The sequence below is a fragment of the Streptomyces sp. NPDC094032 genome (assembly GCF_040303965.1).
GTDB lineage: Bacteria > Actinomycetota > Actinomycetes > Streptomycetales > Streptomycetaceae > Streptomyces.
In genome coordinates, this window is record NZ_JBEOUE010000002.1 from 551,792 (window position 1) to 608,762 (window position 56,971).

General features: G+C 72.5%; 50 protein-coding genes and 1 pseudogene (1 of these 51 only partly in view). 31 read left to right on the forward strand and 20 right to left on the reverse strand.

Annotated features, from left to right (window positions below; translation table 11 throughout):
* The 4 genes from ABTZ54_RS05700 to ABTZ54_RS05715 form a co-directional block, all read left to right on the forward strand.
* On the forward strand, positions 1–105 hold the final stretch of the coding sequence (locus ABTZ54_RS05700; RefSeq protein WP_351657541.1) for a polysaccharide deacetylase family protein. It extends 765 nt beyond the left edge of the window; 105 of the gene's 870 nt are visible here — the last part of the coding sequence; the start codon falls outside the window, past its left edge; its stop codon occupies positions 103–105.
* Positions 106–214: 109 nt separating this feature from the next.
* Positions 215–577, forward strand: coding sequence for a YciI family protein (locus ABTZ54_RS05705; protein WP_351657543.1), 363 nt, complete (start codon positions 215–217; stop codon positions 575–577).
* An 85-nt stretch (positions 578–662) separates the two neighbouring features.
* On the forward strand, positions 663–1,859 hold the full coding sequence (locus ABTZ54_RS05710; protein WP_502997190.1) for an RNA polymerase sigma factor: 1,197 nt from the start codon (positions 663–665) through the stop codon (positions 1,857–1,859).
* Positions 1,860–1,869: 10 nt separating this feature from the next.
* On the forward strand, positions 1,870–2,544 hold the full coding sequence (locus ABTZ54_RS05715) for a hypothetical protein (protein ID WP_351657547.1): 675 nt from the start codon (positions 1,870–1,872) through the stop codon (positions 2,542–2,544).
* Here ABTZ54_RS05715 and ABTZ54_RS05720 read toward each other — a convergent pair.
* Positions 2,489–3,673: a THUMP-like domain-containing protein gene (locus tag ABTZ54_RS05720; protein ID WP_351657548.1), complete on the reverse strand. Its 1,185-nt coding sequence runs from the start codon at positions 3,671–3,673 to the stop codon at positions 2,489–2,491. The two genes, ABTZ54_RS05715 and ABTZ54_RS05720, sit on opposite strands and share 56 nt — an antisense overlap.
* Before the next feature lie 101 nt (positions 3,674–3,774).
* On the opposite strand from ABTZ54_RS05720, the gene ABTZ54_RS05725 reads away from it, so the two are divergent.
* The 4 genes from ABTZ54_RS05725 (at position 3,775) to groL (ending at position 7,182) form a co-directional block, all read left to right on the forward strand.
* A complete protein-coding gene (locus tag ABTZ54_RS05725; RefSeq protein ID WP_351657550.1) occupies positions 3,775–4,725 on the forward strand; it encodes a polysaccharide deacetylase family protein in 951 nt (316 codons plus the stop codon).
* Positions 4,722–4,979, forward strand: coding sequence for a hypothetical protein (locus tag ABTZ54_RS05730; protein WP_351657552.1), 258 nt, complete (start codon positions 4,722–4,724; stop codon positions 4,977–4,979). The genes ABTZ54_RS05725 and ABTZ54_RS05730 overlap by 4 nt, the downstream gene beginning before the upstream one ends.
* Positions 4,980–5,125: 146 nt before the next feature.
* A complete protein-coding gene (gene groES / locus ABTZ54_RS05735; protein WP_351657554.1) occupies positions 5,126–5,434 on the forward strand; it encodes a co-chaperone GroES in 309 nt (102 codons plus the stop codon).
* Between the two features lie 116 nt (positions 5,435–5,550).
* A complete protein-coding gene (gene groL / locus ABTZ54_RS05740) occupies positions 5,551–7,182 on the forward strand; it encodes a chaperonin GroEL (protein ID WP_351657556.1) in 1,632 nt (543 codons plus the stop codon).
* Positions 7,183–7,269: 87 nt separating this feature from the next.
* Here groL and ABTZ54_RS05745 read toward each other — a convergent pair whose 3' ends face one another.
* The 6 genes from ABTZ54_RS05745 to ABTZ54_RS05770 form a co-directional block, all read right to left on the reverse strand.
* On the reverse strand, positions 7,270–7,968 hold the full coding sequence (locus ABTZ54_RS05745) for an ester cyclase (protein WP_351657558.1): 699 nt from the start codon (positions 7,966–7,968) through the stop codon (positions 7,270–7,272).
* 84 nt (positions 7,969–8,052) lie between these two features.
* A complete protein-coding gene (locus ABTZ54_RS05750) occupies positions 8,053–9,072 on the reverse strand; it encodes a hydroxyacid dehydrogenase (protein ID WP_351657559.1) in 1,020 nt (339 codons plus the stop codon).
* A 17-nt stretch (positions 9,073–9,089) separates the two neighbouring features.
* A complete protein-coding gene (locus ABTZ54_RS05755; RefSeq protein WP_351657561.1) occupies positions 9,090–9,974 on the reverse strand; it encodes a carbohydrate ABC transporter permease in 885 nt (294 codons plus the stop codon).
* Positions 9,971–10,861 (reverse strand): carbohydrate ABC transporter permease, encoded by an 891-nt coding sequence (locus tag ABTZ54_RS05760; RefSeq protein WP_351657563.1) that lies wholly within the window; start codon positions 10,859–10,861, stop codon positions 9,971–9,973. The genes ABTZ54_RS05755 and ABTZ54_RS05760 overlap by 4 nt, the downstream gene beginning before the upstream one ends.
* 4 nt (positions 10,862–10,865) lie before the next feature.
* A complete protein-coding gene (locus tag ABTZ54_RS05765; protein WP_351657565.1) occupies positions 10,866–12,194 on the reverse strand; it encodes an ABC transporter substrate-binding protein in 1,329 nt (442 codons plus the stop codon).
* Between the two features lie 103 nt (positions 12,195–12,297).
* On the reverse strand, positions 12,298–13,419 hold the full coding sequence (locus tag ABTZ54_RS05770; protein ID WP_351657567.1) for a substrate-binding domain-containing protein: 1,122 nt from the start codon (positions 13,417–13,419) through the stop codon (positions 12,298–12,300).
* A 226-nt stretch (positions 13,420–13,645) separates the two neighbouring features.
* Between ABTZ54_RS05770 and ABTZ54_RS05775 the strand changes: the two genes are divergently transcribed.
* The gene (locus tag ABTZ54_RS05775) at positions 13,646–15,493 is read left to right on the forward strand and encodes a DUF2264 domain-containing protein (RefSeq protein WP_351657569.1); all 1,848 of its coding nucleotides are present in this window, start codon (positions 13,646–13,648) and stop codon (positions 15,491–15,493) included.
* The gene (locus ABTZ54_RS05780) at positions 15,490–15,870 is read left to right on the forward strand and encodes a hypothetical protein (RefSeq protein ID WP_351657571.1); all 381 of its coding nucleotides are present in this window, start codon (positions 15,490–15,492) and stop codon (positions 15,868–15,870) included. The genes ABTZ54_RS05775 and ABTZ54_RS05780 overlap by 4 nt, the downstream gene beginning before the upstream one ends.
* Positions 15,871–15,964: 94 nt before the next feature.
* Here ABTZ54_RS05780 and ABTZ54_RS35685 read toward each other — a convergent pair.
* Positions 15,965–16,036: pseudogene (locus ABTZ54_RS35685) on the reverse strand (IS200/IS605 family transposase); the annotation flags it as partial.
* Positions 16,037–16,098: 62 nt separating this feature from the next.
* Between ABTZ54_RS35685 and ABTZ54_RS05785 the strand changes: the two are divergent.
* On the forward strand, positions 16,099–17,379 hold the full coding sequence (locus ABTZ54_RS05785) for an RNA-guided endonuclease InsQ/TnpB family protein (RefSeq protein WP_351657573.1): 1,281 nt from the start codon (positions 16,099–16,101) through the stop codon (positions 17,377–17,379).
* 173 nt (positions 17,380–17,552) lie between these two features.
* Positions 17,553–17,747, forward strand: coding sequence for a hypothetical protein (locus ABTZ54_RS05790; RefSeq protein WP_351657575.1), 195 nt, complete (start codon positions 17,553–17,555; stop codon positions 17,745–17,747).
* Between the two features lie 17 nt (positions 17,748–17,764).
* Here the strand turns inward: ABTZ54_RS05790 and ABTZ54_RS05795 are convergent, their stop codons facing one another.
* Together ABTZ54_RS05795 and ABTZ54_RS05800 are read right to left on the reverse strand one after the other, a co-directional pair.
* Entirely contained in the window at positions 17,765–18,538 is a 774-nt protein-coding gene (locus tag ABTZ54_RS05795; RefSeq protein ID WP_351657577.1) for an SDR family NAD(P)-dependent oxidoreductase, read from the reverse strand.
* A 90-nt stretch (positions 18,539–18,628) separates the two neighbouring features.
* Positions 18,629–19,306 carry an MOSC domain-containing protein gene (locus tag ABTZ54_RS05800; RefSeq protein WP_351657579.1) on the reverse strand — a complete coding sequence of 226 codons (678 nt, stop codon included), beginning with the start codon at positions 19,304–19,306 and terminating at the stop codon, positions 18,629–18,631.
* An 80-nt stretch (positions 19,307–19,386) separates the two neighbouring features.
* On the opposite strand from ABTZ54_RS05800, the gene ABTZ54_RS05805 reads away from it, so the two are divergent.
* Entirely contained in the window at positions 19,387–20,307 is a 921-nt protein-coding gene (locus ABTZ54_RS05805) for a LysR family transcriptional regulator (protein WP_351657580.1), read from the forward strand.
* Positions 20,308–20,741: 434 nt separating this feature from the next.
* On the opposite strand, the gene ABTZ54_RS05810 is transcribed toward ABTZ54_RS05805, so the two are convergent.
* Positions 20,742–21,089 carry a WhiB family transcriptional regulator gene (locus ABTZ54_RS05810; RefSeq protein ID WP_351657582.1) on the reverse strand — a complete coding sequence of 116 codons (348 nt, stop codon included), beginning with the start codon at positions 21,087–21,089 and terminating at the stop codon, positions 20,742–20,744.
* A gap of 475 nt (positions 21,090–21,564) precedes the next feature.
* On the opposite strand from ABTZ54_RS05810, the gene ABTZ54_RS05815 reads away from it, so the two are divergent.
* The 4 genes from ABTZ54_RS05815 to ABTZ54_RS05830 all read left to right on the forward strand — a co-directional run bounded on the left by ABTZ54_RS05815 (position 21,565) and on the right by ABTZ54_RS05830 (position 25,906).
* Positions 21,565–22,176 carry a response regulator transcription factor gene (locus ABTZ54_RS05815; RefSeq protein WP_003948568.1) on the forward strand — a complete coding sequence of 204 codons (612 nt, stop codon included), beginning with the start codon at positions 21,565–21,567 and terminating at the stop codon, positions 22,174–22,176.
* Between the two features lie 246 nt (positions 22,177–22,422).
* Positions 22,423–23,025, forward strand: a complete 603-nt coding sequence (locus ABTZ54_RS05820) for a sigma-70 family RNA polymerase sigma factor (protein WP_046908296.1) — start codon at positions 22,423–22,425, stop codon at positions 23,023–23,025.
* A 139-nt stretch (positions 23,026–23,164) separates the two neighbouring features.
* On the forward strand, positions 23,165–24,664 hold the full coding sequence (guaB, locus tag ABTZ54_RS05825; protein WP_329423260.1) for an IMP dehydrogenase: 1,500 nt from the start codon (positions 23,165–23,167) through the stop codon (positions 24,662–24,664).
* Between the two features lie 117 nt (positions 24,665–24,781).
* Positions 24,782–25,906 (forward strand): GuaB3 family IMP dehydrogenase-related protein, encoded by a 1,125-nt coding sequence (locus ABTZ54_RS05830; RefSeq protein WP_351657585.1) that lies wholly within the window; start codon positions 24,782–24,784, stop codon positions 25,904–25,906.
* 68 nt (positions 25,907–25,974) lie between these two features.
* On the opposite strand, the gene ABTZ54_RS05835 is transcribed toward ABTZ54_RS05830, so the two are convergent.
* From ABTZ54_RS05835 to ABTZ54_RS05850, 4 genes are all read right to left on the reverse strand, one after another.
* Entirely contained in the window at positions 25,975–26,466 is a 492-nt protein-coding gene (locus ABTZ54_RS05835) for a hypothetical protein (protein ID WP_351657587.1), read from the reverse strand.
* A gap of 121 nt (positions 26,467–26,587) precedes the next feature.
* On the reverse strand, positions 26,588–26,905 hold the full coding sequence (locus ABTZ54_RS05840) for a type II toxin-antitoxin system PemK/MazF family toxin (RefSeq protein ID WP_351657589.1): 318 nt from the start codon (positions 26,903–26,905) through the stop codon (positions 26,588–26,590).
* A complete protein-coding gene (locus ABTZ54_RS05845; RefSeq protein WP_351657591.1) occupies positions 26,902–27,102 on the reverse strand; it encodes a hypothetical protein in 201 nt (66 codons plus the stop codon). The genes ABTZ54_RS05840 and ABTZ54_RS05845 overlap by 4 nt, the downstream gene beginning before the upstream one ends.
* A 66-nt stretch (positions 27,103–27,168) precedes the next feature.
* A complete protein-coding gene (locus ABTZ54_RS05850; RefSeq protein WP_351657593.1) occupies positions 27,169–28,410 on the reverse strand; it encodes a nucleotide sugar dehydrogenase in 1,242 nt (413 codons plus the stop codon).
* 266 nt (positions 28,411–28,676) lie between these two features.
* Here ABTZ54_RS05850 and ABTZ54_RS05855 point away from each other — a divergent pair, with 266 nt between their 5' ends.
* The 6 genes from ABTZ54_RS05855 to ABTZ54_RS05880 all read left to right on the forward strand — a co-directional run bounded on the left by ABTZ54_RS05855 (position 28,677) and on the right by ABTZ54_RS05880 (position 41,457).
* Positions 28,677–30,383: a glycerol-3-phosphate dehydrogenase/oxidase gene (locus ABTZ54_RS05855; protein WP_351657595.1), complete on the forward strand. Its 1,707-nt coding sequence runs from the start codon at positions 28,677–28,679 to the stop codon at positions 30,381–30,383.
* Positions 30,384–30,534: 151 nt separating this feature from the next.
* A complete protein-coding gene (locus ABTZ54_RS05860; RefSeq protein ID WP_351657597.1) occupies positions 30,535–32,793 on the forward strand; it encodes a serine/threonine-protein kinase in 2,259 nt (752 codons plus the stop codon).
* Positions 32,794–32,869: 76 nt separating this feature from the next.
* On the forward strand, positions 32,870–35,941 hold the full coding sequence (locus tag ABTZ54_RS05865; protein WP_351657599.1) for a serine/threonine kinase C-terminal domain-containing protein: 3,072 nt from the start codon (positions 32,870–32,872) through the stop codon (positions 35,939–35,941).
* Positions 35,942–36,107: 166 nt separating this feature from the next.
* The gene (locus ABTZ54_RS05870; protein WP_351657601.1) at positions 36,108–37,772 is read left to right on the forward strand and encodes a serine/threonine-protein kinase; all 1,665 of its coding nucleotides are present in this window, start codon (positions 36,108–36,110) and stop codon (positions 37,770–37,772) included.
* 104 nt (positions 37,773–37,876) lie between these two features.
* Positions 37,877–39,583, forward strand: a complete 1,707-nt coding sequence (locus ABTZ54_RS05875) for a succinic semialdehyde dehydrogenase (protein WP_351657603.1) — start codon at positions 37,877–37,879, stop codon at positions 39,581–39,583.
* Positions 39,584–39,624: 41 nt separating this feature from the next.
* On the forward strand, positions 39,625–41,457 hold the full coding sequence (locus ABTZ54_RS05880; RefSeq protein WP_351657604.1) for a GMC oxidoreductase: 1,833 nt from the start codon (positions 39,625–39,627) through the stop codon (positions 41,455–41,457).
* Positions 41,458–42,098: 641 nt separating this feature from the next.
* On the opposite strand, the gene ABTZ54_RS05885 is transcribed toward ABTZ54_RS05880, so the two are convergent.
* The gene (locus tag ABTZ54_RS05885) at positions 42,099–42,389 is read right to left on the reverse strand and encodes a chorismate mutase (RefSeq protein ID WP_351657606.1); all 291 of its coding nucleotides are present in this window, start codon (positions 42,387–42,389) and stop codon (positions 42,099–42,101) included.
* Positions 42,390–42,717: 328 nt separating this feature from the next.
* On the opposite strand from ABTZ54_RS05885, the gene guaA reads away from it, so the two are divergent.
* The 4 genes from guaA (at position 42,718) to ABTZ54_RS05905 (ending at position 47,279) form a co-directional block, all read left to right on the forward strand.
* The gene (gene guaA / locus ABTZ54_RS05890) at positions 42,718–44,310 is read left to right on the forward strand and encodes a glutamine-hydrolyzing GMP synthase (RefSeq protein WP_351657608.1); all 1,593 of its coding nucleotides are present in this window, start codon (positions 42,718–42,720) and stop codon (positions 44,308–44,310) included.
* Between the two features lie 147 nt (positions 44,311–44,457).
* Positions 44,458–45,246, forward strand: coding sequence for a class II aldolase/adducin family protein (locus ABTZ54_RS05895; protein WP_351657610.1), 789 nt, complete (start codon positions 44,458–44,460; stop codon positions 45,244–45,246).
* A 164-nt stretch (positions 45,247–45,410) separates the two neighbouring features.
* A complete protein-coding gene (locus tag ABTZ54_RS05900) occupies positions 45,411–46,649 on the forward strand; it encodes a hypothetical protein (protein WP_502997191.1) in 1,239 nt (412 codons plus the stop codon).
* 96 nt (positions 46,650–46,745) lie between these two features.
* Positions 46,746–47,279 carry a DoxX family protein gene (locus tag ABTZ54_RS05905; RefSeq protein WP_351657613.1) on the forward strand — a complete coding sequence of 178 codons (534 nt, stop codon included), beginning with the start codon at positions 46,746–46,748 and terminating at the stop codon, positions 47,277–47,279.
* On the opposite strand, the gene ABTZ54_RS05910 is transcribed toward ABTZ54_RS05905, so the two are convergent.
* Positions 47,189–47,449 carry a hypothetical protein gene (locus tag ABTZ54_RS05910; RefSeq protein WP_351657615.1) on the reverse strand — a complete coding sequence of 87 codons (261 nt, stop codon included), beginning with the start codon at positions 47,447–47,449 and terminating at the stop codon, positions 47,189–47,191. The two genes, ABTZ54_RS05905 and ABTZ54_RS05910, sit on opposite strands and share 91 nt — an antisense overlap.
* Positions 47,436–48,920 carry a PspC domain-containing protein gene (locus ABTZ54_RS05915; protein ID WP_351657617.1) on the reverse strand — a complete coding sequence of 495 codons (1,485 nt, stop codon included), beginning with the start codon at positions 48,918–48,920 and terminating at the stop codon, positions 47,436–47,438. Before ABTZ54_RS05915 ends, ABTZ54_RS05910 begins: the two co-directional genes overlap by 14 nt.
* 167 nt (positions 48,921–49,087) lie before the next feature.
* Here ABTZ54_RS05915 and ABTZ54_RS05920 point away from each other — a divergent pair, with 167 nt between their 5' ends.
* On the forward strand, positions 49,088–50,356 hold the full coding sequence (locus ABTZ54_RS05920) for a PspC domain-containing protein (RefSeq protein ID WP_351657619.1): 1,269 nt from the start codon (positions 49,088–49,090) through the stop codon (positions 50,354–50,356).
* Positions 50,353–51,063, forward strand: a complete 711-nt coding sequence (locus tag ABTZ54_RS05925; protein WP_351657621.1) for a LuxR C-terminal-related transcriptional regulator — start codon at positions 50,353–50,355, stop codon at positions 51,061–51,063. Before ABTZ54_RS05920 ends, ABTZ54_RS05925 begins: the two co-directional genes overlap by 4 nt.
* A 15-nt stretch (positions 51,064–51,078) precedes the next feature.
* On the opposite strand, the gene ABTZ54_RS05930 is transcribed toward ABTZ54_RS05925, so the two are convergent.
* Positions 51,079–52,164 (reverse strand): C40 family peptidase, encoded by a 1,086-nt coding sequence (locus tag ABTZ54_RS05930; RefSeq protein ID WP_351657623.1) that lies wholly within the window; start codon positions 52,162–52,164, stop codon positions 51,079–51,081.
* Positions 52,165–52,508: 344 nt separating this feature from the next.
* On the opposite strand from ABTZ54_RS05930, the gene ABTZ54_RS05935 reads away from it, so the two are divergent.
* On the forward strand, positions 52,509–52,862 hold the full coding sequence (locus ABTZ54_RS05935) for a hypothetical protein (protein ID WP_351657624.1): 354 nt from the start codon (positions 52,509–52,511) through the stop codon (positions 52,860–52,862).
* 71 nt (positions 52,863–52,933) lie between these two features.
* Positions 52,934–55,411: a DNA helicase PcrA gene (gene pcrA, locus ABTZ54_RS05940; protein ID WP_351657626.1), complete on the forward strand. Its 2,478-nt coding sequence runs from the start codon at positions 52,934–52,936 to the stop codon at positions 55,409–55,411.
* A gap of 70 nt (positions 55,412–55,481) precedes the next feature.
* Here pcrA and ABTZ54_RS05945 read toward each other — a convergent pair whose 3' ends face one another.
* The gene (locus ABTZ54_RS05945) at positions 55,482–56,915 is read right to left on the reverse strand and encodes a M23 family metallopeptidase (RefSeq protein ID WP_351657627.1); all 1,434 of its coding nucleotides are present in this window, start codon (positions 56,913–56,915) and stop codon (positions 55,482–55,484) included.
* Between the last annotated feature and the right edge of the window lie 56 nt (positions 56,916–56,971).

The window sequence follows — 56,971 nt, forward strand, 5'->3', positions numbered from 1 at the left end:
CCGTCCGAGCTCAAGGGCACGACGATGACCGAGATGACGGCCAATCTGCTGCGCCACATCCAGGAGCAGGGGTACACGGTGGCGCGCCTTGAGGACTATCTCTGAGCACGCCTCGGAAAAAACTTCCGCCGGGTTGTCGATGCGGGCGGCTCCCGTTCGACGTATGAGTGTGAAGGCGGGGAACGGCCCCGCCACCGCACCCCGAGGAGTCACCATGCCCCGCTACCTCTCCCTCGTCCGCATCGAGGAGAACAGCATCGACATGGCGTCCGCCGACCCCGGCTTCGAGGAGCGCATGGGCGCGCTGTTCGAGGAGATCACCAAGGCCGGCGTCATGCTGGACACGGCCGGCCTCAAGCCCACCAGCGGCAGCACCCGGATCTCCTGGCAGGACGGGAAGCTGTCGTACACCGACGGCCCCTTCACCGAGACCAAGGAGGTCGTCGGCGGCTACGCCATGATGCAGTGCAAGGACATGGCCGAGGCGATCGAGTGGGGGAAGCGCTTCCTGGAGGTGCACCCGGCGGAGTGGACCGTGGGCCTGGAGATCCGCGAGGTCGAGGAGATGGGCTCCTGATCCGAGGCGTCTGTCAGTGCCCTGTGCTGTCATGTGAGGCGTGACGGCACAGACGGTCGAGGAGACCCTGGACACGGTCTTCCGGATGGAATCCGCCCGGATCATCGCCACCGTGGCGCGGATCGTCCGGGACGTCGGGATCGCCGAGGAGATCGCCCAGGACGCGCTCGTCGCCGCCCTGGAGCAGTGGCCGCGGGCGGGCGTTCCGGACCGGCCGGGCGCCTGGCTGACGGCCACCGCCAAGCACCGCGCCGTCGACCTCGTACGGCGCCGCGAGACGTACGCCCGCAAGCTGGCGGAGGCCGGCCGGGAGCTGACCGAGTCGGCGTACGACCCGGAGCCCTCCGGCCCCGGGGACATCGACGACGACGTGCTGCGGCTGGTCTTCACCACCTGCCACCCGGTGCTCTCCGCCGAGGCCCGCACCGCGCTCACCCTCCGGCTGCTCGGCGGGCTGCGCACGGACGAGATCGCCCGCGCCTTCCTCGTACCGGAGCCGACGGTCGCCGCGCGGATCACCCGGGCCAAGCGGACCCTCGCGAAGTCGGGGGTGGAGTTCGAGGTCCCCTACGGGGAGGACCGGGCGGCGCGCCTCGGCTCGGTCCTCGAAGTCATCTACCTGATCTTCAACGAGGGGTACGCGGCGACCGCCGGCGACGACCTGCTGCGCCCGGCGCTGTGCGAGGACGCGCTGCGGCTCGCCCGGGTGCTGGCCGCGCTGATGCCCCGGGAGGGCGAGGTCCACGGGCTCGCCGCGCTCCTGGAGATCCAGGCCTCCCGGACGGCGGCCAGGACGGGACCGGACGGGCAGCCGGTGCTCCTCGCCGACCAGGACCGGCGGCGCTGGGACCGGCTGCTGATCCGGCGCGGCTACGCGGCCCTGGAGCGGGCCGTCGCGGCGGACGGCGCCACCGGCCCGTACGCCCTCCAGGCCGCCATCGCCGCCTGCCACGCGCGGGCCGCGCGGTACGAGGAGACGGACTGGGCGACGATCGCCGCGCTCTACCGGCGGCTCGCCGCCGTCGCGCCCTCCCCGGTCGTCGAGCTGAACCGGGCGGTCGCCGTGTCGATGGCCGAGGGCCCCGAGGCGGGCCTCGCGCTCGTCGACGCCCTCGCCGCCGAACCGGCCCTGGACCGCTACCACCTGCTGCCCAGCGTCCGGGGCGACCTGCTGGCCCGGCTCGGCCGGGAGGCGGAGGCGCGGGCCGAGTTCGCGCGGGCGGCGGAGCTCACCCGTAACGAGCGGGAGCGGGCGCTGCTGCTGCGCAGGGCCGCCGGATAGGCTCCCCGGCATGTCGCCCCGCACGCCGCTGCCGCCGCCCCCGCCGCCCGTCGAGGTCCAGGCCTGGCCCGACCGGCGGGCGCGCCTCGCCGACCGGGAGTTCGCGATGGACACCTTGGCGCGGTGGCTGCTCGGGCCCCGGCGGCTGACGCTGTTCCTGGCCTGCTGCGGGCTGCTCCAGCTCGGCTGGGCGCTGATCGGGGTGACGCTGGTGGGCGTCGCCGAGATCGCCATGACGGAACAGCCGGAATACCTGGGCCTGCTGGGCGCGGTCCTCGTCGGGATGCTGGGGATCGGCGTGTTCGTCCCCGCCGTCTGGCTGACCGTGCGCGGCCTGCGCCGCGACCGGGTGGTGCGCGAACGGCTGCTGGCCTGGGCCGCGCTCGACCGGGACGGGGCGTCCGACGCGCGGCTGCGGCTTCCGCTGCTGAGCGCGAGCTGGCTGCTGCTGTCCTTCGCGATGTGCGCCACAGGTCTCTGGACCTCCTTCGCCGTCCCGCTCACCACGGGCCCGGAGGACGGCGGTTACGGCGCCGTCGCGTACGGCATGGGCGCCGCCCTCATCCTGTGGGTGGCCGGTCTGACGGGCCTCGCGAAGGCCGCCGGGCACTACCGCATGGCGATCCGCCTCACCGGCCGGCCGGCCGCCCGATCAGCATCGTCGGAGCCCCCGCGACCCGAGTGAGCAGCACCGTCGCGGAGTTGGGGCCCTTGAGCTTCACCTTGCGGCGGATCTCCTCCGGTTCGACGGCCGAGCCGCGCTTCTTCACGGTCAGCACGCCGATCTCGCGCTCGCGCAGCAGGACCTTCAACTTCTTGAGGTTGAAGGGGAGTTCGTCGGTGATCTCGTAGGCGGTGGCGTACGGGGTGGGGACGAGCGCGTCGGCGGTGACGTACGCGATCGTCGGGTCGATCAGTCCGCCGTCCAGCTCCCGTGCCACCTCGGCGACCAGGTGCGCGCGGATGACGGCGCCGTCCGGCTCGTAGAGGTAGCGGCCGACGGGCCGCACCTCCGGGTCGGGCAGGGTGCCGCCGGTGAGGGTCGCGCCGCCGGGCAGCAGGGTGGCGCGCCGGGCGCCGGGCTCGGTGCCGAACCACAGCACGGCCTCCTTGACGTCCCCGCCGTCCGAGATCCACTCCGCCTCGGCCTCCTCGGGCACCGCCTCGTGCGGGATGCCCGGGGCGATCTTCAGGGCCGCGTGCGGGGCCTTGCGGGCCGCCTCGACCGCCCAGGACAGCGGCGGCGAGTACGCCTCGGGGTCGAAGATCCTGCCCCGGCCGCCGCGCCGGGCGGGGTCGACGAAGACGGCGTCGTACGGGGAGGTGTCGATCTCCGTCACGTCCGCGCAGCGCACCTCGATCAGGCCGTCGAGGCCGAGCGCCGCCGCGTTGGCGCGGGCCGCCTCGGCGGTCAGCGGGTCGCGGTCGACGGCCAGCACCGAGATCCCGGCGCGGGCCAGCGCGAGGGCGTCGCCGCCGATGCCGGAGCAGAGGTCCGCGACGCTGCGCACGCCGAGTTCCTTGAGGCGGGCCGCCCGGTAGGCGCCGACGGTGGCCCGGGTGGACTGCTCGACGCCGTTGGGCGTGAAGTACATGCGGTACGCGTCCTCGGCGCCGAACTTCGCCACCGCCCGCTGCCGCAGCCGGGCCTGGCCGAGCGCCGCCGAGACCAGCTCGGCGGGGTGCTCGCGGCGCAGCCGGGAGGCGACCGCCAGCTCCTGGGCGGGGTCGTAGTCGCGCAGGGCGGCGAGGAGGCTCTGCCCCTCGGGGGTGAGCAGGGAGGCGAAGGCGGCGAGGTCGGTCACCCGTCCCATTCTGAGGGGCGCGGGCGGTGTGGGCCGCCCGGGGGACCGTGCGGGCGGCGCCGGTGGTGTCGGGGCCCGGGAGGGGTCCGGCGCTGACAGGATGCGGCGCCATGCAGCTAGTACGACAAAAGGAACAGAAGCGGACGAATCGCTCCGTACGGGCGGTCGGCGCCGCCCTCCTCGTCGCCGCCCTCGGCTCCGCCTGCGCGGGACCCGGCGCCGACGGGGAGTCCGTACCGCCGAAGCCCGCGGCCGGCCAGCAGCACGCGCAGCATCCGCAGCACCCCCAGAACGCAGCCGGGGCGCTGAGCGCGTACGTCGACCGGGTCCGCGCGGCGCGCGCCGCGCGGGTGGCCGCCGCCAAGAAGTGGGGGCTCGCCCAGCCGCCGCTCGAAGCGCCCGCGCCGCCCGAGAAGAAGCCGGTGATCACCACCCGTAAGGGTTTCGAGACCGACGGGGAGGGGCTGCCGCCGGTCTTCACCACCGTGCCGACCAAGCAGAAGGTCGTCTTCCTGACGATCGACGACGGCGCGGAGAAGGACCCGGCGCTGCTGCGGATGATGAGCGAGCTGAAGCTCCCGTACAGCGCGTTCCTCAGCGACTACCTGGTCAAGGAGGACTACGGCTACTTCCGGAAGATGCAGAAGTCCCAGCCGGGCGGCATCTCCCTGCACAACCACACCCTCAACCACCGCTATCTGCCCGGGCTCGACTACGCGGACCAGAAGCGCGAGATCTGCGGGATGCAGGACGTCATCGAGAAGCAGTTCGGCAAGCGGCCCGTGCTCTTCCGGCCGCCGTACGGCAACTACAACGAGGACACCCTGCGCGCGGCGAAGAGCTGCGGGGTCAAGGCCGTCCCGCTGTGGGCCTCCGAGGCCTTCCCCGACCACATGGAGTGGCGCGAGTGGGACCGGGACCTGCACCCCGGCGACATCGTCCTCACGCACTTCCGCGGCAAGGAGGACTGGAAGGGCTCCATGCCGGACATGATCCGGCGGGTGATGAACACGATCACGGCGAAGGGGTACGCGGTGGCCAGGCTGGAGGACTACGTATGAGCCGGGCGCGTCGGCCGGCAGCCGCCCTGGTCCTGGCCGGCGCGCTGCTCACCCTGACCGCCTGCGCGTCCTCGCCCGATCCGATCGACCCGATCGAACGGCTGGGCCGCAAGGCGGCGGAGAAGGTCTCGCCCCATCCGCCCCGTACGGCACCCTCGTACGGAACCGCGGGCTCCGTCCGCGCGTTCTTCCAGGGGTGCCCCCGGCTCACGCCACGGGGTCGTGAATTGGCACTCCGCTTGACCGAGTGCTAATCGCGGTCATAGTCTCGGTTCTGGCACTCCCCACAGGAGAGTGCCAACACAGCGACAGGCAGGTCCGGCACCCGCGACGACGGATCCACCTGGTCGCCACACCAGACAGTTAACCCCGTGAGATCTCCGAAGGGGGAGGCCGGATCGTGACGACCGCCAGCTCCAAGGTTGCCATTCAGCCGCTCGAGGACCGCATTGTGGTCCAGCCGCTCGACGCCGAGCAGACCACGGCCTCCGGCCTGGTCATCCCGGACACCGCGAAGGAGAAGCCCCAGGAGGGCGCCGTCCTCGCCGTGGGCCCGGGCCGCTTCGAGAACGGCGAGCGTCTGCCGCTCGACGTCAAGGTCGGCGACGTCGTGCTCTACAGCAAGTACGGCGGCACCGAGGTCAAGTACAACGGTGACGAGTACCTCGTCCTCTCGGCTCGCGACGTGCTCGCGATCATCGAGAAGTAAGTCCACCGAAGCACCTGTCACCAGACGCTTCGAGCCGCGCCCCTGACCCCCTGGTTTCTCCGGGCGTTCAGGGGCGCGGTTTTTTCCACGATTTCCGAGAGGGCTGAACCGCTTCCATGGCGAAGATCCTGAAGTTCGACGAGGACGCCCGTCGCGCCCTTGAGCGCGGCGTCAACAAGCTGGCCGACACGGTGAAGGTGACGATCGGCCCCAAGGGCCGCAACGTCGTCATCGACAAGAAGTTCGGCGCCCCCACCATCACCAACGACGGTGTCACGATCGCCCGTGAGGTCGAGATCGAGGACCCGTACGAGAACCTGGGCGCCCAGCTCGTGAAGGAGGTGGCGACCAAGACCAACGACATCGCGGGTGACGGCACCACCACCGCCACCGTGCTCGCCCAGGCGCTGGTCCGCGAGGGCCTGCGCAACGTCGCCGCCGGCGCCTCCCCGGCCGCCCTGAAGAAGGGCATCGACGCCGCGGTCAAGGCCGTGTCCGAGGAGCTCCTCGCGACCGCCCGCCCGATCGACGACAAGTCCGACATCGCCGCCGTCGCCGCGCTCTCCGCGCAGGACCAGCAGGTCGGCGAGCTCATCGCCGAGGCGATGGACAAGGTCGGCAAGGACGGTGTCATCACCGTCGAGGAGTCCAACACCTTCGGCCTGGAGCTGGAGTTCACCGAGGGCATGGCCTTCGACAAGGGCTACCTCTCGCCGTACATGGTCTCCGACCAGGAGCGTATGGAGGCCGTCCTCGACGACCCGTACATCCTGATCAACCAGGGCAAGATCTCCTCCATCCAGGACCTCCTGCCGCTGCTTGAGAAGGTCATCCAGGCCGGTGGCTCCAAGCCGCTGCTGATCATCGCCGAGGACGTCGAGGGCGAGGCGCTCTCCACCCTCGTCGTCAACAAGATCCGTGGCACCTTCAACGCCGTCGCCGTCAAGGCGCCCGGCTTCGGTGACCGCCGCAAGGCGATGCTCCAGGACATGGCCACCCTCACCGGTGCCACCGTCATCTCCGAGGAGGTCGGCCTCAAGCTGGACCAGGCCGGTCTGGACGTGCTGGGCACCGCCCGCCGCGTGACCGTCTCCAAGGACGACACCACGATCGTGGACGGCGCCGGCTCCTCCGAGGACGTCCTCGGCCGCGTCAACCAGATCAAGGCCGAGATCGAGTCCACGGACTCCGACTGGGACCGCGAGAAGCTCCAGGAGCGCCTCGCGAAGCTGGCCGGCGGCGTGTGCGTGATCAAGGTCGGCGCCGCCACCGAGGTGGAGCTGAAGGAGAAGAAGCACCGTCTGGAGGACGCCATCTCCGCGACCCGCGCCGCGGTCGAGGAGGGCATCGTCTCCGGTGGTGGCTCCGCGCTCGTCCACGCCGTCAAGATCCTTGAGGGCAACCTCGACAAGACCGGCGACGAGGCCACCGGTGTCGCGGTCGTCCGCCGCGCCGCGGTCGAGCCGCTGCGCTGGATCGCCGAGAACGCGGGTCTTGAGGGCTACGTCATCACCTCGAAGGTGGCGGAGCTCGACAAGGGCCAGGGCTTCAACGCCGCGACCGGCGAGTACGGCGACCTGGTCAAGGCCGGCGTCATCGACCCGGTGAAGGTGACGCGCTCCGCCCTGGAGAACGCCGCCTCGATCGCCTCCCTGCTGCTCACGACCGAGACCCTGGTCGTCGAGAAGAAGGAAGAGGAGCCGGCGGACGCGGGCCACTCGCACGGCGGCCACGGCCACTCGCACTGACCCACTGAGGCGCTGAGGCGCTGACGTCACGAGGCCCGGTGCCCCCGTCGCGGGGGCACCGGGCCTCGGCGCGTCCTAGGGCACGCCCTACGCCTCGACCGCCCCGAGCTGCCCCATCAGCCCGAGCATGTCGTACTGCCACCACCCCGCGACGGCCTTGCCGTCCTCGCGGAACCGCTGGATCAGCGTGCCGGTCATCTCCACGGCGATCCCGCTGGGCTGGAGCCCCATGAAGTCACCCGTGTGCGTCGCGTTCCACGTCCACCGGGTGCACACCCGGTCACCCTCGGCGATCTGGTCCTCGACGGTGAACGCGAAGTCGAAGCCGCCCCGCCACATCTCCACCTCACGCCGCACCGCGTCCATCCCGATGGCGTCCGCCGGATTCGACGGATCATGATCGTGGTACCCCTCGGCGAGCACCCCGTCCAGCAGCGCCACGTCCTCCCCGCCGCCGAGCAGCGCGAGGAAGCGCCGCGAGTTCCCCTTGTACAGGGCCTCGTCGCGGACCACGTCCAGATCGGTGAAGGTCGGCATCTCGTCGCAGAGCGCGACCATCTCCCGGAAGATCCGGTCGGTCTCCGGCAGCTGCGAGTTGCGCATGGCCACGTCGTACGAGGGGAACTCGACGATCTCCACGACATGGGAGGCGTCGGACCGGTCCGTGCCGACGATGCTGTGGGTGGCGGTGCGCCTGCCCTTGGTCTGTTCGACCCACTCGTCCATGAGCCGGTTCAGGTCCTCGATCCGGCTGGTCCTACAGTCGATTATCTGTACGAAACTCATGACGCCTCCCGGGCCGGGACGGACCCTTCCAGTCTAGGTCCGCGGGGGCGGGGTGCCCTGGCAGCGTGGGGCCCCGGTGCCGCGCTAGGCCGACCGCCCCAGCTCCTCAGCCGTCACCTCCTCCGCGAACGGCTCCCCCCGTCCGTACCGCGCCACCTCCTCGATCGCCCCCTCCGCCATCCGGTGCAGCTCGTTGCCGAGGGAGCCGGCGACGTGGGGGGTGAGGAGGACGTTGGGGAGGGTCCACAGGGGGGAGTCGGGGGTGGGGAGTTCGGGGGCGGTGACGTCGAGGACGGCGTGGAGGCGGCCTGAGGTGAGGTGGGGGAGGAGGGCGGTCTCGTCGATCAGGGAGCCGCGGGCGGTGTTGATCAGGGTCGCGCCGTCGGGCATCGCGGCGAGCTGGGCGGGGCCGAGCATGTGGTGGGTGGCGGGGAGTTGGGGGGCGTGGACGGAGACGACAGTGGAGCGGGCGCAGAGGGTGTCGAGGTCCGCGAGCGCGACGCCGGGCGGCGGGGTCGTCACGTACGGGTCGTAGAGCAGGATCTCGAAGTCGAAGGGGCGCAGGAGCTCGATCACCCGGCGGCCGATGCGGGAGGCGCCGATGATGCCGACAGTGCGGCGGTAGTTGCCCCAGGCGGCGGACTCGTCGAGCCAGGGCTGGTCGGTGCGCAGCCGCGCGTACTGCTGGGCGGAGCGCAGGACGCGCTTCCCGGCGAAGAGGATCGCGGCGAGCGTGTACTCGGCGACGGGCAGGGCGTTGGCGGCGGCGGCCGAGGTGACCCGGATGCCACGGGTCCAGCAGGCGTCGGTGATGTGGTGCTTGACCGAACCGGCCGCGTGGACGACGGCCTTGAGGCGCGGGGCGCGGGCCAGGACGTCGGTGGTGAGCGGGGTGGTGCCCCAGCAGGTGAGGAGGAGTTCGGCCTCGGCGAGGGCGGCGGCGACCCTCTCGTCCGGCGCCGTCAGGTCGTGGGCGACGAGCCGCGGGTCGGTGCGGGTGAGCGCGGCGAGGCGGTCGCGGTGGGCGTCGGTGAGGAGGCGTTCGGCGATGCCGGGGCCCATCGCGAGGAGGAGGGCGGGGCGATTGTCAGTGGCGGGGTGCATCGTGGGATCTGTGCTCCTCACTTGACGCTGCCGGCGGTCAGGCCCGCTTTCCAGTGGCGCTGGAGGGAGACGAAGGCGACGACGAGGGGGACGACGGCGAGCAGGGATCCGGTGACGACGAGGGGGTAGAAGCCGGGCTCGGCGTGGGCGTTGCTGTTCCACGAGTAGAGGCCGAGGCTCAGCGGATAGAGCTTCTGGTCCGAGAGCATCACGAGGGGGAGGAAGAAGTTGTTCCAGATCGCGGTGAACTGGAAGAGGAAGACGGTCACGAAGCCCGGCATGACCATGCGCAGACCGATCGACCAGAAGGTGCGCAGCTCGCCCGCGCCGTCGATACGGGCGGCCTCCAGGGCCTCGTCGGGGATGTAGCCGGCGCTGAAGACCCGGGCGAGGTAGACGCCGAAGGGGTTGACGAGCACGGGCAGGATCACCGCCCAGTAGGTGTTGACGACGCCCACCTCGCTGGCGAGCAGGTACATGGGCAGCGCGAGCGCGGTGGTGGGGACGAGCACGCCGAGCAGGACGACGCCGAAGAGCTTCTCCTTGCCCGGGAAGTCGTACTTGTCGAAGGCGTAGCCCGCGGCGACGCTGACCAGCGAGCAGGCGAGCGCGCCGACGCCCGCGTACAGCAGGCTGTTCAGGTACCAGTGGAAGTAGATGCCGTCGTCGTAGGCGGCGAGGCGGGAGAGGTTGCCGCCGAGGTCGAAGCCCTCGAAGGAGAAGGCGTTCCCGGCGAGCAGCCCGCCGGCGTCCTTGGTGGCGGCGGTGAGCAGCCAGGCGAGGGGGAAGAGCATGTAGACGACGGCGAGGACGAGGGCGCCGTTGACGGCGGCCTTCGACAGCCAGACGGAGGGGGTACGGGGACGAGGACGGGCACGGGTACGGGTACGGGGCTCGCTCATGCGGTCTTCTCCTTCCGGCGGCCGGTCAGGCGGGTGACGGCGAAGGAGAGCAGGGCGGCCGTCAGGGCGAGCAGGACGGAGGCGGCCGCGGCGAGCCCGTAGTCGTTGCGGTCGAAGGCGGCGGTGTACGCGTACATGTTGGGCGTCCAGGTGGAGGTGACGGCGGATCCGGTGCCCTTGTTGAGGATCAGCGGTTCGGTGAAGAGCTGGAGCGAGCCGATCACGGTGAAGAGGGCGACCATCGCCAGGGAGGCCCTGATCAGCGGGAGTTTGATGGAGAAGGCGACCCGCCAGGAGCCCGCGCCGTCGACGGTGGCGGCCTCCAGGACGGAGCGGTCGATGGCCTGGAGGGCGGCGTAGAAGATCACCAGGTTGTAGCCGAGCCACTCCCACAGGGCGATGTTGACGACGGAGGGGAGGGCGCCTTCGGGGGAGAAGAAGTCGAAGCCGACGCCGCCGGCCTCCATGGCCTGGACGACCGGGCTGAGCTGGGGCGTGTAGAGGTAGACCCAGATCAGCGCGGCGATGATGCCGGGGACGGCGTGCGGCAGGAAGAGCGCGAGCTGGAAGAAGCGGCGGGCGCGGGCGAGTGCCGAGTCGAGCAGCAGGGCGAGGCCGAGGGCCCCGGCGAGCAGCAGCGGGATGTAGAGCAGGCAGTAGCCGAGCAGCACGCCGAAGCCTTCGAGGAAGGCCCGGTCACCCAGCGCCGCGGTGTAGTTGTCGAGTCCGCCGAAGACGGTCTCGGTGCCGCCGAAGCCGAGTCCCGACTGCTTCCTGGTGAAGAGGCTGAGCCAGACCGCGTAGCCGATCGGCACCACCATCACCACGGTGAACAGCAGGAAGAACGGGGTCAGCAGGGTCGCGGCGGCGCGGGTGCGGGCCTTCACCGGATCAGCCCTCGACCTTCAGGCCGCGCTTGGTGAGTTCGGCGACGGTGGCGTCGTGGCCGGCCTTGATCGCGTCGGTGATGCCGGGGCCGCCCGCGGTCATCGTGCCGAAGCGGTCCTTGATGGCGGTGTTGGTGGTGCCGGTGGTCGGCCCCCAGGCCCAGCCGGGGGCGATGGAGGCGCCGGATGCCTCGAAGAGGGCGTAGATGTCCTGGCCGCCGTAGTAGCTCGCGTCGAAGACCTGCTTGGCGACGGGGCGCAGCGCGGTGGCGGCGGGGAAGGCGCTGGAGGTGCCGGAGGCGATCCGGGCCTTCACCCCGGCCTCGGTGGTGGACATCCACTCGGCGAACTCGACGGCGGCGGCCTTCTTCGCGCTGCCCTTGGTGACGGCGAAGGAGGTGCCGCCGAGCATGCCGCTGGCGGGGGTGCCGTTCCAGTTCGGCATGGGGGCGACGGCCCACTTGCCGCTCTGCTCGGGCAGGGTGCCCTTGAGGACGCCCGCGCCCCAGGAGGCGCCGAGGTAGCCGATGGTGGTGCCGTTCTTCAGGGAGCCGGTCCACTCGGGGCTGAAGGAGGCGTTCTTGTGGACGAGGTCGGCGTCGAGCAGGCCCTGCCAGTAGGCGGCGACCTTGGTGGTGGCGGGGTCGGTGGTGTCGATCTTCCAGGTGTCGTTCTCGGCCTTGAACCACTGGGCGTCGGCCTGCCAGGCCATGGCCTCGAAGGTGGTCGGGTCGTCGGGGAAGAAGGTGGCGATCCGGGCCTTGGCGTCGGCCTTCTTCACCTTCTCGGCGGCGGACTTGAATTCGTCCCAGGTCGTGGGGACGGCGACCTGGTACTTGGTGAACAGGTCCTTGCGGTAGTAGAAGGCCTGCGGCGCGGCGTCGAAGGGCACCGCCCAGCTCTTGCCGCCGAGGGTGGTGAGCTGCACGGCCTGCGGAAGCAGTTTGGCGCGGTCCTGTTCGGTGAACTCGCCGCCGATGTCCTGGAGGGCTCCGGAGGAGACGAACTCGGGGAGCGAGGAGTACTCGATGGAGACCAGGTCGGGCGCGTTGCCCGCCTTCACGGCGTTGGAGATCTTGGCGTAGCCGCCCGCGGTGCCGGAGGGGATCTCCTCGAACTTCACCTGGATGTTCTTGTGGGAGGCGTTGAACGCCTCGACCACGTCCTTGGAGCCCTTGGCCCAGCCCCAGAAGGTGATCGTCACGGGACCGGAGGGCTTGCCCGCCGAGTCGCCACCGCCACCGCCACCGCCGCCGCCGCAGGCCGTGAGGACGGACAGGGCGGTGGCGGTGACGGCTATGGCGCGGGTGGTTCTGCTCCAACTGAGGCTCACGGCGCGGCTCCTGATGCGAAGCGGGAGGGATTGGCCGTGATCCTGTGACCGTTCCTGACCGAAGTCAAGAGCGAAAGATTGAATGATCGAAAAAAGATCAGAATCAGGAGGGGATGGGAGCCCGGGTCCCGGAGGGGCCGGACGCCCCGCAGGAGGAGCGCACCCGCAGGCTCGGCAGCAGGCTCAGATGCCGCCGCGCCGCCTCCTCCGCCCCGGGCCCGCCGGCCTGGCCGACCCGCTCCACCAGCAGCTCCGTGGCGTGCCGGCCCACCTGGCGCTTGGGCGGGGCGACCGCCGTCAGCGGGGTGTCGGCGAGCGCGGCGACCTCGTCGTCGTACGCGATCAGGGCCAGGTCCTCCGGCACCCGTACGCCCAGCTCGGCCAGGCGCTGCACGATCTGGATCGCGTCCACGTCGTTGTGCACCAGGGCCGCGCTCGCCCGCCCCGACTCCACCGCCTCGCGCAGCGCCCGCACCGCCCGCTCGAAGCCCTCGGGATCCCGCTCGGCCGGTACGGAGTCGATGACGGCCCGCGGCGCCTCCAGGCCCAGCGTGCGCAGCGCCTCGGCGTACCCGGCGCGCACCGCGAGCGCCGTCGGGCTGTCCCCGCGCGCCACCAGCAGCGGCGTCGCGTGACCGAGCCCGAGCAGGTGGCGCAGGGCCAGCAGCACCCCGTGGGCGTGGTCCGACGACACCCGGTCCAGGCCGTCGAGCGGGGTGCCCGGATCGGCCCGGCGCTCCAGGAGCACGGCGGGCACCGGCAGTTCGGCCAGCCAGTCGCCGTACGCGAGCCGGTCCTCGGGACCCCGCCAGCCCGGCGCGACCAGCACGCCCTCGGCGCCCGCCGCGAGCAGGCCCTCGGTGCGCGCCCGGTCCTCCTCCGGCCGGTAGTCCGAGATCCGCAGGATGAGCCGGGCGCCGGCGCGCGCCGCCGCCTCGTGCGCGCCCCGGATGACCTCGGCGAAGTAGTACGTGGCGGAGGGCGCGAGCAGCCCGAGCACCAGGCCCCCGGCGCCCTGCGGGCCCGCCGGGCCCTGGCCGCGGGGCCAGGAGACCTGGCCGTGCACCCGGTCCAGCAGGCCCCGGGCGGCCAGCGCCTCGACGTCCCGGCGGGCGGTGACGGGGGAGACCCCGAGCAGTCCGGCCAGGTCGGAGACGCGGGCCGTGCCGCGCTCGCGCACCAGGGCCAGCAGTCGGTCGTGTCGTTCGGCAGCACTCTCGCGCACGGTGCGGTTCCCCTCGGTTCCCCTGGTGGTGGTGGTCGGCGGCGGTGGTGTCCGGCGGTGGCCGGCGTGGTCGTTCCCCGACCTTAGAGCAGCACGGCCCCGAATGATCGAACGGAAGGAGTTTCGATCATTCGCTCCGTATCCCCTTGACGTTCGATCGAAGCCTCTTCAGGATTCCGGGCGACGCCGCCGTCACCCTCCGCAGCACGGAATCCCAGGGAGCATCATGCCCACGCCGCCCGAGAACCGTGAGCTCAGCCCGTACACCGGCTGGACCCGTGACCACTGGGAGACCACGGCCGACCGCCTGCTGCTCGCCGTGCGCCCCCACGCCTCGCCCGGCGGCGGTCTCGTCGACCTGCCGGGCCCCCGGCCCAGCCGGTCGGGACCCCGCTCCGACGGCCTGGAGGGCTACGCCCGCACCTTCCTCCTCGCCGCCCTGCGCACCGCCCTCGGGGACGACCCCTACGGGCACCGCGACCGCTATGCCGAAGGCCTCGCCGCCGGCACGGCACACCCCGGCACCGAGGGACCCGACTCCTGGCCCCTCATGGCCGACACCCCGCAGGCCGTCGTCGAATCCGCCTCCGTCGCCCTCGCCCTGCGCCTGACCCGCCACCGGCTCTGGGACCACCTCGACGACCGGGTCCGCCAACGGGCCGTCGACTGGCTGCTCCCCGCCCTCGGCCCCTCGCCCGTCGACAACAACTGGTGGCTCTTCGGGCTCACCGTCGCGGGCTTCCTCCAGGACGCGGGCATCGAGACCGACCGGGCCGCCGCCACCGTCGACCGGGCCCTGGAGCGGATCGAGGACTGGTACCTCGGCGACGGCTGGTACAGCGACGGCGACAACCGCGCCTTCGACCACTACAACGCCTGGGCCCTGCACCTCTACCCCGTCCTGCACGCCCACCTCTCCGGCGACCGCGCCCTGCTCGACCGCTACGGCCCCCGGCTGCGCGCCCAGCTCGACGCCCACGTCCACCTCTTCGACACGAACGGCGCCCCCCTCCCGTACGGGAGGTCCCTGACCTATCGCTTCGCCGCGGCCGCCGCCCCCTGGCTGGGCGCCCTCACCGGCCACACCCCGCTCACCCCCGGCGCCACCCGCCGCCTCGCCTCCGGCAGCCTGCGCTACTTCCTCGACCGGGGCGCCACCGACGCCCGAGGACGGCTCACCCTCGGCTGGCACGGCCCCTACGAGCCCGTCCTCCAGAGCTACTCGGGCCCCGGCTCCCCCTACTGGGCCGCCAAGGGCTTCCTCGGCCTGCTGCTCCCTGCCGACCACCCCGCCTGGACCGACCCCGAGGAACCCCTGCCCGCCGAACGCGCCGACACCGTACGGGCCTTCGGGCCGACCGGACTGCTCGTCCAGACCACCGCCGCCGACGGACTCGTCCGCCTCCACAACCACGGCAGCAACCACGTCGGAGACCCCGCCGCCGACGACCCCGGCTACAGCCGCCACGCCTACTCCACCCGGACCGGCCCCACGACCGCCCCCGACCCCGCCGACAACCACTTCGCCCTGCTGGCACCGGACGGCACGGCGACCGCGCGCGGACCGGTGACCCCCCTCGGCACCGGCCCCGACCGGGCGGTCTCCCGCCACACCCCGCTCCCCGGCGTCCACGTCATCTCCGCCGTCCTCGTCCACGGCCGCGCCGAGGTCCGCGCCCACCTCGTCCTGGGCGCCCCGGAAGGGACCCCCGTACGGCAGACGGGCTGGACGGCCCACCCCGAAGGCCCCGTCTCCCAGCTCCACCCCGTCCACGGTTACGCCCCCGAGCTCGCCGAACTCCCCACCGGAGCCACCCTCCAGGGCCCGGGCCCCACCTGTACCCCCGCCCTGCACGGCACCACCACCGGCCCCGCCGCCCTCTTCGTGGCCCTCGCCTCCCTCACCGCGGAACCCGCCCCCGGAGACGGCCCAGGCACCGCCCCCGCCCCCGTCTCCGACCTCGCGAACGTCCAGGTCAGCGGCGCCCGCACGGTGCAGGTGACCTGGCAGAACGGCACCACCTCCCGCATCACACTCGCCGCCCCCGACGCTTCCGACCCGGAGGACCAGTGACCCAGCGCCGTACGTACGCGGCCCTCACCGCCGCCGCCCTGGCACTACCGCTCCTGACCACCGCCCCCGCCGACGCCGCCCCCCGCACCGGCGACCGCCACTACGTCGACTGCTCGGCCACCGCCCCCGGCGACGGCAGCGTCCAGCGCCCCTGGACCACCCTGACCGAGGCCAACGCCCACCCCTACGGGCCCGGCGACAGCCTCCTGTTCAAGCGCGGCACCACCTGCACCGGCACCCTCGCTCCCCAGGGCGCGGGCGCCCCCGGCACCGAACGCAACGGCGTCCGGCTGCGCCTGGCGGACTACGGCGCCGCGCGGGACATCACCCTCGACCACCTCGCCATCCACGACGCCGTTGAGGGCGTCTACCTCTGATCTTGGCCAGTGTTCCGCCCTTCAGGGCGGGGGTGAAGCCATCCTTGGCCCGAGGCGCGGAGCGCCGGAGCGCTCTGCGTCTCCGGGGTGACGGTCAGACCGGACGCTGCTGGTTCTCGATGTACTGCTTGACGACGGTCAGGGGGGGGGCGCCGCCGCATGAGCCGGTTCTGACATCGGGATGAGGGTTCCAGCGTGGTGAAATAAACCAATGCTAGGTTCTCGATTGTGAGTCAAGACCTCCTGGTCAAGCGGCAGTTCGGGCATCGTGCTCGTCTTTCGCTATCGCGCGCCGAGGTGTTGAAGACTGATGGTCAGGCGCACGCGGCCCGCACCATGTGGAACCTGCTGCACGCCTGGTGGCGGATGATGCCGAAGGAAGAACGAACTCCTGCGAACGCGGATGCCGCCATACGCCAGGCCCGGAAGGACATCGACTTTCTTTCCGTTCTTCCCGCGCAGGCTGCGCAAGCGGTGTTGAAGGCGTACTTCCAGGCGTGGAAGAACTGCTGGGACGGCCGCGCCGACGCTCCGAACTTCAAGGGCCGCCTGCGCACCGGGATGTCCGTGGACATCCCGCAGGGCCGCGACCTGAACATCCTCCGCGTGCACCGCCGCTGGGGCATGGCCAGTATTCCCAAGGTGGGCCGGGTCCGGTTCCGGTGGACCAAGGACCTGCCGGTGGGCAAGCATGCCGACTCGGAGAACCGGATCACCGGGGCGCGACTGATCAAGGACGCGCTCGGCTGGCACATCGCCTTCCGCGTTCAGGCCCTGGAGGTCAAGCCCGACCCGCACCAAGGGCCGGAGGTCGGCATCGACGTGGGCGTCACCGTACCCCTCGCTCTCTCGGACGGTGAGAGGTGCGAGCACGGCGAATGGCTGACCGTCAAAGAGAAGGCCAAGCTCCTGCACCTGGAGCAGCGCGCCGCGCAGCGCAAGCGGCACCGCAAGCCCGGCGAGCACACCAGCCGTCGACTGCGCCGCACCTACGACCAGATCGCAGGACTCCGCGCGAAAGCCAAGCGCAGGGCCCTGGACTGGCAGCACCAGACGACCACCGCCATCGCCCGCACCTACGGCACAGTCGTGGTCGAAGCACTCACCATCACGAACATGGTCAAGTCCGCCAGGGGAACCATCGAGGAGCCGGGGAAGAACGTCGCCCAGAAGTCCGGGCTGAACCGCTCCATCAGCGGGGAGGCGTGGGGCCGGACGGTCACCATGCTGACGTACAAGACTTCCCGGCTCGGTGGCACTCTGCACAAGGTCCCGGCCCCCAATACTTCCCGGAGATGCTCCGCGTGCGGCTTCATCACGCCCGGGAGCCGGGAGTCCCAGGCCGTGTTCGTGTGCAAGAACCCGGCCTGCGGCTGGTCAGGCAACGCCGACTGGAACGCAGCCCGGAACGTCTTGCATCTGTACCGGATGGGCCACGCGCTCATCCCGGCTGCCGGGAGGGCAGTCGTCAGGCGCGCCAAGCGCGTCAAGCCCGCTGCCGCAAGGTAAGCAGGAATCTCCCGGCTTCAGCCGGGAGAGCACATCAAAACAACACCTTCGTCAACCGAACGACCGTCCCCTCCTACCTCGTCCAGGACGACGCGGGCACCCCCGGCGGCTACGCCTTCAAGAACCCCACCCCGGGCCTGGCCTTCTCGAACAACCTCTTCCACGGCGTCACGATGACCCGCCCGAACCCCGGCGGCCTCACCGCGGACCCGCTGCTCAACCCCGACCTGACGCTGGCCCCCGGCTCCCCGGCCCTGTCCGCCGGCGCCCTCGTCGAGGACAACGGCGGCAGGGACTGGTTCGGGAACGACGTGTCGGCGACATCGCCCCCCACCATCGGAGCGTACGAGGGCAAGACCGTGAAGTAGCCCCAAGTACGGCCCCCTTACTTGGGCCCGTACTTCCGCCCCGCCCGCGAGGACACCCCGCCGAGCAGCCCGCGCGGCGCCAGCTTCACCACGCCCATCAGGGCCTTGTAACGGGGATCGGGGATGGACAGCGTCCGCCCCCGGGCCAGATCGGTCAGCGCCGCGGAGACCAGCTTGTCCGCGTCGAGCCACATCCAGCCCGGGATGTTGTCCGTCCCCATCCCCGCCCGCTGGTGGAACTCCGTCCGCACGAACCCCGGGCACAGCGCCATCAGCCGCACCCCGCTGCCCGCGAGATCCCGCGCGGCGCCCTGCGTGAACTGCACGACCCACGACTTCGACGCCCCGTAGGTGCCGCGCGGCACGAACGCCGCCACCGAGGCCACGTTCACCACCCCGCCGCGCCCCCGGGCCCGCATCGACTCCGCCGCCGCCGAGGTCAGCCGCAGCACCGCCTCGCAGTGCACCTTCAGCATCTTCAGCTCGTCGTCCATGGAGACTTCCAGGAACCGGCCCTTGTTGCCGAACCCGGCGTTGTTCACCAGCAGGTCCACCGGCTGCTTGGCGTCCGAGAGCCGCGCCGCCACGGCCTCGATCCCCTCCTCCTCGGAGAGATCCGCCGCCAGCACCTCCGCCTCGATCCCGTGCCGGTCGTGCAGCTCCGTCGCCTGTTCCCGAAGCCGCTTCACATCGCGCGCCACGAGCACCACGTCATGCCCGTCCGCGGCCAGCCGCCGCGCGAAGGCGGCGCCGATGCCCGCGGTCGCGCCCGTAATCAGTGCAGTCGTCATACGCGGCACGGTAACCCGCGCCGTGTGGACGCCGTGTGTGGGAAAAGCGCCACCCGGCCACCGCCGCCCCGCTCCCGCCCTACTCCCGCCCTACTCCCCGTACTTCTCCGCGTACTTCTCCGCGTACTTCCGCGCCAGCGCCAGCAGCCCCGACTCCATCCACTCGGCCGCCACCAGGGTGCTCGGCAGCAGGGAGCGGTCGGTGGTCGCGGCGTGGTGGAGGCGGGTGATGGTGATGGGGTGGGTGGGGCGGTGGATGACCTCGATGGGGTCGCCCGCGCGGATCTCGCCCGGCTCGATCACGCGGAGGAGGGCGCCGGGGCCCGCCGGCGACTGGTTCATGCGGCGGACCCAGGCGTCCTCCTGGACGAAGCCCGCGAAGGTGCGGCACGGGATGCGGCCACCGGTCACCTCCAGGACCAGGTCGGGGCCGATCCGCCAGCGCTCGCCGATCAGGGCGCTGTTCACGTCGAGGCCGCGGGTGGTGAGGTTCTCGCCGAAGGAGCCGGGCGGCAGGGGGCGGCCGAGTTCGCGCTCCCAGGCCTCCATGTCCTCGCGCGCGAAGGCGTGGACGGCCCGGTCGTCGCCGCCGTGGAAGCGCAGGTCGCACACGGTGTCCCCGGCGACCCCGCTGGACCCGCCGGGCGCGGGGGCCGCGACCCGGACCGGGCCGTCGACCGGGCGCTTGTCGATGCCGGTGCGCCCGCCGGGGGCGCTGGTGTAGTCGACGGTCTTGGGGCGTCCCACGTTCACGCTGAGCAGTTCCATGGGGGCAGCCTAGGCGAGCTTCCTCAAAGGTTGGTATAGGAATTCTGCGTTGAATCCAAGGGTGGCTTATGCTTGGAGGCATGATCGAGGCCCGCCACCTGCGTGTCCTGCGCGCCGTAGCCGCCACCGGCTCCTTCTCCGCCGCCGCCCGCGAACTGGGGTGCACCCAGCCCGCCGTGAGCCAGCAGATGAAGGCGCTGGAGAGCTCCGCCGGCACGCCCCTGCTGATCCGTACCGGCCGCGAGATGCGCCTCACCCAGGCGGGCGAGGCCCTGGTGCGGCACGCGTCCGGCATCCTCGCCGGGCTCACCGCCGCCGAGGAGGAGGTCGCGGCCATCGCCGGCCTGCGGGCGGGCCGGGTGCGGCTCGTCTCCTTCCCCAGCGGCAGCTCCACCCTCGTCCCCACCGCCCTCGCCGCCCTGCGCGCCGCCCACCCCGGCACCCGGGTCTCCCTTGTGGAGGCCGAGCCGCCGCGCTCGGTGGAGATGCTCCGCGAGGGCGACTGCGACGTGGCCCTCGCCTTCCGTTACGGGGCCGGCCCGGACGCCTGGGACGACCTGGTGGTCCGCCCGCTGCTCGCCGACCGGCTCGTCGGCCTGGTGCCCGAGGGGCACCGGCTGGCCGGGGCGGAGTCGGTGGCCATCGGCGAACTGGCCGAGGACCCGTGGATCGCGGGCTGCCCGCGCTGCCGCCGCCAACTGGTGGACGTCTGCCGGGAGGCGGGCTTCACCCCGCGCATCGACTTCGCCACCGACGACTACCCGGCCGTGATCGGCCTGGTGGGCGCCGGACTCGGCGTGGCCGTGCTGCCGGAGCTCGCCATCGAGTCCGTACGGCCCAAGGGCGCCGTCACCGTCACGGTCGAACCCGCCGTGGAGCGCGAGATCGTGGCGCTCACCCTTCCGGACCTGGCCCAGGTCCCGGCCGTCGCGGCCACCCTGGACGAGCTGACCCGGGCCTCGGACCGCGCCGCCGAGCGGGCGGCGACGACACGCCCCTAGGCCGTACGAGTGAGGCGGAGGCGCCGCCGTACGGGTGGTCCGCGAACCGCCGTACGGGGGACCCCGGTACGGGACGGGGGGCGCCGTCCAGGGGAACCGGGTCCGGCCGCACGGGTGAGGGCGCACGCCCGTAGGGGTGAGTGCGCTGGGCCGGAGGAGTGAGGGCCGCACGGCCGTACGAGTGAGGCGGTCGGTATCGGCCGGGCGAGCGCGCTCCGCCGTCATGCGGTATGCGCCCGCCGTCCGGGTGACGGACCGCTCCCGTGACCGTGCCGTGGCCGTCCCGTCGCCGTTCCGCGCGGCGGGCGCGCCGGGCGGCGCGGTCGAGCGCGCCGCACGCCCCCGGGCCGCGTGCGGCGCGGCTCCCGGGGCCGGGCCGGTACGGGCCCGGCCCACGTCGTCAGGTCGTCGACGGGAAGTGCAGAAACGTTACTTCAGGCGTGACCCACGCCTGCCGAACTCGTGTGGGACGCCCGCGCGGTGGCGGACGCCGTGACCAGGCGATTGCGGGCTCGACCCATGAGCTCCTCGCGTTCGTCCTCGGTGAGGCCGCCCCAGACGCCATAGGGCTCCCGTACGGCGAGCGCGTGTGCCGCGCACTCCGCGCGCACCGGGCACCGCATGCAGACCTCTTTCGCCGAGTTCTCGCGCGCACTCCGTGCCGCGCCGCGCTCTCCCTCGGGGTGGAAGAACAGGGAGCTGTCGACCCCGCGGCAGGCCGCGAGCAGTTGCCAGTCCCACAGATCGGCGTTGGGTCCGGGAAGGCGGGAGAAATCTGCCATTGCGCTAGTCCCCTTGAAACCGTGTCGAACGGATTGATGGGTGGGTTGTCGGCTGGCTCGGCCGGCTGATCGACGGGGGCCCTTCCGTCCCCCGCGGGTGTTCGCGTACCCGCTCTCGCGGGTCCGATCCGACCGTACAACTACTGTCGAAGTAGATGTAAATATGACTCATTGCGAATCTAGCCACAGACACCGCGAAAAGGGAAGAAAACCCGCTAAATGGGGCATACCTTCGGGTGAAGGACGGATGACCTGCGACGCTCTCCTCCGCGTACAAGCCCTCACGTAGAGTGCCGAAGGCGGCCGTCCGACCCGTAACTCTTTCGAGTGACCGTCGTTGAGAGTGCGGAGGCGGTTGAAGGAACAAAGCGCTCGGACAGGTGTCCGGGGGTGTCAACCGCACAGGTGACGATACGTACCAGCCCTGGAGGCTCAAGGTGACGCGCTTCAGCTGCGAGAGCCGCGGAGGTCAGGCATGACTTCCGTCCTCGTCTGCGACGACTCCCCGCTTGCCCGAGAGGCGCTTCGGCGGGCGGTCGCGACCGTGCCCGGCGTCGAGCGCGTGACCACCGCGGCCAACGGCGAGGAAGTCCTCCGCCGCTGGGGCGCGGACCGCTCGGACCTGATTCTGATGGACGTGCGCATGCCCGGCCTGGGCGGCGTGGAGACCGTCCGCCGGCTGCTCTCCGCGGACCCCGGCGCCCGCATCATCATGCTCACCGTCGCCGAGGACCTGGACGGCGTCGCGCTCGCGGTCGCCGCGGGTGCCCGTGGCTATCTGCACAAGGACGCCTCGCGCGCCGAGCTGCGGGCCACCGTCACCCAGGCCCTCGCCGACCCTACCTGGCGGCTGGCCCCGCGCCGGCTGCGTTCGGCCGAGATGGGCGCCGCGCCCACCCTCACCGCCCGCGAGATCCAGGTGCTCGAAGGCATGAGCCACGGCCGGTCCAACGCGGAGATCGGGCGCGAGCTCTTCCTCTCCGAGGACACGGTGAAGACCCACGCGCGCCGGCTCTTCAAGAAGCTGGGCGCCTCCGACCGGGCGCACGCCGTCGCGCTCGGATTCCGCTGGGGCCTGGTGCGCTGACCTGCGGCCATCGGCCGCATCCCCGTCCGCCGAGCGGCGGACGGGGTGGGCTTGTGTCACTTCTCCGCGGAATGCCGCATCCTTGAAGGTGTGGAGTTCCTCGGGGACGAGACGAACGAGCCAGCGGACAACGAGCGGAAGGGGAGGGCGCAGGAGATGAGTGCCGGCGCACCTGCTCATAACGCTTCGGTGCACAACTACGGACGCGGTGCCGCGAACGAGCAGGCGTCAAGGCACCATGGAGCGATGCGCGACGACGAGACCATGGGGTCCCCCGTGCCCGCAGGGCAGGGGGAGATCGGTGCACTCGTTCACCGTGCCGTGGAGGGGGACCAGCAGGCCACGCACGACCTCCTCGCGCGCGTGCACCCCCTTGCCCTGCGCTACTGCCGCACGCGGCTGAACCGGCTGCCCGGTGACGCCCGTCACTTCGTGGAGGACCTGGCCCAGGAGGTCTGCGTCGCGGTCCTGATGGCGCTGCCGCGCTACAAGGACACGGGCAGGCCCTTCGAGGCCTTCGTCTTCGCCATCGCCGGACACAAGGTCGCCGACCTCCAGCGGGCCGCCATGCGGCACCCGGGATCGACGGCCGTGCCCTCCGACGAGATGCCCGAGCGGCCCGACGACTCGCTCGGGCCCGAGGAGCGGGCGCTCCTCAGCGACGACGCCGAATGGGCCAAGAAGCTGCTCGCCAACCTCCCGGAGAACCAGCGCGAGCTGCTCGTCCTCCGGGTGGCCGTCGGACTGACCGCCGAGGAGACCGGGCAGATGCTCGGGATGTCCCCGGGCGCGGTCCGGGTGGCGCAGCACCGCGCGCTGAGCCGGCTGCGGGCCCTGGCCGAGCAGTAAGGGTTCGCGGGGGCAGGTGTCCCTCACGTACACGTACGAACGTCCAAAGCTGCTCGCTGATCTTGATCGTGGAATGAGACCGGGTCGCGGCCCGTTAGCATGGACATCCGCACCGATCAAGGCCATTGGGGAAGGTGTCATGACCAACATCGACGGAGTGCCCGAGAAATTCGCGACACTCGGGCTGACCTACGACGATGTACTGCTGCTGCCGGGCGCGTCCGACATGGCGCCCGACCAGATCGACACCTCCTCGTACATCTCCCGGAACGTGCGGGTGAACATCCCGCTGCTGTCCGCCGCGATGGACAAGGTCACCGAGTCCCGGATGGCCATCGCCATGGCCCGTCAGGGTGGCGTCGGCGTCCTGCACCGCAACCTCTCCATCGCCGACCAGGCCAACCAGGTCGACCTGGTGAAGCGCTCCGAGTCCGGCATGGTGACGGACCCGATCACCGTGCACCCGGACGCCACGCTCGGCGAGGCCGACGCGATCTGCGCCAAGTTCCGCATCAGCGGCGTCCCGGTCACCGACCCGGCGGGCAAGCTGCTCGGCATCGTGACCAACCGTGACATGGCCTTCGAGTCGGACCGCAGCCGCCAGGTGCGCGAGGTCATGACCCCGATGCCGCTGGTCACCGGCAAGGTCGGCATCTCCGGCGTGGACGCCATGGAGCTGCTGCGCCGCCACAAGATCGAGAAGCTGCCGCTGGTCGACGAGGCCGGGCTGCTCAAGGGCCTCATCACGGTCAAGGACTTCGTCAAGGCCGAGAAGTACCCGAACGCCGCCAAGGACAAGGACGGCCGGCTGCTCGTCGGCGCGGCCGTCGGCGTCGCCGGCGACTCGTACGAGCGCGCCCAGGCCCTGATCGAGGCGGGCGCCGACTTCATCGTCGTCGACACCGCGCACGGTCACTCCCGCCTGGTCGGCGACATGATCGCCAAGATCAAGTCGAACTCCTCGGTCGACGTCATCGGCGGCAACGTCGCCACCCGCGACGGCGCCCAGTCGCTCGTCGACGCCGGTGCGGACGGCATCAAGGTCGGTGTCGGCCCCGGCTCCATCTGCACCACCCGCGTGGTCGCGGGCATCGGCGTCCCGCAGGTCACGGCCATCTACGAGGCCTCCCTCGCCGCCAAGGCGGCCGGCATCCCGGTCATCGGCGACGGCGGCCTGCAGTACTCCGGCGACATCGCGAAGGCGCTCGTCGCCGGCGCCGACACGGTGATGCTCGGCTCGCTGCTCGCGGGCTGCGAGGAGTCCCCGGGCGAGCTGCTCTTCATCAACGGCAAGCAGTTCAAGTCGTACCGCGGCATGGGCTCGCTGGGTGCGATGCAGACCCGCGGCGACCGCAAGTCCTTCTCCAAGGACCGCTACTTCCAGGAGGGCGTCGCCTCCGACGAGCAGCTGATCCCCGAGGGCATCGAGGGCCAGGTGCCCTACCGCGGCCCGCTCGCCTCGGTCGTGCACCAGCTGACCGGTGGTCTGCGCCAGTCGATGTTCTACGTCGGCGGCCGCACGGTCCCGGAGCTCCAGCAGAACGGCCGCTTCGTCCGGATCACGTCGGCGGGTCTCAAGGAGAGCCACCCGCACGACATCCAGATGACCGTCGAGGCGCCGAACTACAGCCGTAAGTAACACAGCGCGACCCGCAGGTATCCGTAGGGGGTGGTTCCGGCATGTGGCCGGAGCCGCCCCCTCGGCGTGTGTCGGGGATACTGGTAGGCGCAGACCAAGAGGGAAAGGCCACACAACGTGACTGAGATCGAGATCGGGCGCGGCAAGCGCGGCCGCAGGGCGTACGCGTTCGACGACATCGCCGTCGTACCGAGCCGGCGCACCCGGGACCCGAAGGAGGTCTCGATCGCCTGGCAGATCGACGCCTACCGCTTCGAGCTGCCCTTCCTGGCCGCCCCCATGGACTCGGTCGTCTCGCCGCAGACCGCCATCCGGATCGGCGAGCTCGGCGGCCTGGGCGTGCTGAACCTCGAGGGCCTGTGGACCCGCTACGAGGACCCGCAGCCGCTGCTCGACGAGATCGGCGAGCTGGACGAGGCCGCCGCGACCCGCCGTCTGCAGGAGATCTACGCGGCTCCGATCAAGGAGGAGCTGATCGGGCAGCGCATCAAGGAGGTGCGCGACGCGGGTGTGGTCACCGCCGCCGCGCTCTCCCCGCAGCGCACCGCGCAGTTCTCCAAGGCCGTGGTCGACGCCGGCGTGGACATCTTCGTCATCCGCGGCACGACCGTCTCCGCCGAGCACGTCTCCGGCGCGGCCGAGCCGCTGAACCTGAAGCAGTTCATCTACGAGCTCGACGTCCCGGTGATCGTCGGCGGCTGCGCCACGTACACCGCGGCCCTGCACCTGATGCGCACCGGCGCGGCGGGTGTCCTGGTCGGCTTCGGCGGCGGCGCCGCGCACACCACGCGCAACGTGCTCGGCATCCAGGTCCCGATGGCCACCGCCGTCGCGGACGTGGCCGCGGCCCGCCGCGACTACATGGACGAGTCCGGCGGCCGCTACGTGCACGTGATCGCCGACGGCGGCGTGGGCTGGTCCGGCGACCTGCCGAAGGCCATCGCCTGCGGCGCCGACGCGGTCATGGTGGGCTCCCCGCTGGCCCGCGCCACGGACGCGCCCGGCAAGGGCCGTCACTGGGGCATGGAGGCCGTCCACGAGGACGTGCCGCGCGGCAAGCTGGTCGACCTGGGCATCGTGGGCACCACCGAGGAGGTCCTCACGGGCCCGTCGCACACCCCCGACGGCTCGATGAACTTCTTCGGCGCTCTGCGCCGCGCGATGGCCACCACGGGCTACAGCGAGCTCAAGGAGTTCCAGCGCGTCGAGGTGACGGTCGCGGACGCGCAGCACAAGCGCTGACGCCTTCCCGTACGTACGCGAGGGGCCCCGCACCGGCTGGTGCGGGGCCCCTCGCGCGTACCCGCTGCCTACTCCGCGGCCTTCTTCGAGCCGCTGAAGGCGGCGAAGGCGGCGAGGGCGAAGAAGAGGAACTCCATCGGTCCGAGCTCTTCCTTCCACGCCGCCTGGAGGACGTCGAGGTGGTCGAGGAAGAGGGTGCCGACCGAGACGTTCAGCTGCTTGCCGACGATGATCGCGATGGCGAGCAGCTGGCCGAAGTAGACCGCGCCGAGCGAGAGCACCGCGCTGACCACCGGCAGCGCCGGGTTGCGACCGCCGGCCTTGCCGGCCGCGAAGCCGACGAGGAAGCCGACACCGACGGCGGCCCAGCCGATCTCGCGCTCGATGGCCCCGGCGATCCCGCCGTACACACCACCGGCGACGAGCGCGGCGACGAGCGCGACCACCAGACCGAGCCCCACGTTGGAGCGGGCCGGCGGCGCCGGGGCGACCGGCGGCTGCGGGAAGGGCTCGGCACCCTGGGCGAACGGGTTGCCGGGCGGCGGAACGGGCTGAGACATGAAGAAGATCCCCCCATGGGACGCGAAATGAAGCGGCCTGGAGGCTAGCAGTCCCCTGTGACATCTTCACAGGGGGTTTACTTCGGACGTTTCTCTTCGGGGTGCCGAACGGCGGCGGGGATCACAGCCCGAGGTACTGGGTCACGGCATGCTCGACCTGGGCGAGTTCGTGGTGGTCCAGGAAGTGGACCGGGTCTCCGTGGACGAAGCGGATGTCGACGGTACGGATCTGGTCCACGAGCAGGCGGGTGAGTACGCCCGCGATCTCCAGCTCGGGCCGGAAGACGGCAGGCTGGGCGCTGGTGGACGTGGGGATGATCGTCGCCACGCTCCACGGCATGCCACTGGGGCTCAGTACGAGGCCGTACCGCTTGCCGCGCTGCTCATGTCCGCGCTTCGTGTCGCCGAGGTCGACGCGGTAGACGGCGCCACGGATCACCAGGCGTCCTCTTCCGTGGCAAGGTCCTCGTCCGCGAGGTGCTCGGCGTCGGCGCGTGCCTGGGTGAGCCACGCTTCGCGCTCCAGCAGCCGCAGGGCACGGCGGATCACGTCGCTGGTGCCCTCGCCCTCGCGCATCGAGGTCTTGATGATGCGCTCGTCCTCTTCGGTGGGCCTGAACCCTATGGTCGTCGCCATACAGCGAGATTAGCGGTCTGTTGCACTGTTGTGCAACAGATGTACAACAGGCCTGCGGGGTAGGGCTCAAAGGCGATGGGCCGCGCCCGCCGGAGTGGCGCCTCGGGTGTCGAGGAGGAGCTGGGCCTTTACGGACAGGCCTTGGAGGTCGTACGTGCGGTGGTGCTGGAGGAGGATCGTCAGGTCGGCGTGGGCGGCGGCCTCGTAGAGGGAGTCCGCGCGGGGGACGGGGAGGTCGCGGACGCGCCAGTCGGGGACGTGCGGGTCGTGGTAGCTGACGGCGGCGCCCAGGTCCATCAGGCGGCGGGCGATCTCGTCGGCGGGGGAGCCCTGCCGGTCGGCGAGATCGGGTTTGTACGTGATGCCGAGCAGAAGGACGCGGGCGCCGCGGGCCGACTTGCCGTGCTCGTTGAGGAGGGTGGCGCAGCGCTGGACGACGTACTGCGGCATGCGCTCGTTGACCTGGCCGGCGAGTTCGACCAGGCGCAGCGGGCGGTGGGCGCCGACGGTGTCCATGGGGACGCCGTGGCCGCCGACGCCGGGGCCGGGGCGGAAGGCCTGGAAGCCGAAGGGCTTGGTCTCGGCGCAGCGGATGACGTCCCACAGGTCGACGCCGAGTTCGTGGCAGAGCACGGCCATCTCGTTGACGAGGGCGATGTTGACGTGCCGGAAGTTGGTTTCGAGGAGTTTCACGGTCTCGGCCTCGCGCGGGCCTCGGGCGCGGACCACCTTGTCGGTGAGGCGGCCGTAGAACGCGGCGGCCGACTCGGTGCAGGCGGGGGTCAGCCCGCCGATGACCTTGGGTGTGCCGGCGAAGCCGTGGGTGCGGCTGCCGGGGTCGAGGCGGCCGGGGGAGTACGCGAGGTGGAAGTCGCGCCCGGCGCGCAGCCCGGATCCGGCTTCGAGGAGTGCGCGGAAGGGGCCTTCGGTGGTGCCGGGCGGCACCGGGGACTCCAGGAGCACCGTCGTGTGCGGGCGCAGCCGGGCGGCGAGGGCGCGGGCGGCGTCGGTGACGGCGGTCAGGTCGAGGGTGCCGTCCGGTCCGGGCGGGGTGGGCGCGCAGACGACGGCGGTGCGGACCCGGCCGAGTTCGGCGGGGTTGGTGGCGGGGCGGAAGCCCGTGGCGAGCATCCGGCGGATCTCGGCGGCGGTGAGCGAGCCGTCGACGGGGGGACGGCCGGCGGCGAGTTCGGCGACGGGGCGGGGATCGGTGTCGTAGCCGATGGTGTCGACGCCGGCCGCGGTGGCCGCCTGGGCGAGGGGGAGACCGTGGTGGCCGAGGCCGATGACGGCGAGATCAGCGGGCATGGAGTGGGCCGTCCTTCCCTGGTGCCGGAGGGGGCGTGAGGCCTGTGGCCGCTAGCCGTGGGGCGCGCGACGCGCAAGCCCTGTGGACAGAACGGGGCGAGCGCAATGTCAGACTAGGCGTAAATATGACCGATATGCGGCATTGCGGGCCGAAGATCGCCGAGTGTTATCCACAGGCCGCGGTTCAGGCGGTGGCTGAAGTCGCGGGGCCGGGACAGAATCGAACCGGTGAGCCCGATCACACAGGGGGACGACGGGAGGCAGCGGTGAGGACAGCGACACTGGGACCCGCCGAGCGCACGGCGGCGCTCGCGGCGATGGCCGAGCGCGAGCTGGACGTGCTGGTCGTCGGCGCCGGAGTGGTCGGCGCGGGCACCGCGCTCGACGCGGTCACCCGAGGCCTCTCCACCGGCCTCGTCGAGGCGCGCGACTGGGCCTCCGGCACCTCCAGCCGGTCGAGCAAGCTGATCCACGGCGGCCTGCGCTATCTGGAGATGCTCGACTTCGCCCTCGTCCGCGAGGCCCTCAAGGAGCGCGGCCTGCTCCTCGAACGGCTCGCACCCCACCTGGTCAAACCCGTGCCGTTCCTCTATCCGCTCCAGCACAAGGGCTGGGAGCGGTGGTACGCGGGCTCGGGCGTCGCGCTGTACGACGCGATGTCCCTCTCCTCGGGCCACGGCCGCGGCCTGCCCGTCCACCGCCACCTCAGCCGCGGCCGCGCCCTGCGGGTGGCCCCCTGCCTGAAGAAGGACGCCCTCGTCGGCGCCCTGCAGTACTACGACGCCCAGATGGACGACGCCCGCTTCGTCACCACCCTCGTCCGCACCGCCGCGAGCTACGGCGCCCAGGTCGCCAGCCGGGCCCGGGTCGTCGGCTTCCTGCGGGAGGGCGAGCGGGTGGTCGGCGCCCGCGTCCAGGACGTCGAGACCGGCGGGGAGTACGAGATCAGGGCCCGTCAGATCGTCAACGCCACCGGCGTGTGGACCGACGACACCCAGGCCCTCATCGGGGAGCGCGGCCAGTTCCACGTCCGCGCCTCCAAGGGCATCCACCTCGTCGTGCCCAAGGACCGCATCCACTCCACCACCGGACTCATCCTGCGCACCGAGAAGTCCGTGCTGTTCGTCATCCCCTGGGGCCGGCACTGGATCATCGGCACCACCGACACCGACTGGGACCTCGACAAGGCCCACCCCGCCGCCTCCAGCGCCGACATCGACTACCTCCTGGAGCATGTCAACGGCGTCCTGGCGACCCCGCTGAGCCGCGACGACGTCCAGGGCGTCTACGCGGGCCTGCGCCCCCTGCTCGCCGGCGAGTCCGACGCCACCAGCAAGCTCTCCCGCGAGCACACCGTCGCCCACCCCGTCCCCGGGCTCGTCGTGGTCGCCGGAGGCAAGTACACGACCTACCGCGTGATGGCGAAGGACGCCGTCGACGAGGCGGTCCACGGCCTCGACAAGCGGGTCGCCGCCTGCGTCACCGAGGACACCCCGCTCATCGGCGCCGAGGGGTACCGGGCCCTGTGGAACGCCCGCGCCGGAATCGCCGCCCGCGCCGGGCTGCACGTCGCCCGGGTCGAGCATCTGCTCAACCGCTACGGCTCCCTGACGGAGGAGATCCTCGACCTGATCGCCGCCGACCCCTCCCTCGGAGCGCCGCTGCCCGCCGCCGAGGACTACCTGCGGGCCGAGATCGTCTACGCGGCCTCGCACGAGGGCGCGCGCCATCTCGACGACGTCCTCACCCGGCGCACCCGCATCTCCATCGAGACTTTCGACCGGGGCACCCGCAGCGCCCGCGAGTGCGCCGAACTCATGGCGCCCGTCCTCGGCTGGGACGCGCACCAGGTCGACAAGGAGGTCGAGCACTACGAGAAGAGGGTCGAGGCGGAACGCGAATCGCAGCGCCAGCCCGACGACCTGACGGCCGACGCGGCCAGGCTGGGGGCGCCCGACATCGTGCCGATCTGACCGGCGCGGGCACGGGATCGCTTCTCGCAGTTCGGACCCGGGGGAGGCATCGGTCGCGGAGTGAGGGACAATGAGCTCTCTTCCAGGGCGGGTTGCCGCATCGTGCGGAGCGGCGGACGCGGGCGCAGATCAGGGATCGACGAGGGGACGCATGTCGGAGGCGGAGCAGTCGCGGGACACGGGGCAGGACCCCCGGCGGGACGCCGCCGCGGGGGCCGCCACCGACGGCGACCGGGGTGCGGTTCCGGCCGCGCGCAAGGCGGACCGGGACAAGAAGGCACAGGACGACGGGGCGAGGGACGCGTCGGACGACGCCCAACGCCCGGAGAAGGCCGACGGGGCCGACGGGGCCGCCGAGGGCGTGGCGGACGTCGCGGGCTCGGCCAAGGGCTCGGGCTCGGCCTCGGGCGGCGCCGATCTGACGAAGAGGCGGGGAGCCGCGAGCGCCCCGGCCGGCGGCGGTTCCACCGACGGGGCCGCGCCCGCCACCGGATTTGGGGCGGACGTGGCGGACGTCGACGCGAAGCGCGCCGCCGGAACGGGCGGGCGTACCGGCCGTGCTGACGCGGCGTCCACCGAAGGACGCCTCCTCGCGGGCCGCTACCGCCTCGGCGTGGTCCTCGGCCGCGGCGGCATGGGCACCGTGTGGCGGGCGGTCGACGAGACGCTCGGGCGGACCGTCGCCGTCAAGGAGCTGCGCTTCCCCAACAGCATCGACGACGACGAGAAGCGACGCCTCATCACCCGGACCCTGCGCGAGGCCAAGGCCATCGCCCGGATCCGCAACAACGGCGCCGTGACCGTCTACGACGTGGTCGACGAGGACGACCGGCCGTGGATCGTCATGGAGCTCATCGAGGGCAAGTCGCTCGCCGACGCCGTACGCGAGGACGGCACGCTCACCCCGCGCCGCGCCGCCGAGGTCGGCCTCGCCATCCTCGACGTGCTGCGCTCCGCGCACCGCGAGGGCATCCTGCACCGCGACGTGAAGCCGTCCAACGTGCTGATCGCCGAGGACGGCCGGGTCGTCCTCACCGACTTCGGCATCGCCCAGGTCGAGGGCGACCCCTCGATCACCTCCACCGGCATGCTCGTCGGCGCCCCCTCGTACATCTCGCCCGAGCGGGCCCGCGGCCACAAGCCGGGACCGGCCGCCGACCTCTGGTCGCTCGGCGGACTGCTGTACGCGTCGGTCGAGGGCAGCCCGCCCTACGACAAGGGCTCCGCCATCGCCACGCTCACCGCGGTGATGACCGAGCCGGTCGACCCGCCGAAGAACGCGGGCCCCGAGCTGGAGCAGGTCATCTACGGTCTGCTCGCCAAGGACCCCGACCAGCGGCTCGACGACGCCGGGGCACGGGTGCTGCTGCGGGCCGTCCTCGACGCGCCCGAGGCCCCGCCCGAGCCGTCCCCCGAGGCGACCAGGGTCGTCCCGCTGCCGCCGCTCCCCGAGCGCCCGCCGGTGGCCCCGGCGACGCCCGCCCGCGAGAAGACCGGCGACGCGGCCGACCGGATGCGCGGCGCCCTGAAGTCCGTACGGAACGCGGCCGTGGCGAAGCCGGAGGCCGAGCGCAGGCCCGGCGCCGGTGTGCCCGAGCGGCCCGCGCAGCCCAAGGCCTCGCTCACCGACGTCGTCCCGCGCCGCACCCTCGTGATCATCGGCGCGGTCGTGCTCGCCGCCCTGCTCGGCACGATCCTGTACGTGGCCCTCGGCGGCGGCAAGGACGGTGCCGACCAGGGCAAGGGCGGCGACTCCGGCGGTACGAAGGCCTCGGCCGGGAGCACCGCCGGCGGCGGGAGCGACCCGAGCACCGACACCGGCACGTCGAGCGGCGGCCCCAGCCAGCAGGGCGGCGGCTCCAAGCCCACCGGCGACAGCGGCGGCAAGAACGGCACCACGGCGCCCACCGGGACCCCCGGCGCGGGCGGCACCGGCGGGGGCCCGCAACTGCCCGCCGGCTACGTGACGGTGACCGACGCCCGCTTCCACTTCCAGATGGCGATGCCCTCCTCCTTCAAACTGGCCGCGATAGCGGGCCGGAACTCGGGCGGCATCTACCACGCGGGCGGCACCGGATTCCCGCGCGTCCAGGTCGACTTCAACGACACGCCCGGTGACAACGCCGCCACCGCCTGGGAGGCCGCCAAGGCCGTGGTCGCCGCGACCAGCAACGGATACGAGCACATCGCCATTCGCGAGGTCGAGTACAAGGGCTACCCGACCGTCGCCGACTGGGAGTTCACGCGCAACCAGAACGGCATGCGGGTCCGGGTCCTCAACCGCGGCTTCAAGGTGGACGCCAAGCACGGCTACTCGATCATGGTCAGCTGCAAGGCCGACGAATGGGACGCCGCAGACTGCAAGACGCTGCGCGAGACGGCGTTCGCCACGTTCAGCCCCAAGGACTGACGGGCGCACGTATCGTGAAAGGCCCCGGGCCCCGAGGTCCGGGGCTCGGGGGACGACAGGCGCGGGGGGAGGCGTCGTGGACGACTACGCGGGAAGGGTGCTCGCGGACCGCTACCGCCTGCCCATGCCGCAGGACGACACGTACGACCTCGTCGAGACGCGCGCCTTCGACACCTACAGCGGACAGGAAGTCCGGATCCGGCAGGTGCCGCTGCCCGAGGTCGTCGACGCCGAGCTCGTCGGCGACGAGCCGTACGCCGCGCCGGGCCGGGCGACCCGGCGGCCCGCCGACCCCGGCGTCCGCCGCGCCCTCGAAGCGGCCCAGGCGGCCGCCCAGATCCCCGACCATCCGCGCCTCGACCAGGTCTTCGACGTGTTCGCGGAGGCCGGTTCGCTGTGGATAGTGAGCGAGTTCGTGGCGGCCACCCCGCTCTCCGAACTCCTCGCCGAGGCCCCGCTGAGCCCCTACCGGGCCGCCGAGATCGGCTCCGACCTGCTCACCGCCCTGCGCGCCCTGCACGCCCACGGCTGGACCCACCGCAACGTCACCCCGCGCACGGTCCTCGTCTGCGACGACGGCCGCGTCGTCCTGACCGGCCTCGCCGCCGGCGCCGCGGAGGAGGCCCTGTGCGGCTACGCCCCCGTGCCCTTCCCCGACGAGGAGGAGCTGTCCTTCGGCCCGCGCCCCGCCGCGCCGGAGACCGGAGCCGACGGGTACGAGGACGCCTACGAGGACCACGAGGACCTGGCCGTCGTGTACGACGAGGGCGAGGGCGAGGGTGAGGACGCGGATGCGGACGCCGGGTACGTACCGGACGACGAGTCGGGTCCGTACGCGATCGAGGGGGCTTCCGAGGACCGCCGGGCCGAGCTCTACGGGCCGGGCGGGCCGTACGAGCCCGGTGTCGCCTGGGGGCCCGCGCCCTCCCACGAGCCGGAGGCACTCCCGTCCGCCGGTCAGGAGTGGCGCTTCGACGAGGCCGACCGCCACGAGGCCGACCGCCACGACGCCGGGCCCGAAGCCGACGCCTCCCAGGACCCGCACGCTTTCTACGGCCCCGATCCCGCCGGAGCCCCCTACGGGCCCGGCCGCTCCGGCGCCGGTGAGGACCCGGGCGCCCGGCCCGAGCCGCCCGCCGCCCCCGCTCCTGGTACGCCGTCGGCCGCCGACGTGCGGGCGGCTCGGGCCGGGGCCATCGCCGCGTACCGGGCGGGCGCCCGCGCCGCCGCCCGGCTCGGCGAGACCGGGGCGCTGCCCGTCCAGCGCCCGGCCGCCCAGATACCTCCGGCCGAGCCGACGCCGGAGCCCACGCCTGCTCCCGCGCCCCTTCCGCCGGCCGAACAGCCCCCCGCCCCCGCCGCGTACCCCGAGCCGCAGTGGTGGGCGCGGACGGACGGCGATGACGACGAGGACGACGAGGACGACGAAGACGGCGCGGGCGACGGGCACGACGGCGACGGGTCCGGTGGGGCGTACGGCGGCACCCCGCCGCGCGCCTATCTCTCCGGGACCTGGAGCGACGGCCCGCACGCCTCCCGCGACGCCGCCCGTTCCGTCCCGGCGGGCGGCGGCGGGCTGCCCGCGCTCCCCGCGGGGTACACGGCGGCGGCCCCCGCGCCCCTCCCCGCACCCGCCCCCGGGGCCCCCTCGGGCGGCGCCCCGGCGTACCGCGGCCCGGTGACCCGGCTCGCGGCCGAGCGGGCCCGCCAGGCGCGGATCGCGGTCGTCGGCGCCGTCACCGAGCGCTGGGCGCCCGAGCAGGCGGGCCCGGTGCACGAGCACTGGCGGCTCGCCCCGCCCATCGGCCCGGCCACCGACCTGTGGGCGCTGGGCGCGCTGCTCTACCGGGCCGTCCAGGGCCACGCCCCGTACCCGGAGGACAGCGCCGCCGAGCTGGTCCAGCTGGTCTGCGCCGAGCCCCCGGCCTTCGCCGAGGAGTGCGGCCCGCTGCGCCCGGTCGTGGAGTCGCTGCTGCACCAGGACCCGACCGAGCGGCCGGACGTCGAGGTGCTGAGCGGCTGGCTGCGCTCCCTTGTGCGCTCGGCACCCGAACCGGAGGCCGGGTTCGGTGCCGTGCCGCTGCCGTCCCCCGACGCGGCCCGGCTGCCCATCGTGCGCCGCCGGGGCGAGCTGGTGCGCAGGCGGCGCGGGGGCGCGGCGGGCGGCCGCCACCGGCACGCGAAGGGCGCCGTCCCGCGCCAGGGCCGCCGCCACGACGAGGCCCACGACACCCACGAGCCCCTGGCGGCCCAGCCGACCCCACACCCGTATCCGCAGGAGCCCACGTCCGACGGCCCGTCAGGCTTCCCGTCCGGCTTCCGCAACGACTTCGGGAGCGCCCGGCCGAGCGACTACGCGAACGGCTACCCGGACGGCTACCCGGACGCCCACCCCGACGACGACTACCGCGAGGAGCTCCCCCAGCGCGCCGCGCGCGGCCCCGCCGCCCCGCGCTCGCTGGGGCGTCTGCTGCTGATCCTGATCCTCCTGCTGCTGGCCGGGGCCGTCGCGTACGCCGTGCTGTTCATGCCCGGCAAGGGCGAGGGGAAGGGCCCGTCCGCGACGCCGCCCCCGGCGGGGAGCACCGCGCCGTCCGCGACCGGGAGTCCGTCGGGCTCGGCGACGCCGTCCGCGAAGCCCTCCGGCAAGCCGTCCGCCACCACCGCCCCGCCGCAGGCCACCGGCCCCGCGCTCGCCCCGGGTTACGTGCTGCGCAAGGACACCGAGGGCTTCGAGGTCGGCGTGCCGCGCGACTGGCGGCGCAGCCCCATCAACGACGCCGGGCAAGTGCGCTACACGGGCGGCGACTTCACGCTGATCGTGGTCCCGGGCCGGGACACCGTCCAGGCCAACGGCTCCGACCCCATGGCGTACCAGCGGACGAAGGAGCGCGAGCTCCAGCCCTGGCGGGACTCGTCCTGGTCCGGCGCCTCGGGGCTGCGCCGTATCGACATCGGCCGACAGGCCATGGCGGTGGGGCAGTTCACCTGGCAGGACAGCACCGGCCGCGAGGTCTTCGTACGCAATCTGGCCCTGATCGAGGGCGGCCGCTACCACGTCGTGCAGGTCATCGGCCCGGAGAACGAGCGGGACAAGGTGTCGGAGATCTACGACCAGGCGGTGAAGGCGTACCGGGCCACCCGCTGATCGGTCGCCGGGCGACCCGCTGATCGAACCGCCGGGCGAGGGGCTGAACGAACCGCCGAGCCCCCGAGCTCCCGCCGGTCACAGTGTTGTTCCACAAACCGCCCCGAGGTTCCGTGCCCCGCACCCCCCTCCGTAACCTTGCTTCCGAGCAAACAGGCGGGGGCACGTGGAACATTCTGAGAGCACCGGCACCGGACTTCTGCTCGCCGGCCGCTATCGGCTGGGCGAGTCCATCGGGCGCGGCGGCATGGGCAAGGTCTGGCGCGCCCATGACGAGGTGCTGCACCGCGTGGTGGCCGTCAAGGAGTTGACGGCGGGCCGGTTCGTGGCCGAGGCCGACCGGCTGGTTCTGCACGCCCGGACGCAGAAGGAGGCGCGCGCGGCGGCCCGGATCACCCACCCGGGCGTGGTCACCGTGCACGACGTCCTGGAGCACGACGACCGCCCATGGATCGTCATGCAGTACGTGGACGGGCCCTCGTTGGCCGACGCCGCCAAGGAGGCCGGCACGATCGAGCCGCGCGAGGCGGCCCGGGTCGGTCTGCACGTGCTGGGCGCGCTGCGGGCCGCGCACGCGGCCGGGGTGCTGCACCGTGACGTGAAGCCCGGCAACGTGCTGCTCGCGCGTGACGGCCGGGTCCTCATCACCGATTTCGGGATCGCGGCGATCGAAGGCGATTCGTCCATCACTCGTACGGGTGAACTCGTCGGCTCCATCGACTATCTGGCACCCGAACGGGTACAGGGCGGCGACCCGGGACCCGCCTCCGACCTGTGGTCCCTGGGCGCCACGCTGTACGCGGCGGTCGAGGGCGGCTCGCCGTTCCGCCGCAGTTCGCCGATCAGCACCATGCAGGCCGTGGTGACGGAGGAGCCGCCGTACCCCGAGAAGGCCGGCCCGCTCGCGCCCGTCATCGTGGCGCTGCTGCGCAAGGACCCGGAGCAGCGTCCGCGCGCGGACGAGGCCGAACGGATGCTGCTCGACGCGATGGAGGGGCGTTCGCCGCAGGCCGCGCAGGCGTACGTGCCGACGCAGCGCGTCCAGGCGGAGGAGCTGGTCGCCGCCGCCCCCTCGACGACCGCCCAACTGCCCGCGCCGTACGACGGGACCGACGCGCCCGCCGAGTCCGCGCCCCCCGCGACGCTGGGCCGTGGCGCCTCGGCGACCCTGCCCGCCGGGGTCCGGACGCAGGGCCGCGGCCGGTGGCGCGCCGCGCTGCTCGCGGCCGTGCTCGCCGGTCTGGTGGCGGGCGGCGCGGTGTTCTTCGTGATGACCCGGCCCGACGGGAAGGGGCGAGCGGGCGGCGGCGAGGGCACCACCGCGCCCGTCACCGAGAGCGCGAAGAAGCCGGTCAAGAGCGGGATCCCGGCCGGCTGGCACCGCGTCGAGGACCCGGAGGGCTTCAGCCTGCTGGTGCCGGACGGCTGGACGCGACAGGCGGACGGCGACCAGATCGACTACACGCCGGACAACGGGCGCCACCGCATCCGGATCAGCATCGACACGTCGCCGGACTTCGAGAATCCGTACATGCACATGCTCGACGTGGAGAAGAGCCTGGAGAAGCGGCTGCCGGACTACCAGCGGGTGCGGCTGACCCAGAACACCTTCCGTGACCAGGTCGACTCGTGCGTGTGGGAGTTCACCTGGACCGAGAAGAAGACCTTCCCGGGGCCGCGGCACGCGATCGACCAGGTGTACTACGGCGACGACGGCACGGAGTACGCCGTGTACATGTCCTCGCCGGAGGAGAGCTGGAGCCGGACCCGCGAGCAGTTCGACATCGTGAAGAAGTACTGGAGGGCCCCGGGCGACGCCGTAAGCCCCTGATCAGGGCTTATGTGCCAGTAATCGCTGGCACGGTTGTGCGGGCCGGATGAAAACGCATTACTGACGGGTACCCAAAGGCGGGAATGCGGCCTACCCTCGGCCTCATGACGGACTCGCAGGCTCTCCCCTCGGACCAGGCAGCGGACCAGACAGCGGACCGGGCGCCGGACCAAGCAGCGGCCCAGGCAGCGGAGCCGGCCCCCGCCGCGGCGGCCCCCGCCCCCCTCGGCACCAACCCCGTCGCGCCCGCGCCCGCCGGGGCGCGCACGGCCGCCGACGTGGTCACGCCCGAGCTGGTCGCCCGGCTCACCCGCGGCGTCGCGGGCTCCGGCCGTACCGCCAACCACACCCCCTTCACCGGGGCGAAGCTGGCCGACCTGCCCGAGTCCACCCCCGAGGACGTCGCCGAGGCCTTCGCGCGCGCCCGCGCCGCCCAGGGCGCCTGGGCGGCGACCCCTGTCAAGGTCCGCGCGGCGGTGCTGCTGCGCTTCCACGACCTGATCCTCCAGCGCCAGGGCGAGGTCCTCGACCTCATCCAGCTGGAGACCGGCAAGGCGCGCCTGCACGGCCACGAGGAGGTCCAGTCGGTCGCCGTCGCCGCCCGCCACTACGGCCGCCAGGCCCCCGCGTACCTGCGGCCCAAGCACCACATGGGTGTCGTGCCGACCCTCACCAAGGTCACCGAGCTGCGCCAGCCGCGCGGGGTCGTCGGCCAGATCGCGCCCTGGAACTACCCGCTGGAACTGTCCGTCGGCGACGCGCTGCCCGCCTTCGTCGCGGGCAACGCGGTCGTGATGAAGCCGGACACCGAGACCGCGCTGACCGCCCTGTGGGCCCGTGACCTGCTCATAGAGGCCGGTCTGCCCGCCGAGGTCTTCCAGGTCGTCATCGGCGAGGGCCCGGTCGTCGGCCCCGAGGTCGTCCGCCACGCCGACTACGTGTCCTTCACCGGCTCCACCCGTACCGGCCGCGAGGTCGCCCAGGGCGCCGCTGCCCGGCTCATCGGCGTCACCCTGGAGCTCGGCGGCAAGAACGCCATGATCGTCCTCAAGGACGCCGACATAGAGAAGGCCGCCGCCGGAGCCGTCCGCGCCTGCTTCTCCTCGGCCGGTCAGCTCTGCATCTCCATCGAGCGGCTGTACGTCCACGAGTCCGTCGCCGACGCCTTCCTGGCCCGCTTCGCCGCCCGCACCAAGGCCATGCGGCTCGGCAGCTCCCTCGCCTACGGCGCAGACATGGGCTCCCTCGTCGGCGAGCGGCAGCTGGAGACCGTCACCCGGCACGTCGACGAGGCCGTCGCCAAGGGCGCCACGCTGGTCGCCGGCGGCGTCGCCCGCCCCGACATCGGCCCCCTCTTCTACGAGCCGACCATCCTCGACGGCGTCGAGGCCCCGATGGCCGTGTGCACCGAGGAGACCTTCGGTCCTGTCGTCTCGATCTACCGCTTCCGGGACGAGGACGAGGTCGTCGAGCGCGCCAACGGCACCCCGTACGGCCTGAACTCCTCCGTCTGGACCAGGGACTCCCGGCGCGGCCACGCCCTCGCCGCCCGGCTGCGCACCGGCACGGTCAACATCAACGAGGGGTACGCCCCCGCGTACGGCAGCGTCCGCGCCCCCATGGGCGGCATGAAGGACTCCGGCCTCGGCCGCCGGCACGGCTCCGAGGGCATCCTGAAGTTCACCGAGGCGCAGACCGTCGCCCAGCAGCGGCTGATGCCGCTCGCCCCGTCCTTCGGGATGGACGACGAGAAGTACGCGGCCCTCATGAGCACCTCCCTGAAGCTGATGAAGGCCCTGCGCCTGCGCTGACCCGCACCCCGTTCGCCGTCCCTTTTCGTACGAGGAGAGCCATGACCGCGGTACCCCCTGCCCAGAATCAGGCCGAGGACGGCTCGTCCGACGAGAACGAAGCCGCGTACGACTACGACGTCATCGTCGTCGGCTCCGGCTTCGGCGGCTCGGTCACCGCCCTGCGGCTGACCGAGAAGGGCTACCGGGTCGGCGTCCTGGAGGCCGGCCGCCGCTTCACCCGGGCGACCCTGCCGAAGAACTCCTGGGACCTGAAGAACTTCCTGTGGGCCCCCACGCTCGGCCTGTACGGCATCCAGCGCATCCACCTGCTCGGCAAGGTCATGGTGCTCGCGGGCGCGGGCGTCGGCGGCGGCTCCCTCAACTACGCCAACACCCTCTACGAACCGCTCGCGCCGTTCTTCGAGGACCCGCAGTGGAAGGACATCACCGACTGGCGGGACGAGCTCACCCCGTACTACGACCAGGCCAAGCGGATGCTGGGCGTCCGGCTCAACCCGACGATGACCCCCTCCGACGTACACCTCAAGGCCACCGCCCAGGCCATGGGCATCGGCGACACCTTCCACATGGCCCCGGTCGGCGTCTTCTTCGGCGACGGCGGGGACGCCGGGGGCGCGGAAGAGGCGAAGGCCAGGCCCGGCGGTGAGGTCGCCGACCCGTACTTCGGCGGCGCGGGCCCGTCCCGCAAGGCCTGCACCGAGTGCGGCGAGTGCATGACCGGCTGCCGCCACGGCGCCAAGAACACCCTCAACGAGAACTACCTCTACCTCGCCGAGAAGGCCGGCGCGGTCGTCCACCCGATGACCTCGGTCGTCGCCCTCACCGAGGACTCGCGGGGCGGCTACGCCGTGAAGACCCTGCCCACGGACAACCGCAAGAAGGGCGCGGGCCGCACCTTCACCGCCCGCCGGGTGGTCGTCGCGGCCGGCACGTACGGCACCCAGACCCTGCTGCACCGCATGAAGGACACCGGTCTGCTGCCCCGGATCTCGGCCCGGCTCGGCGAGCTCACCCGGACCAACTCGGAGGCGCTGGTCGGCTCGCAGACCACCGACCGCCGCTACCGCAAGCGGCACGGCAAGGACCGCGTCGACTTCACCAAGGGCGTCGCGATCACCTCCTCGATCCACCCGGACGAGAACACCCACATCGAGCCCGTCCGTTACGGGAAGGGCTCGAACTCCATGGGCGGCCTCACCGTCCTCCAGGTGCCCTACGGCGCGCACCGGGTCCGCAACTGGCTGGCCGAGATCGTCAAGCACCCCTCGCTCGCCGTCCGCTCGCTCTCCAACCGGCGCTGGTCGGAGCGGACCATCATCGGCCTGGTCATGCAGTCCCTGGACAACTCCCTGACCACCTTCCGCAAGCCCGGCGGCCTCGGCAAGGGCCTGCTCACCGCCCGGCAGGGCCACGGCGCGCCCAACCCGACCCAGATCGAGGCGGCGACCCGGGCCGCCGCCCTGATGGCCGAGGAGATCAACGGCTTCGCGGGCTCCAACATCGGCGAGCTGATGGGCACCCCGCTCACCGCGCACTTCCTCGGCGGCTGCCCGATCGGCGCGGACGCCGCCTCGGGCGTCATCGACCCGTACCACCGCCTCTACGGCCACCCGGGCATCTCCGTCGTCGACGGCGCCGCCGTCTCGGCCAACCTCGGCGTCAACCCGTCGCTGACGATCACGGCGCAGGCGGAGCGGGCCATGTCCTTCTGGCCGAACAAGGGCGAGGACGACCCGCGCCCGCGCCAGGGGCAGGCGTACGTACGGCTGGCCGCCGTCGAGCCCAAGTCCCCGGCGGTCCCGGCGGAGGCCTTCGGCGCCCTGAAGCTGCCGTTCCTGGGGATGCCGGCGGTGCCGCCGAAGAAGGCCTGAGAAGAAGGCCCAGAAGAAGGCCTGAGCAGGTTCCAGATAGACGGAAAGGGCGCTGCACCCCCCTCCGAGTGCAGCGCCCTCTCCAGCTTCTGGGTGGTGCTGCATAGATGACCGGTGACCTGGAGGATTGGTTGTAGCGCTCTCACGAGATCTTCATGTGACGCGCGTCACGTCTTCGGGGGCCGGGCAGCGCAAGGGCCCCGCGTCGCGAATTCCGTTCGCGGTCGCGGGGCCCTTGGGAAACGCGGCGCCGGGGGAGTGGGGTGCGCCGCTGGGGTGGGAAGCGGGAGGGGTGGGGGTGTGGGGGACGGGACGGGACGGTGTGGGGGGCGGTCTCGGTCGTTCGGCCGGTTGCGGTCGGTCCCGGGCGTCCCCGGGACCGACCGCCCTTGATGGGTGACCGGGCTGCTGTCCCCTGCCGTCCGGTCACATGCGCTGGGGCGAGGTCCCACGACGTACCAGAGGTACGTCACACGCCCCAGCGAAAGCCACGCGTGGTCTTTTTCGGGCCCGCCCCTGGCTGGCACGGACAACACCACCAACGAAGCGGCGCCCGGCCCGGTCACGCGCCGTACGGGTGAGGACGCGACCGAACTCGGGTGCGGGGGTGTACCCCCTGTCAGGTGGCTGTCAGGTCGCTGTCAGATGCGCCCCCGGCACAGCTCCAGCATCGTCATCGCGAGGGAGGTGCCCGGCTTGCCCAGCGCGTCGCGGTAGTGGCCGAGGACCTCCATCTCGCGGTTCAGGTTCACCCGGCGCCCGCCGGAGGAGATCCGGGCCTCCTGGATCACGGCCGAGACGGCCACCCGTTCCTGGATCAGGCCGATGATCCGGTCGTCGAGCGCGTCGATGCGCTCCCGGGCGTCTCCGATCAGCGCCGCCGCCTCGTCGGTGCGGGCGCCGGTCTTGTCGGTGGTGGTCGTGGCGGTCATGTGGGGCTCCTGGTGGTGTCGGATGCGTCGGATGCCCTGGGTGCCGTGGCCCGGAAACGACAGACGCCCCGGGCCTTGTCGGCCCGGGGCGCCTGGGAAGTCGCTTGTCAGTTGCTCAAGCAGCACGACCATGGCAGCCGGTGGGCCGGTTGCCATAGGTAAAGACGTAGGTCGTGAGCTTGCGCATGGGCCCAGTATGGACCCTTTTGGATCTCGCGAAGCAACCCGGGTTCGGATGGTGAGACGAAAACCGGCCGCGGCTCGCCGGTAGAATCGACAAATAGCCCCCCTTCGGGGGAACCGCTCCTACCGCCGGAAGGCCGCCGTAGTGTCATCAGCGACCCCCGCTGCCGCGCCCGACGTCACCAACCCGGACGTAGTCCTCGTTGTCGACTTCGGCGCCCAGTACGCCCAGCTCATCGCCCGTCGCGTCCGTGAGGCCCGGGTCTACAGCGAGATCGTCCCGTCCACCATGCCGGTGGCCGAGATGCTGGCCAAGAACCCGAAGGCGATCATCCTCTCCGGCGGTCCGTCCTCGGTGTACGCCGAGAACGCCCCGCGTCTCGACCGCGCCCTCTTCGAGGCCGGCGTCCCCGTCTTCGGCATGTGCTACGGCTTCCAGCTGATGGCGACCACCCTCGGCGGCACCGTCGACAACACGGGCGCCCGCGAGTACGGGCGTACGCCGCTGCACGTCTCCAAGGCCGGCTCGACCCTCTTCGAGGGCACCCCGGTCGAGCAGTCGGTGTGGATGTCGCACGGCGACGCCTGCTCCGCCGCCCCCGAGGGCTTCAGCGTCACCGCGTCCACCGACGTCGTGCCCGTCGCCGCCTTCGAGAACGACGAGAAGAAGCTGTACGGCGTCCAGTACCACCCCGAGGTGCTGCACTCCACGCACGGCCAGCAGATCCTGGAGCACTTCCTCTACCGCGGCGCCGGCATCGAGCCCAGCTGGACCACCGGCAACGTCATCGAGGAGCAGGTCGCGGCGATCCGCGCCCAGGTCGGCGACAAGCGCGCCATCTGCGGGCTTTCCGGCGGCGTCGACTCCGCCGTGGCCGCCGCGCTCGTGCAGAAGGCCATCGGCTCGCAGCTCACCTGCGTCTACGTCGACCACGGCCTGATGCGCAAGGGCGAGACCGAGCAGGTCGAGAAGGACTTCGTCGCCGCCACCGGCGCCAACCTGGTCGTCGTCGACGCGCAGGAGCGCTTCCTCGACGCCCTCGCCGGCGTCTCCGACCCGGAGACCAAGCGGAAGATCATCGGCCGCGAGTTCATCCGCGTCTTCGAGCAGGCCCAGCTGGAGATCCTCCAGGAGGAGGGCCCCGAGGTCGCCTTCCTGGTCCAGGGCACCCTGTACCCGGACATCGTCGAGTCCGGCGGCGGCACCGGCACCGCCAACATCAAGTCGCACCACAACGTGGGCGGCCTCCCCGACGACATCGAGTTCCAGCTCGTCGAGCCGCTGCGCCAGCTGTTCAAGGACGAGGTCCGCATGGTGGGCCAGGAGCTCGGCCTGCCCGAGGAGATCGTTCAGCGCCAGCCGTTCCCCGGCCCCGGCCTCGGCATCCGCATCGTCGGCGAGGTCACCAAGGAGCGCCTCGACCTGCTGCGCGAGGCCGACGCCATCGCCCGCGAGGAGCTGACGGCCGCCGGTCTCGACCGCGAGATCTGGCAGTGCCCCGTCGTGCTGCTCGCCGACGTCCGCTCCGTCGGCGTCCAGGGCGACGGCCGCACCTACGGCCACCCGATCGTGCTGCGCCCGGTCTCCTCCGAGGACGCCATGACCGCGGACTGGTCGCGCCTGCCCTACGAGGTGCTCGCCCGCATCTCGACCCGGATCACCAACGAGGTCGCCGACGTCAACCGCGTCGTCCTCGACGTGACCAGCAAGCCGCCGGGCACCATCGAGTGGGAGTGACCCCTCGGGGCTGATTCCCGCCCGCGCGTGAGCGCCTGAGACCGCCGTCCCCGTACGTCACGGGGGCGGCGGTCCCGTTTTCACGGGCCGCGCTTTGGTCCGTACAGGCTCTGGTGACTTGCGGGGACGGGAGTTACCTTCCGGCGCATGACCCAGATACCGGTGCCCGTCCCCGTCGAGCAGCTCCACTTCGCCATGCCGCCCGTCCACGCGACGGCCGCCGAGGAGCGCACCCACCGCAAGCAGCGGCTCGCCGCCGCGCTCCGGGTCTTCGGGCGGCTCGGTTACGAGGAGGGGGTCTCCGGCCACATCACCGCCCGCGACCCGGAGCACCCCGACTGCTTCTGGGTGAACCCCTTCGGCGCCCCCTTCGCCGAACTCACCGCGAGCGACCTGATCCTGGTCGACGGCGACGGGCGGGTGGTCTACGGCGCCCACCACGTCAACCAGGCCGCCTTCACCACGCACGCCCAGGTCCACCGGGCCCGCCCCGACGTCGTCGCCGTCGTCCACACCCACTCCCTGAACGGGCGGGCGCTCGCCGCCCTGGGCGAGCTGATCGACCCGATCAGCCAGGAGGCCTGCGCCTTCTACCAGGACCACGTCCTCTACGACGCCTACACCGGTGTCACCGTCGACCCCGAGGAGGGCCGCCGGATCGCGGTCGCCCTCGGCCCCTTCAAGGCGATGGTGCTGCGCAACCACGGGCTGCTCACCGTCGGTTCCTCCGTCGACGCGGCGGCCTGGTGGTTCATCGCCATGGAGCGCTGCGCCCAGGTCCAGCTGGCCGCGCGGGCGGCCGGCCGGCCGGTGCTGATCGACCACCGCGACGCCGTCACCACCCGCGAACAGCTCGGCAGTGATCTGGTGGCCTGGATCAACTACCAGCCGCTGTGGCGGCGGATCAGCCGCACGGAGCCCGAACTCCTGTCGTAGAAACCGCCCTTACGTCAATGTGATGACTCTTCAATCACTCCCGCGCGGGGTGTGCGCCGCCCTCGGGGTGCTCCCTCGGTGCGGCACAATTCCCGTGAATCAACAGCCAGTTGACGATGGGCGCTTCGGCGGGCACGTCGACCGACCGGGAAGTGGGCGGCGCCGTGGCGGTGCAAGAGGCGAGACAGTGCGGGGCGGACCAGGACGGCGGCGGCTGCCCGCACTGCGAGGGCTCCGGTCACCGGCGTGCCGTCGCCGCCTTCCTCGCCCGCCGCGACGAGCTCGCCACGGGCCACGGCGTGCCGGCCGCCCTCGCCCACTCGCCGGTCGCCTCCCGCCAGTGGGTCTCCGACGAGCTCGCCCAGTCCGCCCGCACCGTCACCGCGCGCGGCCGGGAAGCGGGCGCGGCCCGGCACGGCCGGGTGCACCGCGCCACCCTCGCCGCCGTCTGGGGCGCCGTGCTCGCCCTGCTCCTCGGCCAGGCCCTCACCGCCGTCGGCACCGGCTGGACCGGGACCCGCACGGCCGCGCTCGGCGCCGCTCTCCTGCCGGCCCTCGCCCTCACCGCGGCCGCCCGGCTGCACCGCGACCGGGGCGGTGTCCTCGCCCCGCTCGTCGGCGAGGACCGGCGGCTCTCCACCTCCCGCACCGTCGCCGCCTGCTGGCTCCTCCTCTGCGTCTTCGCCGTGCTCCAGCTCTCCCTCCGGCTGGCCGGCGGGGCCCCCGGGGTGGACCTCGGCCTGCGCCGAGGCGCCGGGCTGCTCGTGGTCTTCGCCCTCGTCTCGGGCGTCGCCGTCACCGCCCGGCTGATCGTCTCGCTGCGGATCGCGGCCCGGCGGCTGCAGAAGGTGCCCGCCGACCGGCCGCGCCCAGCCGACCTCCTGTGCGACGACGACGGCCACGCCTGCCTCACCGACGTCCAGTACGTCCTGGTCTCCGCCGCCCTGCTCCTCCTCTCCGCCGTCCGGCTCGCCCGCACCCCCGACCGGCTGCCCGAACTCCCCTGGGCCCTGGTCCTCCTCCTCGCCGTCTCCGCCGCGGGCTACCTCGCCGGCAAGTGCGCCGAGGGCGGCCGCCCGAAGGTCTTCTCGGTCGTCCGGGCCCGGGAGGCGGGCGACCTGGACGCCCCGATCCGGACCGGCGACGACATCGAGATCCGCGGCTCCGGCTTCGTCCCGCCCGGCGCGGCCGGCCCCGACCCGCTGACCCGGCTGGTCGTCCGCATCGGCCCGGTCCACGCCCACGTCCCCCTCGTCCCGGTCCCCGGCGGCTTCGCCAACCCGACCGACACCGCCCTCACCGTGCCCCTCCCCGCCGACGTCGAGCCGGGCCGCGTCGAGGTGTCGGTCGTGACGGCCGCCGGGGTCGAGACCAACCGGGTCACGATCGACGTCGTCGACTGAGCCCCCTGCCCCGGCGCGGGGAATCCGGGGAGAATCGTTCCTCGGACCTTGGCCGGACAGTGGCGTGGGGCATGGGGCGTGGAGAGGCGGCCGCAGATGACGGGACCGACGGACGGCGGAGCGGCGGGGCGGGGCGGGGAGCCGGCCCCCAGGTGGGACGGCGTCGTCAGTTGGAAGGCCCTGGCCTCCCGTTACGCGCTCCTTCCTCTGCGGATCTTCCTCGGCATCACCTTCATCTACGCCGGGCTCGACAAACTGACCACCTCCGGATTCCTCGCCGACAGCGGCCCCGGCTCGATCGGCGAGGTCATGCGGGGCGTCCGGGACATCTCCGCCCTCCCCGCCCTGGTCGACCTGGCCCTCAAGAGCCCCGTCGGCTTCGGCTACGCCATCGCGCTCGGCGAGCTGCTGGTCGGCATCGGGACCCTGTTCGGCCTGTACGCCCGGGTCGCCGCGCTCGGCGGGGCGCTGATCTCGCTGAGCCTCTGGCTGACCGTGAGCTGGCAGGTGAACCCGTACTACCTCGGCAACGACCTCGCCTATCTGATGTCCTGGCTCCCGCTGCTGCTCGCCGGGGCGCCGCTGCTCTCGCTCGACGCGCTGCTCTCCGCGCGCCGGCGTATCCCGTAGGCGATCCAGGTCGCGAGCGCGGCGAGGCAGAAGGCGCCGCCGAGCACCGGGATCACCACCTGCCAGGGGACGGACCAGCTGCCCGCCGCGTCGCCCGCGAAGAGGGCCGCGAGGGCGAGCGCGGCGAGGCCCAGCACCAGCCGCCCGGGGCGGAACTCATGAATCAGCACGGATGACCTCCACCTGTCCGAGCCCGACCTCCAGGGAGAGGTCGAGGGTGCCGCCCGGGGTGACGCCCGGCGGCGGCGGGAGCGTCCGGGTCTCGTCGAGGCCCGGGGCGATGTCGATGTCGTCCCGCGACCGCGAGGGCTGCGGGGACGGGGTCGCCTGCGAGGCGGGGCTCACCGACGCGGCGGGGGTCGCGGAGGCCGCAGGGGTCGCTGGGACCGCAGAGGGCGCGGGGGCCGCCGGTGGCTGGGCCGCGGGTGTCACCTCCGGGAGCCGGAGGTCGCCGAGGCCCGCCTGGGCCCGTATCTTCAGCGTCACGTTCTTCGGGACGAGCACCTTCAGCCGGCCCGCGCCGACCTCCACATGCGTGACCACCGTCGTCCCCGCCGGGACCTTGAGGCCCGACAGGTCCAGCGTGCCGACGCCGAGGCCCAGCTCGTAGCGGGGCTGGACGGCCGCGACGCTCGCCGGGCGCCAGGTCTCGCGGATCCACTCCGTCGAGATGTCCTTCGGCAGCGTCGAGGCCCCCGCGAGCAGGCCCGCCGTCACCACCGTCAGGAACACCGTGCCGAAGCCGGTCCTGCCGATCAGGCTGCTGACGACCAGACCGAGGCCGAACACCGCGAGCGCGGCGGCCAGACCGATCTGCAGGCTGGTGCCCAGCGGATGCCCGTGCCACGAGAGGCCCGTGCCGAGCCCGCCCGCGACCAGGGCGAGCAGGAACACGAGCCCGCCGATGGACGCCGGACCCGTCCGCACCCGCGTCGAGGGGGTGGGCCGCTCGGGCACGGGGCGCGGCGGACCCCACTGGCTGCCGGGCGTCGGGACCTCGCCGTCGATCTTGCCGTCCGCGTCGAGGATGCCGTGCGGCCCCCACACGTAGCCGATGGCGACCTTGCCCGTCGAGCCGTCCTTGACGATCGGGTCGCGCCACCAGGACGGGAACTCCACCAGCGGCGGCGCCTTTGTCTCGGGCGGCGCCTCGGCGACCGCGAGCGCCGCGGCCGCGTCTATCCGGCCGCCCTCCTCGGCGGTCGCGGCGACCGAGCGCCGCCGCTGCGACCACACCGCCGCCCCGCTCAGCGCGACCGACAGGACCAGTGCGAAGGCCAGCGTCCCGCTGTTGTGCAGCATAGACAGGAAGATGCCGCAGCCCACCAGGGCCGTCAGCACCGCCGTCAGCGAGGAGCCGGACACCCGGCCCGTCAGCAGCCGGCGCCCCTCGCTCTCCTCCTCGCCCGCGAGCGGGATCAGCAGCCACGCGAAGCCGTAGAAGATCAGCCCGACGCCCCCGGTCACCGCCAGCACGCCGAGCGCCACCCGGAAGATCACCGGGTCGAGGTCGAAGTGCCGGCCGAGCCCGCCGCACACCCCGGCCACGACCTTGTGCCCACGCGATCTGCGCAGGGGCGGGGCGGATGCGGCCTCCGCCGGCGGCGGGGCCTCGTGGTGCGAAGGCGTGGAACTCGTCATGGCTCCATGGTGACCGGCCGTGACGCCCGGCGGCACCGGGACCGACCCTGCCTTGACCCTGATATTCCGACGGCCGCTGACCCCGCCGCGACCCCGAGACGGTTCCGGGGCCGATATCCGGGCGGACCCTGATGTCCCGGGCGGGCCGGACGTGTGACGATCAGTGCATGTCCGCATCCGCCCGTGTCGCAGAGACCGACGAACCACCCGTCCGCAGGCTCTACCGGAGCGCCGACGGCCGGTGGCTCGGCGGTGTCGCGCGCGGTCTCGCCGGACACCTCGGGCTTCCCGTGATCTGGGTCCGCGCGTTCTTCGTGGCCCTGCTGCTCGCGGACGGCCTGGGCGCGCTGCTGTACGCGGTGTTCTGGATCGTCGTCCCGCTCGGGGTCGGCGGCCGGGCCGCCCCCCGGCCGGTCTTCGAGACCACCGCGGACGGGCGCAGACGCCTCCGCAAGCCCGACAAGGGCCAGGTCTTCGCGCTGATCGCGCTGGCGCTCGGCATATCGGCCTTCATCGGCAGCATCAACGTCGACAAGCAGGCGGGGCGCTATGTCTGGCCCTCGCTGCTCATAGGCGTCGGTGTCGTCCTCGTCTGGCGGCAGGCGGACAACGCCCGCCGGGCCAGCTGGACCGAGCCCGGCCGCAGGAGACGGGTCCTCCAGGCCGTCCGCGGGCTCGTCGGCGTCGGCCTGGTCGGCACCGGGCTCACCGTCTTCCTGGTGGTCCGCGGCTCCGTCACCCAGCTCGGCACGGCGCTCACCGCCGCCGTCGCCGTCCTCACCGGCATCGCGCTGCTCGCCGGGCCCTGGCTGGTGCGGATGTCGCAGGACCTCAGCGAGGAGCGCACGCTGCGCATCCGGGCTCAGGAGCGCGCCGAGGTCGCGGCCCACGTCCACGACTCCGTCCTGCACACCCTGACCCTGATCCAGCGCAACGCCGACGACCCCGGCGAGGTCCGCAGGCTGGCCCGCGCCCAGGAGCGGGAGCTGCGCAACTGGCTGTACAAGCCGGAGGGCACCGGCAAGGACGAGGAGGAGGAGCCGGCCACCCTCGCGGAGGCGGTCAAGCGGGCCGCCGCCGAGGTCGAGGACAAGCACGGCGTCCCGCTGGAGGTCGTGGTCGTCGGCGACTGCCCGCTCGACGAGAAGCTGAGCGCGCAGATGCAGGCCGCGCGCGAAGCGATGGTCAACGCCGCCAAGTACGGTGGCGAGGGCGGAGCGGTGCAGGTCTTCGCGGAGGTGGACGGCCGGACGGTCTTCGTCTCCGTGAAGGACCGGGGCCCCGGCTTCGACCTGGACGCGGTCCCCGACGACCGCATGGGCGTACGAGAATCGATCATCGGCCGGATGCAGCGCAACGGCGGATCGGCACGGCTGAGGTCCGTGCCGGGCGGGGGCACCGAAGTGGAGCTCGAGATGGAGAGGGCGGACGGATGAGCGACGGGACCGGGACCGGGAGCGGGGCGGCGGCGCAGGGTACGGAGCGCCGGGTGCGGGTCGTGCTCGTCGACGACCACCGCATGTTCCGTACAGGGGTGCAGGCCGAGATCGGCCGGACCGATGTGACGGGCGTCGAGGTGGTCGGCGAGGCCGCCGACGTCGACCAGGCGGTGACGGTGATCACCGCCACCCGCCCCGAGGTCGTCCTGCTCGACGTGCACCTGCCGGGCGGCGGCGGCGTCGAGGTGCTGCGCCGCTGCGCCAGCCTGATGGCGGCGGCCGAGGACCCGGTGCGCTTCCTGGCGCTGTCGGTCTCCGACGCGGCCGAGGACGTCATCGGGGTGATCCGGGGCGGCGCCCGCGGCTACGTCACCAAGACGATCACCGGCACCGATCTGGTCGACTCGGTCTTCCGGGTCCAGGAGGGCGACGCCGTGTTCTCCCCGCGGCTCGCGGGCTTCGTCCTCGACGCCTTCGCCTCCACGGACGCGCCGCCCGTGGACGAGGACCTGGACCGGCTGACCCAGCGGGAGCGGGAGGTGCTGCGGCTGATCGCCCGGGGCTACGCGTACAAGGAGATCGCCAAGCAGCTCTTCATCTCGGTGAAGACGGTCGAGTCCCATGTCTCGGCGGTGCTGCGCAAGCTGCAGCTCTCCAACCGGCACGAGCTGACCCGCTGGGCCACCGCCCGCCGCCTCGTGTAGGGCCTGTCCGGTGTCTCAGCTCACCCGGGTCGCGCCCGCGAACGGCATCTCGTCGACGGGGGCGATCCGGACCGGGGCGCCCGGCCGGGGGGCGTGGATCATCTGGCCGCCGCCGATGTAGAGGCCGACATGGCTGATCCCGGAGTAGAAGAAGACCAGGTCGCCGGGGGCCAGCTCGGAGCGGGAGACGCGGCTGCCGGCGTTGATCTGGCTGTAGGTCGTGCGCGGCAGCGAGACCCCGGCCGCGCGCCAGGCCGCCTGGGTGAGCCCGGAGCAGTCGTAGGCGGAGGGCCCGGTCGCCCCCCAGACGTAGGGCTTGCCGAGCTGGGCCTGGGCGAAGGCGATGGCCTCGGCCGCGCGGGCGTTCGGCGCCGTGACGGGGCCGCGGATCGCCGAGGAGCGGTCCGCCCGGTCCACCCCGGTCGCGCCCGGGGCCCGGTCGGCCCCGCCGTGCGTCCCGGTGGCGACGGCGGCCTCGTAACGGGCCCGTTCCTCGGCGGTGAGGGTGGCGAGCAGGGTCCGTGCCGCGTTCAGCTTTCCCTGCACGGCCGCCTTCTGCCGCCGCAGCTCCGCCTCCTGGGTCCGCAGCTCCCGCAGCCGCCCCTCGGACTCGCCGCGCAGCCGCCGTACGGCCGCCAGCTCACGCCGTACGGCGGTGACGGCCACGGCCTGCCGCTCGCCGGCCTTCTCGGCCAGCGCGGCCCGCTCCAGGTACTGGTCGGGGTCGGAGGTGAGGGCGAGCTGGATCGCGGGGTCGAGGCCGCCGGAGCGGTACTGCGCGGCGGCGATCGCGCCCAGGGCGTCACGGGAGCGGTTCAGCCGCTCGGTCCTGCGGGCCGCCTCGTCGCGCAGCCGGTCGAAGGCCGCCCGTGCCCGGTCCGCCTTCTCCTTCGCCCCGTCGTACTTCTCGGTGGCGACCTCGGCCTGCTCGTAGAGCCGGTCGACCTCGGTCCTGACCTGCGCGGGGGTGGGCCGCGGCGCGGCGTGCCCGGACCCCTCGAAGACCGTCGCGGTCGCCGCGGAGGCCAGGGCCAGCGTGACGGCGGTGCGGGCCGCCTGGCCGCCGAGGGGGGACTGCTTGGGCTTGCGGTGCGCTGCCACGAGGGCGGGTCACATCCTCTCCCTGTGGGGGACGCTGCCCGCCGGGGCCGGCGACGGTCCGCACAGGGGGACGGACCGCCGCCGGTCTTTCTCGGCGGGGGTGACCGGCAACCGCCGGAGTGCGGCGGAGGTGGGGAGCCGGCCACCTGGGGCAGGACGCTAAACCTGGGCGCCGTGCGGCTGCGGGGAGGTGACCGCTATTGGCGGCAGTTGACCGCGTACCGATCGTTTCCGTTCGAGCCGGGGGAGAGACGGACGGTGCTTGCGGCAGCCGCTGACCGAAGGAGAGGAGTAGGTGGACCCGGCCGGAGGCCGGTGCTATGGCCCCGGTTAGGCTCCGCCCCATGGACGCCCTCATCAATGTCTTCGTCGCCCTGCACATCATCGGGATCGCCAGCCTCCTCGGCGGCTTCCTCACCCAGATGAAGGCGATGGGCGCGGGCACCGCCCGCTTCGTGCCGGCGATGCTGCACGGCGCCCTGACGATGCTCGTCACCGGCGTCGCCCTCGTCGGGCTCAACCAGGCCGACGACCACACGGTCAACAACCTCAAGGTCGGCATCAAGCTGGCGATCCTCGTGGTGATCCTCGGCCTCGTCTACGTCAAGCGCGACGAGGAGAAGGTCGACAAGGCCCTCTTCGGCGCTGTCGGCGGCCTCACCATGGCGAACATCTTCATCGCCACCCTCTGGGTCTGACCTCGGGTTTTCCCGGTCGCTTCCGGAGGCGGCAGCGGAGTGTCAGTCCGGCGTCCTAGACTCGTGAGGCGATGAGCAGCCTCTTTGACGACAGCTTCCTGGCGAGCCTCCAGAACCACTCCTCGGAGGAGCCCCCGCCCCCGCCCGAGGACCACGAGCCCGGTGCCCCGGCCGCGGAGGAGGTCCCGCACGCCCTCTTCGGGGAGCACTGGGACGCGCCCCCGCCGGAGCGGGACGCGTACTACCGCGACGGCGCCCACCGGCCCGTCGTGGACCCCGCCGCGCTCCTGGACGGGCTCAACGAGCAGCAGCGGGCCGCCGTCGTGCACACGGACACCCCGCTGCTGATCGTCGCCGGCGCCGGCTCCGGCAAGACCCGGGTGCTCACCCACCGGATCGCCCACCTCCTGGGCAGCCGGCACGTCCACCCCGGCCAGATCCTGGCGATCACCTTCACCAACAAGGCCGCGGGCGAGATGAAGGAGCGCGTCGAGCAGCTCGTCGGCCCGCGCGCCAACGCCATGTGGGTCATGACCTTCCACAGCGCGTGCGTCCGCATCCTGCGCCGCGAGTCGAAGAAGCTGGGCTTCACCTCGTCCTTCTCCATCTACGACGCCGCCGACTCCAAGCGCCTGATGGCGCTGGTCTGCCGCGACCTGGACCTCGACCCGAAGAAGTTCCCGCCGAAGTCCTTCAGCGCCAAGATCTCCAACCTCAAGAACGAGCTGATCGACGAGGAGACCTTCGCCGATCAGGCGGCTGGGGGCACCTCCCAGACGGAGTCTGGGGGAGGCTTCGAGAAGACGCTCGCCGAGGCGTACCGGATGTACCAGGCCCGGCTGCGCGAGGCCAACGCGCTGGACTTCGACGACATCATCATGACGACGGTCCACCTGCTCCAGGCCTTCCCGGACGTCGCCGAGCACTACCGCCGCCGCTTCCGGCACGTCCTCGTCGACGAGTACCAGGACACCAACCACGCCCAGTACACCCTGGTCCGCGAGCTCGTCGGCACCGGGTACGAGGACCTCGGCCCGGCCGAGCTGTGCGTGGTCGGCGACGCCGACCAGTCGATCTACGCCTTCCGCGGCGCGACCATCCGCAACATCCTCCAGTTCGAGGAGGACTACCCGGACGCGACCACGATCCTGCTTGAGCAGAACTACCGCTCCACCCAGACGATCCTCTCCGCCGCCAACGCGGTCATCGAGCGCAACGAGTCCCGCCGCCCCAAGAACCTGTGGACCAACGCGGGCGCGGGCGCGCAGATCACCGGCTACGTCGCGGACACCGAGCACGACGAGGCGCAGTTCGTCGCCGACGAGATCGACCGGCTCACGGACACCGGCGCGGCCAAGGCCGGCGACGTCGCCGTCTTCTACCGCACCAACGCCCAGTCCCGCGTCTTCGAAGAGATCTTCATCCGCGTCGGACTGCCCTACAAGGTCGTCGGCGGCGTGCGCTTCTACGAGCGCAAGGAGGTCCGCGACGTCCTCGCCTACCTGCGCGTCCTCGCCAACCCCGAGGACACCGTGCCGCTGCGCCGCATCCTCAACGTCCCCAAGCGGGGCATCGGCGAGCGCGCCGAGGCGATGGTCGACGCCCTCTCACTGCGCGAGAAGATCACCTTCCCGCAGGCGCTCAAGCGCGTCGACGAGGCGTACGGGATGGCGGCCCGCTCCGCCAACGCCGTCAAGCGCTTCAACACGCTCATGGAGGAGCTGCGCACCATCGCCGAGTCCGGCGCGGGCCCGGCCGTCGTCCTGGAGGCCGTCCTGGAGCGGACGGGGTACCTGGCCGAGCTCCAGGCCTCCACCGACCCGCAGGACGAGACCCGCATCGAGAACCTCCAGGAACTCGCCGCGGTGGCCCTGGAGTTCGAGCAGGAGCGCGGCGAAGAGCCCGCCACCCTCGCCGAGTTCCTGGAGAAGGTCGCCCTCGTCGCCGACTCCGACCAGATCCCGGACGAGGACGAGGAGGGCTCCGGGGTCATCACCCTGATGACCCTGCACACCGCCAAGGGCCTGGAGTTCCCGGTGGTGTTCCTCACCGGCATGGAGGACGGCGTCTTCCCGCACATGCGCGCGCTCGGCCAGACCAAGGAGCTGGAGGAGGAGCGCCGCCTCGCCTACGTGGGCATCACCCGCGCCCGCGAGCGGCTCTACCTGACCCGCTCCTCGATGCGCAGCGCCTGGGGCCAGCCCTCGTACAACCCGGCCTCGCGCTTCCTGGAGGAGATCCCCGCCGCGTATCTGGAGTGGAAGCGGACCGGCCCCATGGTCAAGCCCGCCGGGCCGACCTCGGGGATCACCTCCTCGCTGTCCTCCTCGCGCTCCCGCTCCGGCCCCTCCGGCTTCGCCACCCGGCGGACCAGCGACAAGCCGGTGATCTCGCTCCAGGTCGGCGACCGGGTCACCCACGACCAGTTCGGCCTGGGCACGGTCATGGGCGTGCAGGGCGTGGGCGCGGACGCGCAGGCGACGATCGACTTCGGCGACGAGAAGCCGAAGCGGCTCCTGCTGCGGTACGCACCGGTCGAGAAGCTGTAGCCCTCCGGGGCAGCGGAAAGGGCCCCCGCCGGATGCCGGCGGGGGCCCTTCCTCGTACGCGATACGGTGCTCAGCCGGTCGGGTCGAGACCGCGCTGGAGCAGCCAGGGCAGCGGGTCGATCGCCGCGCCGCCCTTCGGCCGGACCTCGAAGTGGAGGTGCGGGCCGGTGGAGTTGCCGGAGTCGCCGGAGTACGCGATGACCTCGCCGGCCTTGACCTTGCCCGAGCGGATCTTGGTGCTGCTGAGGTGGCAGTACCAGGTCTCGGTGCCGTCCTCCATGGTCACGATCGCCATGTTGCCGTAGGCGTTGTTCCACTGGGTGCGCACGGTGCCGTCGGTCGCGGCCATCACCGGCGTGCCGTACTGCACGGGGAAGTCGATGCCGGTGTGCACGGACATCCAGTTGACGCCGGACTGGCCGAAGCGCGCGCTGAGCTGGTGCAGCTTGACCGGCAGCAGGAACTTGGGCCGCAGGGCCTCCTTGCGGGCCGCCTCCTCCTCGCGCTTCTTCTTGTCCGCCTCCTGGCGCGCCCGCAGGTCGAGGCGCTCCTGGGTGCGGCTGGCGCGGTCGCCGAAGCTGCGGGCGTCGGCGCTGAGCGCGGCGAGCTGGGTGTCCAGCTTGTTGTTGGCGGCGACCTGCTTGACGGAGGCCGGGTCGGCGGCGGCGAGGGAGGTCGTGTCGTTCTTCGTGTCCGCGCCGGAGTCGGTGAGCCCGCCGACCGAGGCCGCGGCGATGCCGGCGACGCCCATGACACAGGCGGAGGGCACGGCGACCGTGAGGAGCGCGGAGCGCTTGGCGGGCGTACGGCGCCGGCCGCGGCTGCCGCCGCCGGAGGTACGGCGCACGGGGCGGCCGGCGGATCCGGCGGCGGCCTCCGGGAGGACTTCGAGGCCGATCATGGTCTCGGCGTCGTGGAAGGCGTGGAGCTCGGGCTCCGCCTCGGCGTCGGTCCCGGCGTCGGTGTCCGGATACGCGGGGACCTGCACGGTCTCCGAGTACGCGGGGTACTCGGGGTGCTCCGTGTGCTCGGTGAACGCGACGGCCTCGAACTCGGCGGTGTGCTCGGGGCCCGGCGTGTACTGCTGGGGGACGACCGGCTCGGGCGTCACGCCCTGGTGCCAGGCGGTCATGTCATAGGCGCCGGTCTCGAAGCCAGGCGTCGTCCACTGGCCGGTGGTGTCGTACGAGGCGAAGGCGGCGGCCTCGTACTGGCCGGGCTGCTGGGCCTCGCTCCACGCGGTGGCGTCCCACTGGCCGGTGGCGGTGTACCCGGCGTAGGAGCCGGTGTCCCAGGTGCCGCTCTGCTCGGTGTGACCGGTGTGTCCGCCGTACCCGTTCGGGTCGGGGTGGCCGGTGTACTCGGCGTACCCGCCGCCGTCGTACATGCTCTGACCTGCTGCGTAACCGGCGTCGTAGCTGCCGAACAGTGGGTCGACGGTGAAGCTCCCGGTGGTCTGGGTGCCGTCCGTGACGTACCCGGCGTGGGGATGCTGGTCGTTCACCAACAACTTCTCTCTCGCCTCGGCAGCAGGGGGTCAAGCAGTGGCGTGACTGTACC

Coding starts and splice junctions, on each gene's coding strand:
- ABTZ54_RS05875 (WP_351657603.1), top strand. CDS start 37,877: ATGACGGACTCGCAGGCTCTCCCCTCGGACCAGGCAGCGGACCAGACA.
- ABTZ54_RS05905 (WP_351657613.1), top strand. CDS start 46,746: ATGACGGGACCGACGGACGGCGGAGCGGCGGGGCGGGGCGGGGAGCCG.
- ABTZ54_RS05915 (WP_351657617.1), bottom strand. CDS start 48,920: ATGACGAGTTCCACGCCTTCGCACCACGAGGCCCCGCCGCCGGCGGAG.
- groL (WP_351657556.1), top strand. CDS start 5,551: ATGGCGAAGATCCTGAAGTTCGACGAGGACGCCCGTCGCGCCCTTGAG.
- ABTZ54_RS05805 (WP_351657580.1), top strand. CDS start 19,387: ATGATCGAGGCCCGCCACCTGCGTGTCCTGCGCGCCGTAGCCGCCACC.
- ABTZ54_RS05710 (WP_502997190.1), top strand. CDS start 663: ATGGAATCCGCCCGGATCATCGCCACCGTGGCGCGGATCGTCCGGGAC.
- ABTZ54_RS05810 (WP_351657582.1), bottom strand. CDS start 21,089: ATGGCAGATTTCTCCCGCCTTCCCGGACCCAACGCCGATCTGTGGGAC.
- ABTZ54_RS05845 (WP_351657591.1), bottom strand. CDS start 27,102: ATGGCGACGACCATAGGGTTCAGGCCCACCGAAGAGGACGAGCGCATC.
- ABTZ54_RS05835 (WP_351657587.1), bottom strand. CDS start 26,466: ATGTCTCAGCCCGTTCCGCCGCCCGGCAACCCGTTCGCCCAGGGTGCC.
- ABTZ54_RS05725 (WP_351657550.1), top strand. CDS start 3,775: ATGCAGCTAGTACGACAAAAGGAACAGAAGCGGACGAATCGCTCCGTA.
- ABTZ54_RS05705 (WP_351657543.1), top strand. CDS start 215: ATGCCCCGCTACCTCTCCCTCGTCCGCATCGAGGAGAACAGCATCGAC.
- ABTZ54_RS05750 (WP_351657559.1), bottom strand. CDS start 9,072: ATGCACCCCGCCACTGACAATCGCCCCGCCCTCCTCCTCGCGATGGGC.
- ABTZ54_RS05815 (WP_003948568.1), top strand. CDS start 21,565: ATGACTTCCGTCCTCGTCTGCGACGACTCCCCGCTTGCCCGAGAGGCG.
- guaB (WP_329423260.1), top strand. CDS start 23,165: ATGACCAACATCGACGGAGTGCCCGAGAAATTCGCGACACTCGGGCTG.
- ABTZ54_RS05790 (WP_351657575.1), top strand. CDS start 17,553: ATGACCCGCCCGAACCCCGGCGGCCTCACCGCGGACCCGCTGCTCAAC.
- ABTZ54_RS05920 (WP_351657619.1), top strand. CDS start 49,088: ATGTCCGCATCCGCCCGTGTCGCAGAGACCGACGAACCACCCGTCCGC.
- ABTZ54_RS05885 (WP_351657606.1), bottom strand. CDS start 42,389: ATGACCGCCACGACCACCACCGACAAGACCGGCGCCCGCACCGACGAG.
- ABTZ54_RS05800 (WP_351657579.1), bottom strand. CDS start 19,306: ATGGAACTGCTCAGCGTGAACGTGGGACGCCCCAAGACCGTCGACTAC.
- ABTZ54_RS05715 (WP_351657547.1), top strand. CDS start 1,870: ATGTCGCCCCGCACGCCGCTGCCGCCGCCCCCGCCGCCCGTCGAGGTC.
- ABTZ54_RS05795 (WP_351657577.1), bottom strand. CDS start 18,538: ATGACGACTGCACTGATTACGGGCGCGACCGCGGGCATCGGCGCCGCC.
- ABTZ54_RS05935 (WP_351657624.1), top strand. CDS start 52,509: ATGGACGCCCTCATCAATGTCTTCGTCGCCCTGCACATCATCGGGATC.
- ABTZ54_RS05755 (WP_351657561.1), bottom strand. CDS start 9,974: ATGAGCGAGCCCCGTACCCGTACCCGTGCCCGTCCTCGTCCCCGTACC.
- ABTZ54_RS05730 (WP_351657552.1), top strand. CDS start 4,722: ATGAGCCGGGCGCGTCGGCCGGCAGCCGCCCTGGTCCTGGCCGGCGCG.
- ABTZ54_RS05720 (WP_351657548.1), bottom strand. CDS start 3,673: ATGGGACGGGTGACCGACCTCGCCGCCTTCGCCTCCCTGCTCACCCCC.
- ABTZ54_RS05850 (WP_351657593.1), bottom strand. CDS start 28,410: ATGCCCGCTGATCTCGCCGTCATCGGCCTCGGCCACCACGGTCTCCCC.
- ABTZ54_RS05745 (WP_351657558.1), bottom strand. CDS start 7,968: ATGAGTTTCGTACAGATAATCGACTGTAGGACCAGCCGGATCGAGGAC.
- ABTZ54_RS05880 (WP_351657604.1), top strand. CDS start 39,625: ATGACCGCGGTACCCCCTGCCCAGAATCAGGCCGAGGACGGCTCGTCC.
- pcrA (WP_351657626.1), top strand. CDS start 52,934: ATGAGCAGCCTCTTTGACGACAGCTTCCTGGCGAGCCTCCAGAACCAC.
- ABTZ54_RS05895 (WP_351657610.1), top strand. CDS start 44,458: ATGACCCAGATACCGGTGCCCGTCCCCGTCGAGCAGCTCCACTTCGCC.
- ABTZ54_RS05860 (WP_351657597.1), top strand. CDS start 30,535: ATGTCGGAGGCGGAGCAGTCGCGGGACACGGGGCAGGACCCCCGGCGG.
- ABTZ54_RS05820 (WP_046908296.1), top strand. CDS start 22,423: ATGCGCGACGACGAGACCATGGGGTCCCCCGTGCCCGCAGGGCAGGGG.
- ABTZ54_RS05925 (WP_351657621.1), top strand. CDS start 50,353: ATGAGCGACGGGACCGGGACCGGGAGCGGGGCGGCGGCGCAGGGTACG.
- ABTZ54_RS05775 (WP_351657569.1), top strand. CDS start 13,646: ATGCCCACGCCGCCCGAGAACCGTGAGCTCAGCCCGTACACCGGCTGG.